60 protein-coding genes and 1 tRNA gene (2 of these 61 running past the window's edge) are annotated in these 54,902 nt (G+C 60.7%); 27 read left to right on the plus strand and 34 right to left on the minus strand.

The window, feature by feature from the left end; genetic code table 11:
• Positions 1-509 carry the end of an enoyl-CoA hydratase/isomerase family protein gene (locus JN524_RS11750; protein WP_202369439.1) on the plus strand. Its footprint begins 604 nt before the window's first position, so only the last 509 of its 1,113 coding nucleotides appear in the window; the start codon falls outside the window, past its left edge; it ends in the stop codon at positions 507-509.
• 66 nt (positions 510-575) lie between these two features.
• On the opposite strand, the gene JN524_RS11755 is transcribed toward JN524_RS11750, so the two are convergent.
• Complete coding sequence (locus JN524_RS11755; RefSeq protein ID WP_007963255.1) at positions 576-974, minus strand: hypothetical protein; 399 nt, start codon at positions 972-974, stop codon at positions 576-578.
• Positions 975-1,153: 179 nt separating this feature from the next.
• Positions 1,154-1,417 carry a hypothetical protein gene (locus tag JN524_RS11760; protein ID WP_202369440.1) on the minus strand — a complete coding sequence of 88 codons (264 nt, stop codon included), beginning with the start codon at positions 1,415-1,417 and terminating at the stop codon, positions 1,154-1,156.
• A 264-nt stretch (positions 1,418-1,681) separates the two neighbouring features.
• On the opposite strand from JN524_RS11760, the gene JN524_RS11765 reads away from it, so the two are divergent.
• From JN524_RS11765 to JN524_RS11795, 7 genes are all read left to right on the plus strand, one after another.
• Entirely contained in the window at positions 1,682-1,912 is a 231-nt protein-coding gene (locus tag JN524_RS11765; RefSeq protein WP_202369441.1) for a cysteine-rich CWC family protein, read from the plus strand.
• 33 nt (positions 1,913-1,945) lie between these two features.
• Complete coding sequence (locus tag JN524_RS11770) at positions 1,946-2,638, plus strand: pseudouridine synthase (RefSeq protein ID WP_202369442.1); 693 nt, start codon at positions 1,946-1,948, stop codon at positions 2,636-2,638.
• A gap of 316 nt (positions 2,639-2,954) precedes the next feature.
• Positions 2,955-3,839: an alpha/beta fold hydrolase gene (locus tag JN524_RS11775; RefSeq protein WP_202369443.1), complete on the plus strand. Its 885-nt coding sequence runs from the start codon at positions 2,955-2,957 to the stop codon at positions 3,837-3,839.
• A 159-nt stretch (positions 3,840-3,998) separates the two neighbouring features.
• Positions 3,999-4,072 (plus strand) — tRNA-Gly (locus JN524_RS11780).
• A gap of 265 nt (positions 4,073-4,337) precedes the next feature.
• Entirely contained in the window at positions 4,338-4,517 is a 180-nt protein-coding gene (locus tag JN524_RS11785; RefSeq protein ID WP_007963251.1) for a type II toxin-antitoxin system HicA family toxin, read from the plus strand.
• A gap of 36 nt (positions 4,518-4,553) precedes the next feature.
• On the plus strand, positions 4,554-4,961 hold the full coding sequence (locus tag JN524_RS11790; RefSeq protein ID WP_202369444.1) for a type II toxin-antitoxin system HicB family antitoxin: 408 nt from the start codon (positions 4,554-4,556) through the stop codon (positions 4,959-4,961).
• 149 nt (positions 4,962-5,110) lie between these two features.
• Positions 5,111-5,839, plus strand: coding sequence for a class I SAM-dependent methyltransferase (locus JN524_RS11795; protein WP_202369445.1), 729 nt, complete (start codon positions 5,111-5,113; stop codon positions 5,837-5,839).
• A 128-nt stretch (positions 5,840-5,967) separates the two neighbouring features.
• On the opposite strand, the gene tam is transcribed toward JN524_RS11795, so the two are convergent.
• Positions 5,968-6,738, minus strand: coding sequence for a trans-aconitate 2-methyltransferase (gene tam / locus JN524_RS11800; protein ID WP_202369446.1), 771 nt, complete (start codon positions 6,736-6,738; stop codon positions 5,968-5,970).
• Positions 6,739-6,925: 187 nt separating this feature from the next.
• Here tam and JN524_RS11805 point away from each other — a divergent pair, with 187 nt between their 5' ends.
• Positions 6,926-7,336: a low affinity iron permease family protein gene (locus tag JN524_RS11805; protein ID WP_047598058.1), complete on the plus strand. Its 411-nt coding sequence runs from the start codon at positions 6,926-6,928 to the stop codon at positions 7,334-7,336.
• 100 nt (positions 7,337-7,436) lie between these two features.
• On the opposite strand, the gene JN524_RS11810 is transcribed toward JN524_RS11805, so the two are convergent.
• From JN524_RS11810 to JN524_RS11845, 8 genes are all read right to left on the minus strand, one after another.
• Complete coding sequence (locus JN524_RS11810) at positions 7,437-7,940, minus strand: DUF4142 domain-containing protein (protein ID WP_027614439.1); 504 nt, start codon at positions 7,938-7,940, stop codon at positions 7,437-7,439.
• A 75-nt stretch (positions 7,941-8,015) separates the two neighbouring features.
• Positions 8,016-8,174, minus strand: coding sequence for a KGG domain-containing protein (locus tag JN524_RS11815; protein ID WP_003222499.1), 159 nt, complete (start codon positions 8,172-8,174; stop codon positions 8,016-8,018).
• Positions 8,175-8,292: 118 nt separating this feature from the next.
• Positions 8,293-9,642: a sensor domain-containing protein gene (locus JN524_RS11820; protein WP_202369447.1), complete on the minus strand. Its 1,350-nt coding sequence runs from the start codon at positions 9,640-9,642 to the stop codon at positions 8,293-8,295.
• A gap of 79 nt (positions 9,643-9,721) precedes the next feature.
• Positions 9,722-10,360 carry a LysE family translocator gene (locus JN524_RS11825; protein WP_202369448.1) on the minus strand — a complete coding sequence of 213 codons (639 nt, stop codon included), beginning with the start codon at positions 10,358-10,360 and terminating at the stop codon, positions 9,722-9,724.
• A gap of 60 nt (positions 10,361-10,420) precedes the next feature.
• The gene (gene fos, locus JN524_RS11830) at positions 10,421-10,837 is read right to left on the minus strand and encodes a fosfomycin resistance glutathione transferase (protein ID WP_202369449.1); all 417 of its coding nucleotides are present in this window, start codon (positions 10,835-10,837) and stop codon (positions 10,421-10,423) included.
• Between the two features lie 3 nt (positions 10,838-10,840).
• Complete coding sequence (locus tag JN524_RS11835; protein WP_202369450.1) at positions 10,841-11,557, minus strand: hypothetical protein; 717 nt, start codon at positions 11,555-11,557, stop codon at positions 10,841-10,843.
• A 37-nt stretch (positions 11,558-11,594) separates the two neighbouring features.
• The gene (locus JN524_RS11840) at positions 11,595-12,329 is read right to left on the minus strand and encodes a hypothetical protein (RefSeq protein ID WP_202369451.1); all 735 of its coding nucleotides are present in this window, start codon (positions 12,327-12,329) and stop codon (positions 11,595-11,597) included.
• A 22-nt stretch (positions 12,330-12,351) separates the two neighbouring features.
• On the minus strand, positions 12,352-13,263 hold the full coding sequence (locus tag JN524_RS11845; RefSeq protein ID WP_202369452.1) for a LysR substrate-binding domain-containing protein: 912 nt from the start codon (positions 13,261-13,263) through the stop codon (positions 12,352-12,354).
• Positions 13,264-13,340: 77 nt separating this feature from the next.
• Here JN524_RS11845 and JN524_RS11850 point away from each other — a divergent pair, with 77 nt between their 5' ends.
• Positions 13,341-13,829: a DMT family transporter gene (locus JN524_RS11850; RefSeq protein WP_202369453.1), complete on the plus strand. Its 489-nt coding sequence runs from the start codon at positions 13,341-13,343 to the stop codon at positions 13,827-13,829.
• Between the two features lie 100 nt (positions 13,830-13,929).
• Here the strand turns inward: JN524_RS11850 and yiaY are convergent, their stop codons facing one another.
• On the minus strand, positions 13,930-15,078 hold the full coding sequence (yiaY, locus tag JN524_RS11855) for an L-threonine dehydrogenase (RefSeq protein WP_166497117.1): 1,149 nt from the start codon (positions 15,076-15,078) through the stop codon (positions 13,930-13,932).
• Positions 15,079-15,231: 153 nt separating this feature from the next.
• Between yiaY and JN524_RS11860 the strand changes: the two genes are divergently transcribed.
• Positions 15,232-16,251, plus strand: a complete 1,020-nt coding sequence (locus JN524_RS11860) for a DUF4917 family protein (RefSeq protein ID WP_202369454.1) — start codon at positions 15,232-15,234, stop codon at positions 16,249-16,251.
• 97 nt (positions 16,252-16,348) lie between these two features.
• Here the strand turns inward: JN524_RS11860 and JN524_RS11865 are convergent, their stop codons facing one another.
• Complete coding sequence (locus JN524_RS11865; protein ID WP_027614428.1) at positions 16,349-16,891, minus strand: helix-turn-helix domain-containing protein; 543 nt, start codon at positions 16,889-16,891, stop codon at positions 16,349-16,351.
• 106 nt (positions 16,892-16,997) lie between these two features.
• Here JN524_RS11865 and JN524_RS11870 point away from each other — a divergent pair, with 106 nt between their 5' ends.
• Positions 16,998-17,780: an aldolase gene (locus tag JN524_RS11870; protein ID WP_202369455.1), complete on the plus strand. Its 783-nt coding sequence runs from the start codon at positions 16,998-17,000 to the stop codon at positions 17,778-17,780.
• Positions 17,781-17,802: 22 nt separating this feature from the next.
• Positions 17,803-18,687, plus strand: coding sequence for a dihydrodipicolinate synthase family protein (locus JN524_RS11875; protein WP_202369619.1), 885 nt, complete (start codon positions 17,803-17,805; stop codon positions 18,685-18,687).
• Positions 18,688-18,818: 131 nt separating this feature from the next.
• Here the strand turns inward: JN524_RS11875 and JN524_RS11880 are convergent, their stop codons facing one another.
• The 3 genes from JN524_RS11880 to JN524_RS11890 form a co-directional block, all read right to left on the minus strand.
• A complete protein-coding gene (locus JN524_RS11880) occupies positions 18,819-19,163 on the minus strand; it encodes a YegP family protein (RefSeq protein ID WP_202369456.1) in 345 nt (114 codons plus the stop codon).
• A 195-nt stretch (positions 19,164-19,358) separates the two neighbouring features.
• On the minus strand, positions 19,359-19,664 hold the full coding sequence (locus JN524_RS11885; RefSeq protein WP_202369457.1) for a ribbon-helix-helix domain-containing protein: 306 nt from the start codon (positions 19,662-19,664) through the stop codon (positions 19,359-19,361).
• 13 nt (positions 19,665-19,677) lie between these two features.
• Positions 19,678-20,259 carry a DJ-1/PfpI family protein gene (locus JN524_RS11890; protein ID WP_139055281.1) on the minus strand — a complete coding sequence of 194 codons (582 nt, stop codon included), beginning with the start codon at positions 20,257-20,259 and terminating at the stop codon, positions 19,678-19,680.
• Between the two features lie 294 nt (positions 20,260-20,553).
• On the opposite strand from JN524_RS11890, the gene JN524_RS11895 reads away from it, so the two are divergent.
• A complete protein-coding gene (locus JN524_RS11895) occupies positions 20,554-21,444 on the plus strand; it encodes a DMT family transporter (protein WP_108590623.1) in 891 nt (296 codons plus the stop codon).
• 134 nt (positions 21,445-21,578) lie between these two features.
• Here the strand turns inward: JN524_RS11895 and JN524_RS11900 are convergent, their stop codons facing one another.
• The 4 genes from JN524_RS11900 to JN524_RS11915 all read right to left on the minus strand — a co-directional run bounded on the left by JN524_RS11900 (position 21,579) and on the right by JN524_RS11915 (position 25,111).
• Positions 21,579-22,805 carry a class I SAM-dependent methyltransferase gene (locus JN524_RS11900; protein WP_202369458.1) on the minus strand — a complete coding sequence of 409 codons (1,227 nt, stop codon included), beginning with the start codon at positions 22,803-22,805 and terminating at the stop codon, positions 21,579-21,581.
• 280 nt (positions 22,806-23,085) lie between these two features.
• A complete protein-coding gene (locus JN524_RS11905; protein WP_095138499.1) occupies positions 23,086-23,703 on the minus strand; it encodes a TPM domain-containing protein in 618 nt (205 codons plus the stop codon).
• A gap of 33 nt (positions 23,704-23,736) precedes the next feature.
• Positions 23,737-24,489 carry a TPM domain-containing protein gene (locus tag JN524_RS11910; RefSeq protein WP_115988048.1) on the minus strand — a complete coding sequence of 251 codons (753 nt, stop codon included), beginning with the start codon at positions 24,487-24,489 and terminating at the stop codon, positions 23,737-23,739.
• Between the two features lie 13 nt (positions 24,490-24,502).
• A complete protein-coding gene (locus tag JN524_RS11915; protein WP_007963199.1) occupies positions 24,503-25,111 on the minus strand; it encodes a LemA family protein in 609 nt (202 codons plus the stop codon).
• 258 nt (positions 25,112-25,369) lie between these two features.
• Here JN524_RS11915 and bglX point away from each other — a divergent pair, with 258 nt between their 5' ends.
• Positions 25,370-27,661, plus strand: coding sequence for a beta-glucosidase BglX (gene bglX, locus JN524_RS11920; RefSeq protein WP_202369459.1), 2,292 nt, complete (start codon positions 25,370-25,372; stop codon positions 27,659-27,661).
• A 104-nt stretch (positions 27,662-27,765) separates the two neighbouring features.
• On the opposite strand, the gene JN524_RS11925 is transcribed toward bglX, so the two are convergent.
• The 5 genes from JN524_RS11925 to JN524_RS11945 form a co-directional block, all read right to left on the minus strand.
• Positions 27,766-28,923: a phospholipase D-like domain-containing protein gene (locus JN524_RS11925; RefSeq protein ID WP_115988050.1), complete on the minus strand. Its 1,158-nt coding sequence runs from the start codon at positions 28,921-28,923 to the stop codon at positions 27,766-27,768.
• 1 nt (position 28,924) lies between these two features.
• Positions 28,925-29,515 carry a YceI family protein gene (locus tag JN524_RS11930; protein ID WP_202369460.1) on the minus strand — a complete coding sequence of 197 codons (591 nt, stop codon included), beginning with the start codon at positions 29,513-29,515 and terminating at the stop codon, positions 28,925-28,927.
• A gap of 142 nt (positions 29,516-29,657) precedes the next feature.
• Complete coding sequence (locus JN524_RS11935) at positions 29,658-29,963, minus strand: amidase (RefSeq protein ID WP_202369461.1); 306 nt, start codon at positions 29,961-29,963, stop codon at positions 29,658-29,660.
• Positions 29,960-31,039: a serine hydrolase domain-containing protein gene (locus JN524_RS11940; protein ID WP_202369462.1), complete on the minus strand. Its 1,080-nt coding sequence runs from the start codon at positions 31,037-31,039 to the stop codon at positions 29,960-29,962. Before JN524_RS11940 ends, JN524_RS11935 begins: the two co-directional genes overlap by 4 nt.
• A 137-nt stretch (positions 31,040-31,176) precedes the next feature.
• Positions 31,177-32,058 carry an acyl-CoA dehydrogenase family protein gene (locus JN524_RS11945; protein WP_202369463.1) on the minus strand — a complete coding sequence of 294 codons (882 nt, stop codon included), beginning with the start codon at positions 32,056-32,058 and terminating at the stop codon, positions 31,177-31,179.
• Positions 32,059-32,211: 153 nt separating this feature from the next.
• Between JN524_RS11945 and olsB the strand changes: the two genes are divergently transcribed.
• Both olsB and JN524_RS11955 read left to right on the plus strand, forming a co-directional pair.
• Entirely contained in the window at positions 32,212-32,967 is a 756-nt protein-coding gene (gene olsB / locus JN524_RS11950) for an L-ornithine N(alpha)-acyltransferase (RefSeq protein ID WP_202369464.1), read from the plus strand.
• Positions 32,967-33,761, plus strand: a complete 795-nt coding sequence (locus JN524_RS11955; RefSeq protein WP_202369465.1) for a lysophospholipid acyltransferase family protein — start codon at positions 32,967-32,969, stop codon at positions 33,759-33,761. Before olsB ends, JN524_RS11955 begins: the two co-directional genes overlap by 1 nt.
• Before the next feature lie 82 nt (positions 33,762-33,843).
• Here the strand turns inward: JN524_RS11955 and JN524_RS11960 are convergent, their stop codons facing one another.
• The gene (locus tag JN524_RS11960) at positions 33,844-34,416 is read right to left on the minus strand and encodes an acyl carrier protein phosphodiesterase (protein ID WP_202369466.1); all 573 of its coding nucleotides are present in this window, start codon (positions 34,414-34,416) and stop codon (positions 33,844-33,846) included.
• A 169-nt stretch (positions 34,417-34,585) separates the two neighbouring features.
• Here JN524_RS11960 and JN524_RS11965 point away from each other — a divergent pair, with 169 nt between their 5' ends.
• Genes JN524_RS11965 through JN524_RS11975 form a run of 3 tightly spaced genes read left to right on the plus strand, consistent with a single transcriptional unit; the run spans position 34,586 to position 37,158 of the window.
• Positions 34,586-34,906 (plus strand): ArsR/SmtB family transcription factor, encoded by a 321-nt coding sequence (locus JN524_RS11965; RefSeq protein WP_003222436.1) that lies wholly within the window; start codon positions 34,586-34,588, stop codon positions 34,904-34,906.
• 5 nt (positions 34,907-34,911) lie between these two features.
• Entirely contained in the window at positions 34,912-36,078 is a 1,167-nt protein-coding gene (locus JN524_RS11970; protein WP_003222434.1) for an MFS transporter, read from the plus strand.
• A 30-nt stretch (positions 36,079-36,108) separates the two neighbouring features.
• On the plus strand, positions 36,109-37,158 hold the full coding sequence (locus tag JN524_RS11975; protein ID WP_202369467.1) for an alkene reductase: 1,050 nt from the start codon (positions 36,109-36,111) through the stop codon (positions 37,156-37,158).
• Positions 37,159-37,373: 215 nt separating this feature from the next.
• Here the strand turns inward: JN524_RS11975 and emhR are convergent, their stop codons facing one another.
• Complete coding sequence (emhR, locus tag JN524_RS11980; protein WP_202369468.1) at positions 37,374-38,006, minus strand: efflux system transcriptional repressor EmhR; 633 nt, start codon at positions 38,004-38,006, stop codon at positions 37,374-37,376.
• Between the two features lie 267 nt (positions 38,007-38,273).
• Between emhR and emhA the strand changes: the two genes are divergently transcribed.
• The 7 genes from emhA to JN524_RS12015 all read left to right on the plus strand — a co-directional run bounded on the left by emhA (position 38,274) and on the right by JN524_RS12015 (position 48,265).
• Positions 38,274-39,428: an efflux RND transporter periplasmic adaptor subunit EmhA gene (gene emhA, locus JN524_RS11985; RefSeq protein WP_027614406.1), complete on the plus strand. Its 1,155-nt coding sequence runs from the start codon at positions 38,274-38,276 to the stop codon at positions 39,426-39,428.
• A 3-nt stretch (positions 39,429-39,431) separates the two neighbouring features.
• On the plus strand, positions 39,432-42,581 hold the full coding sequence (gene emhB, locus JN524_RS11990) for an efflux RND transporter permease subunit EmhB (protein WP_103369022.1): 3,150 nt from the start codon (positions 39,432-39,434) through the stop codon (positions 42,579-42,581).
• Positions 42,578-44,038 carry an efflux RND transporter outer membrane subunit EmhC gene (gene emhC / locus JN524_RS11995; protein ID WP_027614404.1) on the plus strand — a complete coding sequence of 487 codons (1,461 nt, stop codon included), beginning with the start codon at positions 42,578-42,580 and terminating at the stop codon, positions 44,036-44,038. The genes emhB and emhC overlap by 4 nt, the downstream gene beginning before the upstream one ends.
• Positions 44,039-44,402: 364 nt before the next feature.
• Positions 44,403-45,662, plus strand: coding sequence for an OprD family porin (locus tag JN524_RS12000; RefSeq protein ID WP_202369469.1), 1,260 nt, complete (start codon positions 44,403-44,405; stop codon positions 45,660-45,662).
• A 188-nt stretch (positions 45,663-45,850) separates the two neighbouring features.
• A complete protein-coding gene (locus JN524_RS12005) occupies positions 45,851-47,041 on the plus strand; it encodes an NAD(P)/FAD-dependent oxidoreductase (protein ID WP_202369470.1) in 1,191 nt (396 codons plus the stop codon).
• Between the two features lie 26 nt (positions 47,042-47,067).
• Positions 47,068-47,424: a hypothetical protein gene (locus tag JN524_RS12010; RefSeq protein WP_202369471.1), complete on the plus strand. Its 357-nt coding sequence runs from the start codon at positions 47,068-47,070 to the stop codon at positions 47,422-47,424.
• A gap of 22 nt (positions 47,425-47,446) precedes the next feature.
• A complete protein-coding gene (locus JN524_RS12015; RefSeq protein ID WP_202369472.1) occupies positions 47,447-48,265 on the plus strand; it encodes a methyltransferase domain-containing protein in 819 nt (272 codons plus the stop codon).
• Positions 48,266-48,385: 120 nt separating this feature from the next.
• On the opposite strand, the gene pcaC is transcribed toward JN524_RS12015, so the two are convergent.
• The 7 genes from pcaC to pcaF form a co-directional block, all read right to left on the minus strand.
• The gene (gene pcaC, locus JN524_RS12020; protein WP_202369473.1) at positions 48,386-48,778 is read right to left on the minus strand and encodes a 4-carboxymuconolactone decarboxylase; all 393 of its coding nucleotides are present in this window, start codon (positions 48,776-48,778) and stop codon (positions 48,386-48,388) included.
• 10 nt (positions 48,779-48,788) lie between these two features.
• Positions 48,789-49,580, minus strand: a complete 792-nt coding sequence (gene pcaD / locus JN524_RS12025) for a 3-oxoadipate enol-lactonase (RefSeq protein ID WP_202369474.1) — start codon at positions 49,578-49,580, stop codon at positions 48,789-48,791.
• 12 nt (positions 49,581-49,592) lie between these two features.
• Complete coding sequence (locus tag JN524_RS12030) at positions 49,593-50,957, minus strand: 3-carboxy-cis,cis-muconate cycloisomerase (protein WP_202369475.1); 1,365 nt, start codon at positions 50,955-50,957, stop codon at positions 49,593-49,595.
• A gap of 46 nt (positions 50,958-51,003) precedes the next feature.
• Positions 51,004-52,299: an MFS family transporter gene (locus JN524_RS12035; protein WP_041070509.1), complete on the minus strand. Its 1,296-nt coding sequence runs from the start codon at positions 52,297-52,299 to the stop codon at positions 51,004-51,006.
• Positions 52,300-52,568: 269 nt separating this feature from the next.
• Positions 52,569-53,135 (minus strand): protocatechuate 3,4-dioxygenase subunit alpha, encoded by a 567-nt coding sequence (gene pcaG / locus JN524_RS12040; RefSeq protein WP_202369476.1) that lies wholly within the window; start codon positions 53,133-53,135, stop codon positions 52,569-52,571.
• Position 53,136: 1 nt separating this feature from the next.
• On the minus strand, positions 53,137-53,841 hold the full coding sequence (gene pcaH / locus JN524_RS12045; protein ID WP_202369477.1) for a protocatechuate 3,4-dioxygenase subunit beta: 705 nt from the start codon (positions 53,839-53,841) through the stop codon (positions 53,137-53,139).
• Between the two features lie 37 nt (positions 53,842-53,878).
• Positions 53,879-54,902, minus strand: the 3' portion of a protein-coding gene (pcaF, locus tag JN524_RS12050; RefSeq protein ID WP_202369478.1) for a 3-oxoadipyl-CoA thiolase. 182 nt of this gene lie beyond the right edge of the window; 1,024 of the gene's 1,206 nt are visible here — the last part of the coding sequence; the start codon falls outside the window, past its right edge; it ends in the stop codon at positions 53,879-53,881.

Below are 54,902 nucleotides of genomic sequence, written 5' to 3' on the forward strand. Positions count from 1 at the left end.
GCCTGCTGCAACTCAACTGGCAGGAACAGACCGACATGCAGCTCAACAGCCTGCTCAAGGCCCTGCAACAGGAAGCCGTCGGGCAGATGCCCGAGGCGCAATGGTTGCCGCGCCGCCAGCAGATCGATGAACTGCTCGACGTCAGCGACGTCATCTGTGCCTGGAAAGCCATCAGCCTGCAACGCGACAGCAGTGATCCGCAGATCGCTCGCGCCGCGAAAACCCTGAGCGAAGGCTCGCCGCTGACCGCGCATCTGGTCTGGGAACAGATCCTCCGCGCCCGCTATCTGTCGCTGGCCGAAGTGTTTCAGATGGAATACACCCTGAGCCTCAATTGCTGTCGGCACCCGGAATTCAGCGAAGGGGTGCGGGCGCGGCTGATCGATAAGGATCAGAAACCGCACTGGCATTGGCCGGATATCAGCAATGTTCCGGATGCGGTGGTCGAGGCGCATTTTCACAAGGTCTGGGAAGGTCGGCATCCGTTGGCGGATTTGACGCAATACTGAATGCCCGGCAAATCGCAGGCACAAAAAAAGCGGCGCTCAATGCGCCGCTTTTTTGTTTGCGGATGATTACCAGCGACCGCCTCGCCCGCCGTGGTCACCGCGGTTACCGTGATGGTCACGGCCGCCACGGTCACGATCCCAACCCCCACCACGGTGACCGTCCCAACGGCCACGATCATTGTCGTGCCAGCGGCGGCTCTCGTAGTAGCGCGGCGCTGGTTGGTAGTAGCGGGGCGCCGAGTAGTAACGCGGAGCCGGTTGGTAATAACGCGGGGCCGCCTGGTAGTAGCGCGGGGCCGAGTAGTAGGTGCTGCCACCGCTGTAATAGGTGCCGCCAGTGTTGTAGTACGCCGGAGCGGGTGAGGTGTAGACCTCTGAGCTGTAATAACTGTCTGCGTAGGAGTAGGGAGCGCAACCGGCAACGGAAAACATCATCGCAGCAAGTAGAAGAATTCGTCGATACATGGCGGCCTCCTGGACCGCGGGTAGCCGCACCAGCGACGCTGGCAGGCATCAGTCGTTTATTCGGTGACTGACGAAACATCTGACAGCGTTTTCCGAATCTGGTGCGCTTCCGTAACAAGTTGAAACATGTGATTGATGAAATCCTGTTCATTTGGAAACCACTGTCATTCAGCAACTGATCAGTGGTGCCCACCGTGATAGCCACCACCGTGATAACCGCGTCCGTAGCCGCCGCGATAGCCGTAGCCGCCGTAGTAATAATGAGCACCGCCGTAGTAACGCGGTCCGTAATATCCGCCGTAGTAATACGGCGAGTAATAGCCTGGATAGTAGTAAGTGGCAGGGTAAGCATCGTAAGGACCGGCATAGTAATAACACCCGGACAGGCCTGAACCGAGCACCGCTCCCAGCAGCACTCGACGCAACAGTTTTGAAATACCCATGACGGCCTCCTGAAAGACCCACGGCCGCAGCAGGACAGCACAGCCGACACAGTTTTTGACTGTCAGGTCCAGGGCAAGTGCCGGGCGCGGAAAGGCTTCAGATAAGCGGCGTCAGTCACACTGAAAATCCTCTGTGGTAGCAGGCTTGCTCCCACAGTTGGCCTGCGAGCTTGCACAGGCTATCGTCCCGGGCCGATCATGCGATGCAACGGGCCAAGCAAACCGGCCGTAACCGCACCTGCGTGGAAATGCCTCACCCGACTTATGCCTGATTCCGACACTAAACCCGACCTCTGCCCGGCCTGCGGCGCCCGCAACGACTGCAGCCTTGCCGACCCGCGCACCACTGACCGAGCCTGCTGGTGCTACGGCGTGAGCATTGATCCGGCAGTCCTCGAGGCGCTGCCAGCGGCGCTGCGCGACAAATCCTGCCTATGCCCGCGCTGCGCTCAGGTCGAAGCGCAACTGCAAGCAGCGGCGCGACCGATCCCGTAAGATACGCGACCCTTTGTCCGCCGATTTCTGACCATGCGCGTCGACCGTTTCCTTAGCAACCTGCCCCGCTATAACCGTCAGCAGGTTCGCCTTTTGCTGGTGGAAAAGCGCGTGCGGATCGACGGAAAAGTCGTCAGCGACCCGCACAGCGAAGTGCTGGAGTTCAGCCGCGTCGAAGTCGATGAAGAAGTCCTGCAACTCGGCAAACCGGCACGCTACTTCATGCTGCACAAGCCGCCGGGGTACGTCAGCGCCACTCGCGATCCGCAGCACCCGACGGTGCTTGACCTGATCGATGAACCGGACAAGGACGACCTGCACATCGCCGGACGCCTCGACTTCAACACCACCGGACTGATGTTGATCACCAACGATGGCAGCTGGTCGCGACGCCTGACCCAACCGCAGACCAAACTGCCGAAGGTCTATTACGTCGAGACTGAACAGGAGATCGGGCCGCAATACGCGCTCACGTTTGCCGAGGGCATCTACTTCGCCTTCGAAAACCTGACCACGCAACCGGCGCAACTCGATGTACTCGGCCCGCGAGTGGCGCGCCTGAGCATCGTCGAGGGTCGCTACCATCAGGTGAAGCGCATGTTTGGTCACTTCAACAACAAAGTCTTGCGCCTGCACCGCGAATCCATGGGCCCGCTGTCGCTCGATAACGCGCTAAAACCGGGCGAGTACCGCGCTTTGCGCACCGAAGAGATCCATTTGTTCTAAGCCGGCGACCGCTCAGCAGAAGTTGTCGAACAATTTACCAACGGCACTTGCGCGATCCCTTTCCCACTGCTTGAATCAGGACGTCGGCCAAATTGTGACCGATTAGTCACACCATACCTCTAAGAAACTTTTTGCCGGTCGTCAGCCCTCTGGGTTGCGCCTCAGCCGGCAGACTGCCCGCCAATAACAACACCCGTCGACCGCAGTCATGGATCGACATGGGCCAAGCAAATTCCAGGCGTATGCCTACCTGTCACAAAGCTCGTGCAATCTCTATTTGCGCGCATACCCGCTTGCTTGCCAGGAGTCTTATGACATGAGGCCAGAAATCGCTGTGCTGGATATACAGGGTCAGTATCGGGTTTACACGGAGTTCTATCGCGCAGACGCCGCAGAAAAGACCATCATCCTGGTCAACGGCTCGATGGCCACGACTGCGTCGTTTGCACAGACTGTGAAAAACCTGCACCCGCAATTCAACGTGGTTTGCTACGACCAACCCTACGCGGGCAAGTCGAAAATCCACAACCGTCACGAGAAACATCTGACCAAGGAAGTCGAAGGGCAGATCCTGCTGGAGCTGATCGACCACTTCGGCGCCGAACACGTGCTGTCGTTTTCCTGGGGTGGTGCGGCGACCCTGGTTGCCCTGTCGCAACAGCCGCGACGTATCGAGAAAGCCGTGATCAGCTCGTTCTCGCCGGTGATCAACGCACACATGCTTGATTACCTGGAGCGCGGTGTCGATTACCTCGGCCAGCGCGACGGCGACCGCGTCGGGCACCTGGTCAACAGCACTATCGGCAAACACCTGCCGTCACTGTTCAAGCGCTTCAACTATCGCCACGTCAGCAGCCTGGCCGAGCACGAATACGGGCAGATGCACTTCCACATCAGTGACGTGCTGCACAGTGATCGCCAGTGCTATTTGAATGCGGCGAAGAAGATCAACGTGCCGGTGCTGTTTCTCAACGGCGAATGGGATGAATACACCGCCGCCGAAGACGCCCGGATATTCGGCAACCATGTGGCGCACAGCACCTTCACCACGCTGCAGGCCACCGGCCACTTCCTCGACATGGAACACAAGGCTGCGTGCCGCGATAGCCAGAACGCCCTGCTTGGTTTCCTGAAACCCTCAACGCAGTCGAGCCGAACGCGTTACGCGTTCGTCCAGGATCACCATGCATTGGCCATTTGAAAAAGCGTCGTCGCGAGCGAGTCTGTGGGGCTGGAAAACCAGCATTGATTGCCCTGCAGATTTGCCCGCGAATGACCGTTTTCAATGCTGTAACGCGCTGCGGGCAAAAGAAAAACTTCAAATCCGCGCCCGACTCTGGTACAAAGTCAGCCGCTCTGAGCGGGTATAGTTTAGTGGCAAAACGAAAGCTTCCCAAGCTTTAGTTGAGGGTTCGATTCCCTCTACCCGCTCCACTCATTCAGGTCTCACGTCGTGATTATGACGGGGGATGCAGGAACAGAAAAACCGGACTACAGGGCCGGTTTTTTTGTGTCCGGAATTTGCCCGCATTGCCCCGTAAAGGCCTGCAACACACCCATCATCCCAACGCGACGCCCCAGCCTAGACTGGATCTTGCCACCGAGCCAATCAAAGGACGATGACCGTTCGGTGGTTATAGTGTTGATCAAAAAAAATCAGTAGTTATAGTACCCACCAAGCACACCACAAGGAGGTGTTGTGAATAGCCGCTTTTTAATCGGTCAACTCGTCGCAGACGGTTGGTATCTGGTGCGGGTCAAAGGCAGTCATCATCACTTTAAACATCCCATCAAACCCGGTCTGGTGACGGTGCCGCATCCGAAGAAGGACCTGCTTAAAAAAACGGCCATCAGCATTTTGAAACAGGCGCTGCTTTGACTCACTCCACCGACAGCGTCCAGGAGGTCCACGAACATGCTTTACCCGATCGCAATTTCAATAGGTGATGAAGAACACGCCTGGGGAGTGGAGGTGCCGGATATTCCCGGCTGCTTTTCTGCCGGGGATGACCTGGATGATGCCGTCGCGATGGCTCGTGAAGCCATTGAGGGGCATTTCGAAATTCTGGCCGAGGACGGTGCGTCGATCCCGCCAGCCAGCAAGCTTGGCGTGCACGTAGTGAACCCGCAGTACTCCGGTTGTGCCTGGGCTGTGGTTGATATCGACGTTACCAAATACCTGGGCAAGGCGCAGAAACTCAACATCACACTGCCCGGCTATCTGCTCAACCGCATAGATGAATATGTGCTTCATCACCCGGAAGAAAAAAGTCGTTCGGGGTTTCTGGCCTCGGCAGCGTTGAAGGTCTTGCAGCAAGGTTGAATACAAATCCGGCCCTCCGCTAGCATTTCCCCATCACCCACCACCCTCCCCCTGCGCGGCCATCGACGAATACGCGTTTTGACTTTCGAGGGACTCCATGGCGCGGCCTCTGTGCCGCTGATGACCGAACTCAAAAGAGCACTTCCCCCATGACGCAAAACATTTACGACGACCCCGAATTTTTTCACGGTTACAGCCAGATGAACCGTTCAATCGGCGGCCTCGATGCCGCGCCGGAGTGGCCGGCGCTCAAGGCGTTGCTGCCATCGATGCACGACTTGAATGTGGTCGACCTCGGCTGCGGCTATGGCTGGTTCAGCCGTTGGGCCAGTGAACATGGCGCCGCCCATGTGCTGGGGCTGGATGTCTCGGAAAAGATGCTGGAGCGCGCGCGCGAAACCACAGCGGCGGCGAACATCCGCTATGAACGCGCCGACCTCGAACATCTCGACTTGCCGGCCTGCAGTTTCGATCTGGCCTACAGTTCGCTGGCGCTGCACTACATCAAGGATCTGGCCGGACTGTTCGCCCATCTGTACGCGGCGCTGAAACCGGGTTCGCATTTTGTGTTCTCCATCGAGCACCCGATCTTCATGGCCCCGCGCAATCCAGGCTGGCTGGTCGACAGCGATGGCCACAAGCGCTGGCCGCTGGACAGTTATCAGATGGAAGGCGAACGGGTGACCCACTGGCTGGCCGACGGGGTGATCAAGCAGCACCGCACGATGGGCACGCTGTTGAATTCGTTGATCACAGCGGGCTTTGCCATTCGCCATGTCAACGAATGGGGGCCGAGCGATGCGGAGGTGGCCGCGCAACCAGCGCTGGCTGAAGAGCGGGAGCGGCCGATGATGATGTTGGTGGCGGTGCAGCGCTAATCTGAGCTGAGCAAACAATATGTGGTGAGGGGATTTATCCCCGATGGTTGCGTAGCAATCGCTTAAAGGGCCTGCTGCGCAGTCCATCGGGGATAAATCCCCTCACTACAGGTGGCTGAAGGCTGGCTTCAGCGAGTCGCGACGATGAACAGCCGCGGAAACGGCAACAGCACCGAACCATCCGGCAACGCCGGATACGCCTCGGAAACGGCCGCCAGATACTGCTGCAGATACTGCGCCTGCTCCTCTCCGCTCAGCGGGCTCAGAAACGGAATCAAACCACTGCCCTTGAACCACTCCACCACCCCCGCCGCCCCGCCCGGCAGTTGATGGTGATAGGTGGTGCGCCACACATCGACCCGCGAACAGTGCGGACGCAACATCGCGAAGTATTCGCTGGCACTCGCCATGTCGGTGCGCTGCCCGGCGGCGCCGGCGAGTTTCGCGGCCCATGGGCCATTGGCGGCGACTTCGCGCATCAGTCGATGGGAAGGCTCGTTGAGGTTGTCCGGCATCTGGATCGCCAGACTGCCACCGTCCGAAAGCTTACCCGCCAACGCCGGCAGCAACGTCGCGTGATCCGGCACCCACTGCAACACAGCGTTGGCGAAGATCACATCGAACGGGCCTTGATCCGCCCAACTATCGATTTCCGCGACGTCGAACTGTAACTGCGGCAGCCGCTTGAGCGCCGCGTCAATCATGTCCGCCGAGCTGTCCAGCCCCCGGACCTGCGCCTGCTCAAAACGCTGCACCAGCAGCTCGGTGGAGTTACCCGGGCCGCAACCGATATCGACCACCGATCGCGCCTGAACCGTGGGAATCGCCGCCAGCAGATCACGGGCCGGGCGGGTGCGTTCATCTTCGAAAGCGACGTATTGTCTGGCGGACCAACTCATTGCGTTCTCCTGTCGGGACATTCCTGCGGTTCGTCACAATACAGGCAGCGCTGCGGGCAGTTCCAGACAGGCTTATTGCAAGGGATGTCTTCACCCTCACAATTATTGGCAGACGTCATTAGTAAGTAGAATTTTCATCGCGCCCCGGATGTCTGAATTTCAAGCTCTCCCAATAAGGAACATCGCAATGAAATTCGCGAAAATCTCCCAGACCCTGGCCCTCTGGGCCGGTAGCCCGAAAACCTTCATGGGCGCGTTGATCCTGATTTTTCTGTGGGGGTTGAGTGGGCCGATTTTTGATTTCAATGACACCTGGCAACTGATCATCAACACCTCGACCACGATCATCACTTTTCTGATGGTGTTCCTGATTCAGAACACGCAGAACCGTGATACCGACATCCTGCATCTGAAACTCGATGAGTTGTTGCGGGTGAATAAGGAAGCGCAGAACGCGATGCTCGGGCTGGAGTCGCTGGATCTCAAACAACTCGAGGCGCTGCGCAAGCATTACCGCAGCCTGGGGGAAAGCGAGGTGTTCAACCTTGAGGGGCTCGGGGAGAAGAGCAAGCCTAAGCAGGATTTGAATGACTGCTAAGCAAAGTTGAACAAAGCAAAAGATCGCAACCTGCGGCAGCTCCTACATTGAACGGTGTAGGAGCTGCCGCAGGCTGCGATCTTTCGCTTTGCTGGTCGTATCAGCGGCTGGCTTGCAGCGCCCGGGCCATTTCCAGATGGCTTTGCAGTTTTGGCAGTGTCTCGTCGGCAAAGGCCTTGATTTCCGGCACGTCGGTCGACTGCGCTTCCTGCTGGATTTGCTGGATGGCCTCTTCGGTCGCTTTCACCTGGCTCGCGGCGTAGGCCTGGTCAAAGGTTTCACCGTCTTTGACCTGAGGAATCATGGTCTTGGCCTTGTCGGCGATTTCTTCACGGGGCGCGACCGGCAGATCGAGTTTCTTCGCGATCTTCGCCAGATGCTGGTTGGCCGTGGTGCGGTCATTGATCACGACAATGGTGTAATCCTTGACCTCTTTGGATTCGGATTTCTGGTGCGCCAGACGGCTGGCTTCGATGTCGGCCATGCCTTTGGCGGACGCATCGTTGATGAAGTCGGCAGGCGACTGGGCGAATGCTGTGCCCGCGAACAATCCCAACAGTGTGGCAAAACTGAAACGACGTATCTGGGTGGCCATCCGGCTCATGGTCGCGCCCTCCTATCTCTGCAAATTCAAGCGGGGGCTTGCGCCCCCGCCTCTCAATCAAAACTACCTCACCGACTACTTCGACTTCTGAGCTGGCTTGCGGCCCATTTCGGTTTTCGCAGGCTCTTTGTCGACTGTCGTGGTGGTGGTTTTCCCACCTTTGCGACCGGCTTCAGAGGCCTTCGTTCGATCGTTGGCGAAGTTTCCCGAGTTCGAGTTTCTTGAATTAGGCATGATTCTCTTCCTCTTGGTGTTGATCGTTGGCGAGCAGATGCCCGCCTAGATTGAGAATTGCCGGACTGCCAAAGGTTTAGAAAAGTTGCCCGCGCCGCGACGAACGGCGCGCACTGTTTCAGCTATCCACCGCCCGATGATTGAGGCGTTTGGCGGCGTACATCGCTTGGTCGGCATGCCGGAACAATTGTTGCTCCTCGCTGCCATGTTCGGGATAGCGGGCCACGCCGATGCTCGGTTCGATGTGCAGGTTGTGACCGTCCAGGCGCATCGGCTGCACCAGCACCTGGCGGATTTTTCCGGCCACGCTGTCGGCGTCTTCAGCGGCGTGAACGCTGTGCAACAGCACCACGAATTCGTCGCCACCGATGCGCGCCACGGTATCGGTGTCGCGTACGCAGCCCTTGAGCCGGCTCGCCACCGTTTGCAGCAGCATGTCGCCAACCGCATGGCCAAAGGTGTCGTTGACCTGTTTGAAGCGATCCAGATCGACGTACAGCAACGCCATGTTTCCCGATGCTTCGCGGGCAGCGGCCAGCGCAGCCTTGAGGCGATCTTTGAGCAACCCGCGATTGGGCAACTGGGTCAGTTGATCGTACTGCGCCATGCGTTTGAGCCGCGCGTGCAGCTGCTGGCGCTCGATGGCGGTGGCGACCTGGGCGCAGACGTATTGCAGCAGTTCCTTGTCCTGCTCGGTGTAACGCTCGCCGCCCGGCAGGCTTTTGACAATCAGCGCACCGATGGTGCCGTTCTTCGAATTCAGCGGCACACCGAGCCAGCACGGTGAATCCTGTCCCGCCACCAGCGCGGCGAAGTCGGGCGAGGCGTCGGGGCTGTCCGGCGTCAGCAGAATCGGCTGACCGCTGCGGATGACCTCCGCACACAAACGCCCGGTAACGGTGCCCGGTTGCTCGGGCTGCAATTCGTGATCGTCGACGTGATAGGGAAAATTCAGCTGCGCACAGTGCTCGTCGTACAGCGCCACGGAGAAATTCAGCGCCGGCAGCCATTCGCCGATGATCAGGTGGATGCGTTTGAACAGCGCCAGCAAGTCTTCGGCGACATGCGCCGCCTCGGAAATCGCATACAGCGCAGCCTGACGCGATTCCGCCTGCTTGCGCTCGGTGATGTCGCGGGCCACGGCAATGCGCAGCTGATCGACCTCCGACCAGCGTGCCGACCAGAGGATGTTGACGATGCGGCCATCCTTGCGCACATAACGGTTCTCGAAATTGTGCTTGGGTTCGCCGCCCATGATGTCGTGGGCGGCAGCCAGGGTGCGCTGGCGGTCTGCGGGATGCACCAGTTCGATCATCGACCGGCCGATCAACTCGTCAGGCGTATAACCAAAAATACGCTCGCAGGCAGCACTGACAAAAACGAAACGGCCCTGCCTGTCCACCGCGCAGACGGCATCCAGCAACAGGTCCATATAACTCGCCAACGGCGCAGAATTTCGGCTTTCCATGGTTCAGCTTGGGTGTCCGGACAATGCAGCACTGTTCAACCATCCCTGACCCCTTGTTCACGCATCCCTGCACACAAATTCAAGCCTTGTTCGGCAGCAATCCCGGTAGTGCGTGCATCAGTGCGTTGATCGCAAAACCGATGAACATCACGCCACACAAACGCGTGATCATCAGCTCGTGGCGCTGATACAGCGTGCGCACCCGTCGAGCGCCGACAACGCCGATCAAGATAGCGTAAGCCAGCAATCCGCCGAGAAAGCTCAGGGCGATCAGCCCCGGCAGCATCGACCAGTTGAGCAGTTCGGCACGGCTCGACAGCAGCGCGGTAAATGTCGCCACCGCCACCGGGTAGGCCTTGGGATTGGTCAAACCGAACAGGATGCCGTGCCAGAATGGCTGACGCGCCGCGCCCTGCGGCTGATCATCGCTGCGCCGCTGGGCTCGCACAGCGCGCCAGCCGAGCCAGAACAGGTACAAACCGCTGAGCACGCCGAGCACATCGAAGGCGGTGCTGCCGATTTCCCGCGCGCCGACGATGGCGATCAGCGCGGTGCTGCACCAGACCACATCGCCAAGCAGGTGCCCACAAAGAAACCCGGCTCCGGCCCGTCGCCCATGCGCCGCGCCAATGCCGAACACCGCCAGAACACCCGGCCCGGGCGTGATGCCGTAAATGAAACCCGAGGCCAGAACGGCCATTAGCAGCGATGGAGTCATGAAAAACCTGCTGGCGCCAGTACAAATGATGGCCAGTCTATATCAGCCCAATGTGTCTGATCACGACGCGTCGTAAAATCGCATGCCCGAGTACGGTTTCAACCGACAGGCTGCCAGTCGCGAAGCCAGATCACCGACGTGAACCTCAAGCTTGTGGCCATCAGGATCAAGAAAGTAGAACGACGCACCTTCGCTGCGGTTGTCACGCCATTCCAGTACGTTCGCCACTTTTAGCTTCTGCACGAACGACGAAAAATCCGCCTCGGCCAGACTGAATGCGTAATGGGTGTAGTCGACGGACGGCTCGGCGCTGCGCTGTGCGTCCAGCGACAGACACACCCACAACCCCGACAGCGACAGATAGGCACCGGCGTCCCACGTGGCTTCGACGCGCAGACCGAGCATATCGCGGTAGAACGCCAGGCTGCGGGGCAAATCGCTGACAGCGAGGGTCAGGTGGTTGAGGCCGGTGAGCATGGGTCAGTAACCTCTGAGGTCTTCAGGGACGTTGTACTGCTGGCCATCGTACGTCAGGGTGATCTGTTTTTTCTTCAGGTCGGTGTTTGTCGAAACGCACTGATTGCCGGACTTGGTGTTTTTCATTTTGCTGCCGGTGGTGGTGACGATCAGATCGGCGAAACCATTGTGGCTCGTCGGAGCGATCTCGAGCGTCCGGCGGATTTTTTTGCTGTAGCCCTCGCAGTCATTCACGAACTCACCGTTGTTCTTGAAGAACACCAGGCCTTCGAGCACCGGACGCAGTCTGTCACCCTCGCGCACATACAGCGCCAGATCGGTTTTCTCGTAGGGCATGGCCTGGGAACTGTGGACGAACTTCGCGCGCAGACCAAAGGCGCGGATATCCGGCGTCAATCGGTAGCGCGCCGTATCGATGCGTACATCATCCAGGCGCACGGCATCGGAGTTGTAGGCGCCCAGCTTACGGTAGGTGGCGATGGGTTTGGCGTTGCTCGCATTGAGCAGCGCCAGATCCAGATCGAACGCCCCGGCATCGTCGCCGCCAGAGTCGGCCAAGTAGGTGGATTTGACCGAAATCGCCTGACTCGGGAACGCCGGCCAGACGTTGCAGCGTGACATGGATTTGCCGTCGAAACTCTTGGTGGTGCAGGCGGCGTGGGCTTGGGTGGTGATGGCCAGCAAACCGAGGGCGATCAGGAGTCTGTTGGGGTTAAGCATGGTTCTTCCTTGATAAGTGTCGTGTCTGACTGGCGGGTTACAGGCCTTGGAAACCGTTTGGCAAAACGTAGGATTTTCCGTCGTAGTGCAATGTTGTCAAAACGGGTTTGTTGTCAGTGGTTTCAGTTTTACATGCGTCTCCCGTCCCCACACTTGCTGTGTCTTTCTCCAAGGTTTTGACAATCAGATCTGCATAGCCGTGAGAGCTCGTTTTAGCGATTTCTACTGTTCTTGAAATCTCATATCGCTCGCCTTCGCAGTCACCATCCCACTCGCCGCCATACCGATAAACCACTAATTTATCCAATACCGGGCGCAATTTTTCGCCCTCTTTCACGTAGAGCGAAAGCAGGTTTTCTTCCATCGGATTGATCCGGGATCCGTTAGTGGATAACGCACGTACGCCAAAGGCACGAAGATCGGCAGTCAGTGTGTAGCGAGCCGTATCGAGCGTTATTTCTCGCAAACTGACGCCATCCAATACGAATGCAGCCGCTTTGTAATACGTCGCAATGGGCTTCGATTGAGCAGTGTCCAGAACGGACAAGTCGAAATCGTAGGTACTCAGCGCTTCTGGGTCATCAGATGGGGATCCGCGCTTAAACTGTGCAGTGGCGTTGATGGTTAATCCTGGATATGCAGGCCACTCCTTGCAGACAGAAAGATCCAGATCTCCTGCCATCGGTGTTGGCACGCAACCAGCCAACACCTGCCCCGCCATCAACCACCCACTCAGGGCCACCCAGCCAATCCATCCAGACTTCACTGTCACACCCCACTCCTTGATAACGTTTTCAGCCGCGCACTATCCCCTCCTCAATCCGGCGATTCAACCAGTTCAACGCCTGATCCCCACTCCGGCGCTTATGCCACGCCAGCACAAACGTGAACGGCGCAATCTCGAACGGTGGCGGCAGCACAATCAGCTCCTGCTGATCAATCTCGCGCACGCTGCGTGACGACACCGTGAGAATCAGATCCGTACCGCTGATCAACTGCGGCGCGACGTTCCAGTGCGGCAGGCTGATGGCGACGCGGCGGCGTTCGCGCAATGAGGTCAGCGCCCGTTCGATTTCCGGGGTGCCGCTGCCGCGCATTTCCAGTAACACATGCGGGCGAGACAGGTAGGTCGGCAAATCAAGTACGCCGTCGGCCGGCAAGCTGCGGCGATCCAGCAGGCAGACGTAGCGCTCTTCAAACAGCAACGTGCTGCGCAATTCGTTGGGCATTTCCGGGAACACCCCGGCGGCCAAATCGATGTCACCGTTGAGCACACCCTCCAGCATGCCCTCGCGGCTGGCATGGCTGATCTGCAGGTCGATGCCCGGTGCCTCTCGGCGCAAGGTGCGGATCAGTCCAGGCAGGATGATGGCCGCGCCGTAGTCCGACATCGCCACACGAAAGGTTCGCCGCGCAGTGGCCGGATCGAAAGTGTTCGGCGCCAACAGCGATTGCACCTGGGCCAGCGCTTCAGCCAGTGGCGCAACCAGTTCCAGCGCCCGCGCCGTGGGCACCAGCGTCGAACCGGCGCGCACCAGCAGCGGATCGCCGAGCAAGTCGCGCAGCCGCGCCAGCGCATGGCTGACCGCCGGTTGACTCAGGTGCAGCCGCTCAGCAGCGCGGGTGACGTGTTGCTCGCTGAGCAAGGCGTCGAGGATCACCAGCAGGTTGAGATCGATACGGCGTAGATCATTCATCTCGTGCATGTTCTGGATGACAAAACTGAATTTAAATCTGCGCGACGAATACTCTAGAGTCCAGCAAAACCTGTTGGAGAGTGAGCATGAGTACGTTGCAGTGGGTTGGCTTTTTGCTGCTGGCCGCGTTTGCCGGGGCGGTGGTGCCGTTTCAAAGTGCGATCAACAGCAATCTGGCGCGAGGCCTCGGCCATCCGCTATGGGCAACCTTGGCCTCGTTGCTGGTGAGTGTGTTGGTGCTGTTGCCGGTGATTCTGGCGTTGCGCCTGCCGCTGCCGGCGCTGGGTTTTATCAGCAAGGCGCCGTTGTGGATGTGGGCTGGCGGTGCGTTCGGCGTGTGCTTTGTGGCGCTGGCGGTGATGTTGCTACCGAAGCTTGGCGCGTCGGGGTTTGTTGCGCTGGCGTTGGCCGGACAGGTGATTGCGTCGATGCTGCTGGATCACTTCGGGTTGTTTGGGCTGGTGGAGAAACAGCTGACGTTATCGCGCGCGCTGGGGGCATTGTTGTTGATTGGCGGAGTGGTGTTGATTCAATTTGGTGGGGTGTTTGAGCGGAATGTAGCAGCGGTTGGCTGATCTGAGAGCTCATGGTTTTGTGGTGTTGACGAGTCCGTCTTCGCGAGCCTGCTCGCGAAGGGGTCAGTGAGCTCTGCTGAAAATATCAGGACGGCGCATCTCAAAACGCGTTACGGAAAATCTCCTCGATCTGCCGCTGATCCGCCGCCCGAGGGTTGGTCAGGCCGCATGCATCTTTCAGCGCGTTGGTGGCAAGCACCGGGATGTCACTGAGCTTGGCGCCGAGTTCACGCAGGCCGCCCGGAATGTCGACGTCTTTGGCCAGACAACGGATCGCGTTGATCGCCGCCTGAGCGCCCTCTTCCGGGCTGAAACCACGGATGTCCGCGCCCATGGCGTGGGCGACGTCAGTCAGGCGTTCGGCGCAGACCAGCGCGTTGAAAGTCTGCACGTGCGGCAGCAATACGGCGTTGCACACGCCATGGGGCAAGTCGTAGAAACCGCCCAACTGGTGAGCCATTGCGTGCACGTAGCCAAGCGACGCATTGTTGAACGCCATGCCGGCGAGGAACTGCGCGTAAGCCATGTTCTCGCGCGCCGCAAGGTCGCTGCCGTCACGCACCGCCAGGCGCAGGTTGTTGCTGATCAGGGTCATGGCCTTCAGCGCGCAAGCGTCGGTGATCGGGTTGGCCGCAGTCGAAACGTAGGCTTCGATGGCGTGGGTCAGTGCGTCCATGCCGGTGGCGGCCGTCAGGCTTTTCGGCATGGCGACCATCAGGGCCGGGTCGTTGACCGACAGCAGCGGCGTGACGTTGCGGTCGACGATGGCCATTTTCACATGCCGCGATTCGTCGGTGATGATGCAGAAACGGGTCATCTCGCTGGCGGTGCCGGCGGTGGTGTTGATAGCGATCAGCGGCAACTGTGGCTTGCTCGATTGATCGACGCCTTCGTAATCGCGGATCTGCCCGCCGTTGGTCGCACAGAGGGCAATGCCCTTGGCGCAGTCATGGGGCGAACCGCCGCCCAGCGACACCACGAAATCGCAGCGACTGTCCTTGAGCAGCCCCAGCCCGGACTCGACGTTGGCAATGCTCGGGTTCGGTTTGGCGCCATCGAAGATCACCGAATCGATGTCCTGCATCGCCAGTTTTTCGGCAAGCATGGTCGCCACGCCGGCCTTGGCCAGCCCCGCGTCGGTGACGATCAGCGCCTTGCGAAAGCCGTAGTTGCGGATCGCAACCATGGCTTCGTCGAGGCATCCGTTGCCCATGATGTTTACGGCCGGAATGAAAAAGGTGCTGCTCATGCGCGTCTCCTGACTGGGGCCGAATCGACTGCTCCGATCCGGCGGATGTGCACAGGATCGACTGATCGGTCACCACCGATGTTGATCTGGCTCAATGCCCGCTCGTGATAAAGTCGCCGTCCATCCGCCCTTTGTTTTGAGACCGCCCACGCAATGACCGATTTTCTGGACGTCGATGCCACCCTCGAAGACTGGAGCGCCCTGCGCGCCACCGCCGACTTCAACGGTCTGCTGGTGGGCAATGGCGCCAGCCGCGCGGTGTGGGACGATTTCGGCTACGACTCGCTGTTCGAAAACGCGCGCACCGTGGAAGAGAAGCCACTGAGCCCGTCGGAACTGAGCGTGTTCGACGCGATGCAGACGCGCAGCTTCGAGCAGGTACTCGGCGCGCTGAAAACCACCAGCCGGGTCAACAAGGCGTTGGCCGTCAGCTCGGCCGCACCGCGCAATCGCTACTACGCGATCAAGGAAGCGCTGATCAACAGCGTGCACGCGGTACACATTCCCTGGCGACTGGTGCAGGCCTCGACCCTGACCACGCTCAATGAAGAACTGGCGCGTTATCGCACGGTGTTCACCACCAATTACGATCTGCTCAACTACTGGGCGATCCAGCACCGCAGCGAGGCGATCGACGACCTGTTCAACGGCCCCGACGCGAGTTTCGATCTGAGCGCAAGCAGCAGCGCCAAACCGCGTCTGCTGTACCTGCACGGCGGTCTGCACCTGGTGCGCAATCAGGACGGCACCGCGCGCAAACTGACCTCGACCGAGGGCACCCTGCTCGGCAGTTTCGCGATCAACAACACGATCAAGACGCTCGACGACGTGCCGCTGTTCGTCAACGAAGGGCTGAGCGCGGACAAGCTCAAGACTATTCGCAGCTCGGACTATCTGTCGTTCTGCTACGAGCAGTTATTGGGGCACGCGCAGAACCTGTGCATCTTCGGTCATGCGCTGGGCGAGCAGGATGCGCACATCGTCAGGGCGCTGCGCCTGGCTAAACCGGCGAGCGTGGCGATCTCGATTTATCCGCGCAGTGCGGCGTTCATCCAGCATCAGAAACGCCATTACGCCAAGGTGTTCGAGGGCACCGGGGTTGTGTTGCGGTTTTTTGATGCGAAGACGCATGCATTGGGTAATCCGAAGCTTTCGGTCCCGGTCGAGGTTTAAAGCAAGATCAAAAGATCGCAGCCTGCGGCAGCTCCTACAGTTGGAATGCGTTCCCCTGTAGGAGCTGCCGCAGGCTGCGATCTTTTGATTTCAAGGTTCATTCTTCGCTGCTGTGCACCACCACCAGCAACTGCGCCTGCACCTCGCCCACCGACCTGATCCGGTGCGGCTTCTGCGCGTTGAAGTGCAGCGCATCGCCACGTTCGAGCAGCACCCGCTCGTTCATGAAATCCACTTCCACCTGCCCTTCGTGGACGAACAGAAACTCCTCGCCCAAGTGCTCCTTAAAGGTCTTGTCGGTGAACTCGCGCGGCGGGTAGATGATGAACGGCAGCAGGTTGCGTTCGCTGACCTGATGCGCCAGCACCGCATACCCCGGGCTCTGATCGTTGGCCGCCAGTGACTGGCGTTCGTGGCTGCGCACCAGGCTATAGCTGTCGAGGCTGACGTTGTCTTCGGAGAACAATTCCTCGACCTTCACGTTCAGTGCCTTCGCCAGTTTCAGCGCAGCCGCAATCGACGGAGTGTTCAGCCCGCGCTCGACTTTCGACAGATAACTCTTGGTCATGCCGGATTTTTCGGCCAGTGCCTCAAGTGTTACGCCAAGTTTTTTTCGCAACAATTTCAAACGGATAGACATGCGCAGCAGTTATTCCATCAAGGAAACGACGATTGATGCTTGCTTATGACACTTTGTGTCATATAGGCTCTTTAGTGTCATTTGCAATCACCCAAAGGACACAGACATGGCCAAGACATTAGCACTACCCAAAGAGCAACTGGTCAAGCAAGCGCTGACCCAGATGCAGAACACCCTGGCGGATAATACGTGGACTGACCGGCAAAAGCTGGCGCTGACCTGCCGGATCCTGTTCGAGAGCGGTCATGACTCCGGTCTGGCCGGACAGATCACCGCTCGCGGCCCACAACCGGGGACCTATTACACTCAGCAACTGGGCCTGGGTTTCGACGAAATCACCGCGAGCAATCTGCTGCTGGTCAACGAAGATCTGGAAGTGCTCGAAGGCCACGGCATGGCCAACCCGGCCAACCGTTTCCACAGCTGGGTCTATCGCGCCCGGCCGGACGTCAACTGCATCATCCACACGCACCCGACGCACATTGCCGCGCTGTCGATGCTCGAAGTGCCGTTGGAAATTTCCCACATGGACCTGTGCCCGCTGTACGACGACTGCGCGTTTCTCGAAGGCTGGCCGGGCGTGCCGGTGGGCAACGAAGAAGGTGAACTGATCGCCGGTGCGCTAGGCGACAAGCGCGCAATTCTGCTCTCGCACCACGGCCAGTTGTCGACCGGCAGCACGATCGAAGAGGCCTGTGTCATCGCCCAACTGATCGAGCGCGCCGCCAAACTGCAGTTGCTGGCAATGGCCGCCGGTACGATCAAACCGATCATTCCGGCGTTGGGTCGCGAGGCCCATGACTGGGTATCGAAACCCAAGCGCCACGCCGCCGCTTTCAACTACTACGCCCGGCAGAACCTGCGCCAACACGCCGATTGCCTGAACTGATTTCAGCTTTTCCCGGAGACTCATCATGTCCAATATTCACGGCATCATCGGTTACACCATCACCCCGTTCGGCACCCACGGCGAAGGCCTCGATCTGCCGGCTCTCGGCCAATCCATCGATCGTCTGATCGACAGCGGCGTCCACGCCATCGCCCCGCTCGGCAGCACCGGCGAAGGCGCTTACCTCAGCGACGCCGAGTGGGATCAGGTCGCCGAATTCAGCATCAAACACGTGGGCAAACGGGTGCCGACCATCGTCAGCGTCTCCGATCTGACCACCGCCAAAGCCGTACGCCGCGCACGCTTCGCTGAAGCCCACGGCGCTGACGTGGTGATGGTGCTGCCAGCGTCGTACTGGAAGCTGACTGAAGCGGAAATCCTCGCGCACTACCGCGCCATCGGCGACAACATCGGCGTGCCGATCATGCTTTACAACAACCCGGCCACCAGCGGCACCGACATGTCGGTCGAGCTGATTCTGCGCATCGTCAATGGCGTGGAAAACGTGACCATGGTCAAGGAGAGCACCGGCGACATTCAGCGCATGCACAAACTGCAATTGCTCGGTGAAGGCCAGGTGCCGTTCTACAACGGCTGCAATCCGCTGGCGCTGGAGGCGTTTGCCGCCGGGGCGAAGGGCTGGTGCACCGCTGCGCCGAACCTGATCCCACAGTTGAACCTGGATCTGTATGCGGCCGCTCTGGCCGGTGATCTGGAACGGGCGCGTGAGTTGTTCTATCGCCAGTTGCCGCTGCTGGACTTCATCCTCAAGGGCGGTCTGCCAGCGACGATCAAGGCTGGATTGCGTGAAACCGGGCTGGAAGTCGGCGCTCCACGACTACCGGTATTCCCGTTGAGCGAGACGGCTCAAACGCAGCTGCAAACCATCCTGAAAACCCTGCGCTGATCTCAGGCAACACAAAAAACCCTGTAGGAGCTGTCGAGTGAAACGAGGCTGCGATCTTTTGATCCTGATCTTTACCATCAAGATCAAAAGATCGCAGCGTGCCGCAGCTCCTACAGAGGGATGTGCTGGACTCAGAGCACCGGCAAGGTCTTGTCCTTGATCACCTTGCTCGGCCCGTTGGCCTTGACGCTGGCGATGCCTTTGGCACAAGCGGCGTCGTGGGAATAGGACTCGCTGCTGCCGATGATCTGATGATTGGCGGCCTTGAGGTTGAAGTAAGGATGACCATCCTTGGTGGTCTTTTTCTCATAGCGTTCATCCAGCGGGCTATTGGTCTGCACCGAAGCAATGCCGCTGTCGGCAGCCGCGCGGGTGGTGTAGAGCTCGCTGGTGAGAATGGTTTCAGCGTTGGCGGCCTTCAGCACAAACCTGAACTGGCCGTTGCTGCTTTTGCTCACTTCGTACCATCCGGACATGCTCGTTTCTCCTTGGCGGTTGAAAGGTTTTGCGCCAATGAGTAAAGACCAGCCCAAGATTTCTGTCGCCTGTAATGGCCTCTTCGCGAGCAAGCTCGCTCCCACAGTAGATCTCCAGTGATCACAAAAATAGGTGAGCACTCGGCAATCAATGTGGGAGCGAGCCTGCTCGCGAAGGCGTCACCCCGGTGTTGGCTATTTCACCACCGCCCGCACCACCGACAACTGCGGCTCCATCACCCGCCGCTGACTCAGATACCGCGTGCAACTCACCCGCAGGAACGAGGCAAAATTCACCACCTCGCCGCGATAATCCATCACCTCTTCATACAGCTTGGCGATCAGTTGATTGGTGGTCATGCCATCGACTTCGGCGATTTCGCTGAGGATGTCCCAGAACTGGTTTTCCAGGCGCAGCGTCGTCACCACGCCGCAGATGCGCAGCGAGCGCGAGCGGGATTCGTAGAGAATCGGGTCGGCCTTGACGTAGAGCTCGCACATCAGCGAATCCTCGTTACAGGGTGATCTTGGTGCCGAGCAGGCCGAGGAAACCGGCCAGCCAGTTCGGATGCGCCGGCCAGGCTGGCGCAGTCGCCAGATTGCCTTGAACGTGGCCGTCGGTCACCGGGATATCGATGAACGTGCCACCGGCCAGGCGCACTTCCGGGGCGCAGGCCGGATAGGCGCTGCATTCGCGCCCTTCGAGAACGCCCGCCGCCGCGAGCAACTGCGCGCCGTGGCACACAGCGGCAATCGGCTTGCCAGCCTTGTCGAAGGCGCGCACCAGCTCCAGGACTTTTTCGTTCAGGCGCAGGTATTCCGGCGCTCGTCCGCCGGGGATCAGCAGCGCGTCGTAATCGGCCTCGGCAACCTTGGCGAAATCAAAGTTGAGGGCGAACAGGTGACCCGGTTTCTCACTGTAAGTCTGGTCGCCTTCGAAGTCATGGATCGCGGTGCGCACAGTCTTGCCCGCAGCCTTTTCCGGGCACACGGCGTGCACAGTGTGACCGACCATTTGCAGGGCCTGGAACGGCACCATCACTTCGTAGTCTTCGACGTAATCGCCGACCAGCATCAGGATTTTTTTCGCGGCCATGGGGAGGACTCCTCTGGGAATGGGCTTGCAGGAGTATTCAAGGTAGACCTTATCCGTTGGGGCGGGTAACAACCCGCTACTACGACCGGTCCTCTGTAGGAGCTGCCGAAGGCTGCGATCTTTTGATCTCTTGCCTTTAAAAGCGAAGAGCAAAAGATCGCAGCCTTCGGCAGCTCCTACAGGGGTGACCGCTAACTGTATGGATAACTCTGTGCCTGGCTGTACCAGCCCGAGCGCCCCGGTTTATGGCTTGATTAAGGCAATCCCCTGCCACCTTCTATTCTGGTTCTCATCATGTCCTCGCGCGAAAACACCGGCATGGCCCTCGGCCTGCTCGGGGTTGTGATTTTCAGCCTGACCCTGCCCTTCACCCGGATCGTGGTGCAGGAACTGCATCCGCTGCTCAACGGCCTCGGCCGGGCGCTGTTCGCAGCGATTCCCGCGGCAGCCCTCTTGTTATGGCGGCGCGAGAAGTGGCCGAGCTGGCAGCAGATCAAAGGCCTGAGTCTGGTAATCGCCGGGGTGATTCTTGGCTTCCCGGTGCTGTCGGCGTGGGCCATGCAGACCTTGCCGGCGTCCCACGGCGCGCTGGTCAACGGTTTGCAGCCGCTGTGCGTGGCGCTGTATGCCGCCTGGTTGTCCCATGAACGCCCGTCGAAAGCCTTCTGGGCCTGCGCCGCGCTGGGCAGTGCGCTGGTGCTCGGCTACGCGTTGTACACCGGCGCCGGGAGCATTCAGGCCGGTGACTTGTTGATGCTCGGCGCAATTGCCGTCGGCGGTCTGGGCTATGCCGAAGGTGGCCGGTTGGCCAAGGAAATGGGCGGCTGGCAGGTGATCTGCTGGGCGCTGGTGCTGTCGACGCCGCTGCTGATCGGGCCAGTTTTGTACCTGGCGCTGCAGCATCACGGTGCGGTTTCAGCCAAGGCCTGGTGGGCGTTCGGCTACGTGGCGCTGTTCTCGCAGTTTCTCGGCTTCTTCGCCTGGTACGCCGGGCTGGCGATGGGCGGGATCGCGCGGGTCAGTCAGATCCAGTTGCTGCAGATCTTCTTCACCATCGCGTTTTCGGCGCTGTTCTTTGGTGAACATGTCGAGCCGATTACCTGGGTGTTTGCCTGCGGGGTGATTGCCACTGTGATGCTCGGGCGCAAGACCGCCGTGCGCCCTGCCCAGCCAGCCACTGCATGACCACTGGGATAACGCACGCATAACCCTGTAGGAGCTGCGGCACGCTGCGATCTTTTGATCTTTAAAGACAAGATCAAAAGATCGCAGCGTGCCGCAGCTCCTACAAGGGTGTGTGTCGGATCAGTATCGGGGTGTCAGGCGAGAAAGCCGTCCGCGCGCAGCAGGGTTTCCAGGCAGTGCTCGCTGATGTTGTAGAACGCTTTCAACTCGGCAATCTTCACCAGCAACTGAGCCGGGTCCGCCGGCTCGGCGCGTTTCACCGCGAGAATCATCTTGTTCTTGTTGGTGTGTTCCAGCGAGATGAACTCGAACACTTTGGTCTCGTAACCGCAGGCTTCGAGGAACAGCGCGCGCAGGCTGTCGGTGACCATTTCCGCCTGTTGGCCCAAGTGAAGGCCGTATTGCAGCATCGGCTTGAGCAGCGCCGGGCTCTGGATCTGCAGGCGGATCTGTTTGTGGCAGCACGGCGAGCACATGATGATCGACGCGCCCGAGCGGATGCCGGTGTGAATCGCGTAGTCGGTGGCGATGTCGCAGGCATGCAGGGCGATCATCACGTCCAGTTCGCTCGGCGCCACGCTGCGCACGTCACCGCACTTGAACACCAGCCCCGGGTGCTCCAGTTTCGCCGCGGCGGCGTTGCACAGGTTGACCATTTCTTCGCGCAACTCGACGCCGGTGACTTCGCCTTCGGCCTTGAGCGTGTTGCGCAGGTAATCGTGGATGGCGAACGTCAGGTAGCCCTTGCCCGAACCGAAATCCGCCACCCGCACCGGTTTGTCCAGCGCCAGCGGTGACGAGGTCAGGGCGTGGCTGAAGACTTCGATGAACTTGTTGATCTGCTTCCACTTGCGCGACATGGCCGGGATCAGCTCGTGCTGCGCGTTGGTCACGCCCAGATCCTTGAGGAACGGTCGGCTCAAGTCCAGAAAACGGTTTTTCTCACGGTTGTGCTCGGCGGACGGCGCTTCACGCAATTGCTGAGGTTTGCTCTTGAACAGCGAACTCTTGCCCTTTTTGCTGTATTCGAGCTGGGCTTCGTCGGTCACGGTCAGCAAATGCGCATTCTTGAACGCGGCCGGCAACAGCTCGGCAATCACCGCCACGCCTTCGCTCAGCGGCAGATTCTTGGTGATGTCGCGGGTCTTGTAGCGATAGACGAACGACAGGTTTGGCTGCGCCTTGACCGTCACAGCTTTGATGATGATCCGCTGCAGATCCGCCTCTTCACCCACGTACTTGGCCAGCACCAATTTGATGAAGCCGTTCTGTTCGAGGTTGGTTTGCAGCAGCTCGATGAACTGGGCGTGGTGGTCTGGCGCCGATTTGGCAGACGGCGCGGATGGGGCGGTAACGGACATGGACAAGCGGCCTCGGGCAGGCGAAATCGGGAATGGCCGGTATTTTAGGGGGGATGGCGGTTGGGGACACGCTCTTATTTACCCAACGGCTTTAAAAGCGCCCTCACCCTAACCCTCTCCCGGAGGGAGAGGGGACTGATTGGAGGATATTGAAGAGGTTCACCGACTTGAAAGAGTGCCTTTGAATCCATAATCGACTCGGTTTCTCAGGCCGATGTCGAGCGCAAGACATCTCGGTCGGCTCCCTCTCCCTCCGGGAGAGGGCTGGGGTGAGGGGCTTCTAGGCCAGCACCACCAACCGATTGGGCAATTCATTCCTCACCTGCGTCACCGGCACGTGCACCTTGAGCAGTTCCCCACAGGCCTCGATGCAGGTGACAAAGCCCTCGAGCGTGCGCCCCTGCCGCACCTGCTCGGTGAACGCGGCGACAATCGCGTCCCAGCTCTTGTTGTCCAGCCGCCGGGAAATCCCCTCGTCCACCAGAATCTCCACGTAGCGCTCGGCCTCGCAGACAAAGATCAGCATCCCGGTGCTGCCGACGGTGTGGTGCAGGTTCTGTTCGAGGAACTGCCGCCGCGCCAGGTTCGATGCGCGCCAGTGGCGCACGCGGCGCGGGATCAGATGGGTGGTGATCTTCGGCAGGCGAAACAGCAGGCACAGGACGATGAACAGGCCCCATTGCACCAGCAACAGGCTGTGCATGGTCAGCCAGCCAGTCAGGTAATGGACGATACCCGGTACCAGCAGCGCCAGCAGGCTGGCCCACAGCAGAGGGATGTACGCGTAGTCGTCGGCGCGGGCCGCCAGCACGGTGACCAGTTCGGCGTCGGTGTCGCGCTCGACCCGGGCGATCGCCTCGGCGACTTTGCGTTGTTCGTGTTCAGTCAGTAATGCCATGTCGAAAAGTGCCTGATCATTATTGTTGTGTGTTCACCAGCCGCCGGACGAACCGCCGCCGCCGAAACTGCCCCCGCCGCCGCTGAAACCGCCGCCCCCGCCGCCACCGCCAAATCCACCGCCGCCGAAACCGCCCCCGCCTCCAGAGCCGCCACGGCCGGCGGGAAGGATACCGAGCATCTGGCAGACAAACACCGTCAGGATGAACAACACCACCAGAAAAACGAACAACAGCGGATGCCGCGAGACAAAATCGCTCTGCGGATCACCGCTCGACTCATACACCGTCGACGGTTCGTCCAGCGGATTGCCGCCGAGCACCACCAGCATCGCCGCCACGCCGTCGCTGATGCCCTTGCTGAAATTGCCGGCCTTGAACGCCGGGGTGATCACTTGATGAATGATCACCGAACTCTGCGCATCGGTCAGCCGATCTTCCAGCCCGTAACCGACTTCGATGCGCAGTTTGCGCTCGTCCCGGGCAACGATCAGCAGCGCGCCGTTGTTCTTGTCCTTCTGGCCGATGCCCCAGTGCCGGCCCAGTTGCACGCCGTAATCCTCGATGGTGGTGCCCTGCAGATCAGGCACCGTGACCACCACCAACTGCTCGCCGGTGGCCTGCTCGTGCGCCTGCAATTGCTGGCTCAACTGGGCCCGCACCGACGGCTCGAGCATCTGCGCTTCGTCCACCACCCGCCCGCTCAGCGCCGGGAACGTCAACTCGGCCCGGGCGCTGAGGGCGAACAGCCAGAGCATCAGCACCAGGCCTATCTTCAACACACGCATGAATAACCTCGGGTCAGAACTTCACTTCCGGGGCCTTTTCCGCACCGGGGGTGGTGGCTTCGAAGGTTTCGCGAATCGGCAGGTCGCTGTACATCACGCTGTGCCAGAGGCGCCCGGGAAACGTGCGGATCTCGGTGTTGTACTTCTGCACCGCCAGAATGAAATCGCGCCGCGCCACGGCAATCCGGTTTTCCGTGCCTTCGAGCTGCGATTGCAGGGCAAGGAAGTTCTGGTTGGCCTTCAGATCCGGATAACGCTCGGAGACCACCATCAAACGGCTGAGCGCACCGCTCAACTGATCCTGAGCCTGCTGGAACTGCTTGAGTTTTTCCGGATTGTCGAGGGTGCTGGCATCGACCTGAATCGACGTCGCCTTGGCCCGCGCCTCGACCACCGCCGTCAATGTCGCTTCTTCATGCTTGGCGTAGCCTCTGACGGTCTCCACCAGATTGGGGATCAGGTCGGCACGGCGCTGGTACTGGTTCTGGACCTGGCCCCACGCCGCCTTGGCCTGTTCGTCGAGGGTCGGGATATTGTTGATGCCGCACGCGGTCAACAACGTGGCAAGCACCAGCAGCGTGGCGACCTGCAGACGCGAGCGGTAGGTTGGACTGACATTCATCAAAGTGATGCTCCCTGGCATATTTCATAAAAAACCGACCGTGAAACCTTCTGCATCAGCGGTTGGGGCATAATCGGCCGCGCCACTGGATTGCAACGGGCCGATGGGCTAAAAAGAGGCCCTGCGCAAACGCTGCCGAGTGTCGGCGGGCGTTTTTGGCTCGGTCATTTTGAGCCTGCACCCGAACAACAATAGTCGCTCCCTAACTTTTGGCTGGCCGGCATTGCATTGCCGCTTGGGCCCTTGAGAAAAATATTCATGAAGAAGCTGTGTTTGCTGGGCCTGTTCGTCAGCCTGGCCAGTCATCAAGTATTGGCCGCCACGACCCCGGTACCCCTGGAAAACAAGGACGCGTTCATCAGCAATCTGATGAAACAAATGACCCTCGATGAAAAGATCGGCCAGTTGCGCCTAATCAGCATCGGCCCGGAAATGCCTCGCGAGTTGATCCGCAAAGAGATCGCCGCCGGCAACATTGGCGGTACGTTCAACTCGATCACCCGCCCGGAAAACCGTCCGATGCAGGACGCGGCGATGCGCAGTCGCCTGAAGATTCCAATGTTTTTTGCGTACGACGTGATCCACGGTCACCGTACGATTTTCCCGATTCCGCTGGCCCTGGCATCGAGCTGGGACATGGACGCCATCGGTCAGTCCGGGCGCGTTGCCGCCAAGGAAGCTGCGGCCGACAGCCTCGACATCACCTTCGCGCCGATGGTCGATATCTCCCGCGATCCGCGCTGGGGCCGCAGCTCCGAAGGGTTCGGTGAAGACACCTACCTGACCTCGCGCATTGCCAAAGTGATGGTCAAGGCCTATCAGGGCGACACGCCGAGCGCCGCCGACAGCATCATGGCCAGCGTCAAGCACTTCGCCCTGTATGGCGCGGTCGAGGGCGGTCGCGACTACAACGTCGTCGACATGAGCCCGGTGAAGATGTACCAGGACTATCTGCCACCGTACCGCGCGGCGATCGACGCCGGTGCCGGTGGGGTGATGGTGGCGTTGAACTCGATCAACGGCATTCCGGCCACCGCCAACACCTGGCTGATGAACGACCTGTTGCGCAAGGACTGGGGCTTCAAGGGCCTGGCCGTCAGCGACCACGGGGCGATCTTCGAACTGATCAAACACGGCGTGGCCGCCGACGGTCGTGAAGCGGCGAAGCTGGCGATCAAGGCCGGCATCGACATGAGCATGAACGACACCCTGTACGGCAAAGAGCTGCCGGGGCTGCTCAAGTCCGGCGAGATCGAACAGAAAGACATCGACAACGCGGTGCGCGAAGTGCTCGCCGCCAAGTACGACATGGGTCTGTTCAAGGACCCGTACCTGCGCATCGGCAAGGCTGAGGATGATCCGGCCGACACCTACGCCGAAAGCCGTCTGCACCGTGCCGAGGCCCGTGACGTCGCGCGGCGCAGCCTGGTGCTGCTGAAAAATCAGAACGACACCCTGCCGCTGAAGAAAGACGCGAAGGTCGCGCTGGTCGGCCCGCTGGCCAAGGCGCCGATCGACATGATGGGCAGTTGGGCGGCGGCCGGTAAGCCGGCACAATCGGTGACACTGTTCGACGGCATGAGCTCGGTGATTGGTGACAAGGCCAACCTGATCTACGCCCGTGGCGCGAACATCACCAGCGACAAGAAGGTTCTGGATTACCTGAACTTCCTCAACTTCGACGCCCCGGAAGTGGTCGATGATCCGCGCCCGGCCAACGTGTTGATCGACGAAGCGGTGAAAGCGGCCAAGGACGCTGACGTGATCGTCGCCGCCGTTGGCGAGTCCCGTGGCATGTCCCACGAATCCTCCAGCCGCACCGACCTGAACATCCCGGAAAATCAGCGCGAGCTGATCCGTGCCCTGAAAGCCACCGGCAAACCACTGGTACTGGTACTGATGAACGGCCGTCCGCTGACCATCCTCGAAGAGAACCAGTCGGCTGATGCGATTCTGGAAACCTGGTTCAGCGGCACCGAGGGCGGTAACGCGATCGCCGACGTGCTGTTCGGCGACTACAACCCGTCGGGCAAACTGCCGGTGACCTTCCCGCGTTCCGTGGGCCAGATCCCGACCTACTACAACCACCTGAGCATTGGCCGGCCGTTCACGCCAGGCAAGCCGGGCAACTACACCTCGCAGTATTTCGATGACACCACCGGTCCCCTGTTCCCGTTCGGTTACGGCCTGAGCTATACCCAGTTCACGCTGAGCGACATGGCGCTGTCGTCAACCACGCTGAACAAGACCGGCAAGCTCGATGCCAGTGTCACTCTGAAAAATACCGGCAAACGTGACGGCGAAACCGTGGTGCAGCTGTACATCCAGGACGTCGCCGGTTCGATGATTCGCCCGGTGAAAGAACTGAAGAACTTCCAGAAAGTCATGCTCAAGGCCGGCGAACAGAAAGTCGTGCACTTCACCATCACCGAGGATGACCTGAAGTTCTACAACGCCCAGCTCAAGTACGCGGCCGAGCCTGGCAAGTTCAACGTGCAGATCGGCCTGGATTCGCAGGATGTGACGCAGCAGAGCTTTGAGTTGCTGTAACCGTTAAAAGCAAAAGATCGCAGCCTGCGGCAGCTCCTGCATTGGGAGGGTGTGCACCCTGTAGGAGCTGCCGCAGGCTGCGATCTTTTGATCTTGCTTCTGCCTTATCCGCGTCTATCGAGAATGTTGACCACCAGCCGATCCACCCACCCCCAGATCCGCTGCTTCACTCGCCGCCACAACGGCCGGCGCTGCCACTCTTCCAGACTGACCTGCTGACTCAGGCCGAAATCCTTCTCGAAACTCTGCACCACCGCTGCCGTCAACGACGGGTCCAGTGCCTCAAGATTCGCCTCCAGATTGAAGCGCAGGTTCCAGTGATCGAAGTTGCACGAACCGATGCTCACCCACTCGTCCACCAGCACCATTTTCAGGTGCAGGAAGCACGGCTGATATTCGAAGATCTGCACCCCGGCCTTGAGCAGGCGCGGGTAGTAACGATGACCGGCGTAACGCACCGACGGGTGATCGGTGCGCGGTCCGGTGAGCAATAGCCGGACGTCGACACCGCGAGCAGCAGCCTTGCGCAGCGAGCGGCGGATTTTCCAGGTCGGCAGGAAATACGGGGTGGCCATCCAGATGCGTTTCTGCCCGCTGTTCAGTGCACGAAACAGCGACTGCAGAATGTCGCGATGCTGACGGGCATCGGCATAGGCCACACGGCCCATGCCCTCGCCCATGTCCGGCACCTTGGGCAAGCGTGGCAGGCCGACATGCGCCGAAGGTTTCCACGCCCGGCGATGGCGGTTGGCGATCCATTGACGGTCGAACAGCACTTGCCAGTCGAGCACCAGCGGGCCACTGATTTCCACCATCACCTCGTGCCATTCGCTGCTGTCCTGCCCCGGCGTCCAGAACTCATCGGTGACACCGGTGCCACCGACCACCGCCAGACGCTGATCGACCAGCAGCAATTTGCGGTGATCGCGATAGAAGTTGCCGACCCAGCGCCGCCAGTTCAGGCGATTGTAGAAACGCAGTTCGACCCCGGCCTTGGTCAGGCGCTGACGCAGGTGCAGGGTAAACGCGAGGCTGCCGTAGTCATCGAACAGGCAGCGTACCCGCACGCCGCGCTCGGCGGCCTGGACCAGCGCCTGAACCACGGCCTCGGCACAAGCGCCCGCCTCCACCAGATACAACTCCAGTTCGACCTGCTCCTCGGCGCGGGCAATTTCCACCAGCATGCGCGGGAAGAATTGCGGGCCGTCGATCAACAGTTCGAACCGGTTGCCGTCACGCCATGGAAACACCGCGCCGCGCATGTCAGCGCGCCGTGAAAATCAGCACCGCACCCACCGGCACCGACAGACTGATGGCCGACAGGCCGGCCAGGTTGCGCAGGGTTTCCAGCCCCGGCGCCAGATCGAAATCCTCGGCGTTGATCACCAACGGCTCCAGGGTCACCACTTGAAAACGCCGGTCGTCGAGACGGGTGGCCAGCAACTCTGCCGGGTATTCATGTTGCTTGCCGTGCAGGTTGACGGTCAGCGGCAGACGCAATTCCAGCTGCGCACCGGGGGCCAGATCGTTGATCGGGCGCAGGTCGATCCGGGTGCTGATGGTCGCTTCGGGGAATTGCTCGATCTGGAACAGCTCCTTGCGCATGCGCTCGTCGCGCAGCGGGATGCCGCTGTTGATCGAATCCAGCTCGACTTCGACTTCAGCGCGGCCATCCGGATCGACCTTGCCGTGCAGTACCAGAAAGCGCTGCACTTCGGAAATGTGGGCGTTTTTCGTGCTGACAAACGACAGCCGCGACGACTCGCCGTCCAGATACCAATTGGCCTGCGCCGGCAATGCGGCAGCGGCCAGCAGCAGACTGGCGAAGGCTTTACAGAGGGAGCGGTTGAACATTGAACACTCGTTGGGCGATAAACCTGCACGAACCTTAACCGCCCATAGGTTTATTGCAAACATCAAGATCAAAAGATCGCAGCCTGCGGCAGCTCCTACAGATTTTGCATTCCCTGTAGGAGCTGCCGCAGGCTGCGATCTTTCAAGGCTGTAAACGACAACCCTGCCGTTCGCTCAACCACTGCGCACGATTGCTGCGACCCATGCCGCTGACGGTGATGGTTTTGCTCACGCTGTCATCGCTGAATTCGCTGGTCGGCAGCCACTGTTTCACATAACCCCGGCAGTATTCGGCATCGTTGTTCATCACATAACGACACGAACAATATTCCTTGGCCGTGTAGGCACTGATGATGTCCGGGAACGCCCACAGGTTGTCCCGTTCGAGCCAGATCCAGCCCAGCAGCACGATCAGCGCCAGCAGCAACACCCGCTTGAACAACCTCATGGCTGCACCGCCTGGATCACGCGCTTGAGCAGTTCGTTGTGGCGATAACTGCCGTCGCGATCATCGGCGTAACGCACGATCACCAGTTTCTCGCTGGGGATCACATACAGCGCCTGGCCCCAGTGGCCGAGGGCGGCGAAGGTGTCGGGTGGCGCGTCGGGCCACGGCGCGGCGGCGCCATCGACCGGACGATTGAGCCACCACTGGCCGCCGGGCACCGCTTCGTCCTGATGCGCCTTATAGCCGGCAAAAGGCTCGCGGTTGAAGGCGACCCAATCCTTGGGTAACAACTGTCGATCATTCCAGCGCCCGTCGCGGGCCATCAGCAGGCCGACCCGCGCCAGATCCAGCGCCGTGAGATAGGCATAAGAGGAAGCGACAAACGTGCCGCCGGCATCGGTTTCCCACACGGCGTGGCGGATGCCCAGCGGCTCGAACAACGCGGTCCATGGATAGTCGGGATAACGCTGCGGCCCCACCATGTTCTTCAGCCCCGCCGCCAGCAGATTGCTGTCGCCACTGGAGTAACGGAACGTCTGCCCCGGTGGCGCGTAGGCATCGTGATCGGCAGTGAACGCTGGCATGTCGCGGTGCCCACGGGTGTAGAGCATCGCCACCACCGAGGATTTCAGCGGCGCGTATTCGTAGTCTTCCTGCCAGTCCAGCCCGGAAGCCCAGTGCAGCAGATCCGCCACGGTGATCGCCGGGTGTTTTTCCAGCGCCGGATAAAACTTCGAAACCGGATCATCCAGTTTGAACAGGCCTTCGCCATACGCCACGCCGAGTACCGTGACCATCAGGCTTTTGCTGATCGACCAGGTCAAGTGCGGGGTCTCGGCACGGGTCGGGCCGGCGTAGCGTTCGTAGATCAACTGGCCGTCGCGGATGATCAGCAGAGCGTCCGTGCGGATGCCCTGGCGGCCGGCGTCGTCGCGGGGTGGGAAGGCGTAGGTCTCTAATGCCTCGACCGCTGCACCGCTGATTTTTGCGCCAGTCGGCCATTGCTCACCGGGCCATTGCTCGGCCTGGACCGTGAAGCTGATCAGCAGCAGAAACAGGGACAGGCCTTTGAACATGGAAAAGTCTCAACCGAAGGATGCAAAAATCATGGCCCAGACAAATGACAATATGCCGATTACTGTAGGAGCTGCCGCAGGCTGCGATCTTTTACTTGTGCTTTGAAAGATCAAAGGATCGCAGCCTGCGGCAGCTCCTACAAAGGAATGTGCAGGGCTTTGGCCAGGCGCTTGGCCCGCGCGCCGGCCGCCAACTGCATCACCCCCTGATCACGCTGCCACATCTGCTCCCACTCCGGATTACCCGCGCTCAACGCTTGATCGATCTCGCCCTTCAGCGCATCAAACTGCGCAAACAACCCGCCCAACAACACATGCCCGGCCGGATTGTTCGGCGGTTGGCGACTCGCTTCCGCGCACCCGGCCAACAGCGCCAGCAAGCGCAACAGCAGCGGCTGCGACCAGCCGCTGTCCTGACCGACGCCATACAACCACGCGGTCACCGCGCTCAGCACGTAGACATCTTCCAGGGAGCGAAACGGCTTCACATAAGCGTCCCAGCCGTCCCCCGCGAGCAACTCGCACAAAGCGCCGTCCAGATGCAGCCGACCGTGACTTATGTCCGGCATCAGCGGCAGCGCCGGGAGTTTTTCCACGCGCACGCCGGGCTCGCCGGGATAAACCACCGCCAGACTCAGGCGCGGGGTTTCGCCGGGTTCTTCACTGCGCGCGGCGATGAGCAGCCAGTCCGCTGCATCCCCGGCAGTGACGAAATCCTTGCGCCCGCTCAAGCGCAAATCACTGAGGCGCGTCTGCATGTCCGCCGGACGCAGGCTGCGCTGTTCGGTCGCACACAGCGCACCAAGACTTGGCGGCGCGCTCGGCCAGAGCATGCGCAACGCCGCCTGATACCCCACCAGAAATGCCAGCCCCGGCGTCGCCATCCGTCGCCCTCCGGCCACCGCCAGTTCGAACGGCGTCACGTTGCCCAGTTGATGCAGCAAGGTGGCGAAACCTTCCGCCAGATCAGCGACGGCGGGCAGACGTTCATGACTTTCGAGCAGGCTGGGCCAGGGCATAAGAGGCTCCTTGAGGGCTGTCATACAAGCATCACCAAACGTTCACGGTGATGACACCGGGGCTACATAGCCTGACTTTGCACAACATGGCTGCATAAAGAAAGTCGATCGGCTGCAACCCACGACGGGTTCAAGGCCCGTACGGAGATTCAAATGACTCAGATCGCCCGCATCAGCGACACCGGCAATGAACGCCGCCTGCAAGCCGAACGCCTGATCGGCGCCGAGGCCTTGCAGCAAGCCCAGGCCTTGCGCTTCAGCGTATTCAGCGGCGAGTTCAACGCCAAGCTGAAAGGCGCGGAACTGGGTCTGGACATGGATGACTATGATGTTCACTGCAGCCACATCGGCGTGCGTGACCTGAACACCGGGCGTCTGGTCGCCACCACTCGTTTGCTCGATCACACCGCCGCCAGCAGCCTGGGCAAGTTCTACAGCGAAGAAGAATTCAGCCTGCACGGCCTCGCCCATCTGCAAGGCCCGATCCTCGAAATCGGCCGCACCTGCGTCGACCCGGCCTACCGCAACGGCGGCACCATCGCCGTGCTCTGGGGTGAACTGGCCGAAGTGTTGAATCAGGGCGGCTACAGCTACCTGATGGGTTGCGCGAGCATTTCGATGCAGGACGGCGGCGTACAGGCCCACGCAATCATGCAGCGTCTGCGCGAACGTTATCTGTGCACCGAACACTTGCGCGCCGAGCCGAAAAATCCCCTGCCGTCGCTGGATATTCCATCGAACGTGATCGCCGAAATGCCACCGCTGCTCAAGGCCTACATGCGCCTGGGCGCGAAGATCTGCGGCGAGCCGTGCTGGGACGAAGATTTCCAGGTCGCCGACGTATTCATCCTGCTCAAGCGCGACGAACTCTGCCCGCGCTACGCCAAGCACTTCAAGGCGGCCGTGTGATGAGCCGGTTGCGCGTGTACGCGCGGATCGCGCGAGTGCTGCTGGTGGTGGCGCTGGGCCTGACCATGGCCAGCGTCTTCGGCGTGTTCGAACGAATTGGCCTGGCGCACTCGATGCAGCGTCGCCAGCGCTGGTCGCGATTCTTCATGGCGCGCCTGAGCAATGCCCTGCCCTTTCGCGTGACCGTGCACGGCGAGTTGCCGCAGCAGCCGATGCTGTGGGTCAGCAATCATGTGTCATGGACTGACATTCCGCTGCTGGGCATGCTCACGCCGCTGTCGTTTCTGTCCAAGGCCGAAGTGCGCACCTGGCCGGTGGCCGGCTGGCTGGCGGCCAAGGCTGGGAGTCTGTTCATCCGTCGCGGTTCGGGTGACAGCCAGTTGATCCGCAAACAGATGACCCGTCACCTGCAAACGCAACATCCGTTGCTGATGTTCCCGGAAGGCACCACCACCGATGGCCGCTCGCTGCGCACCTTTCATGGTCGCCTGCTGTCGGCGGCAATCGATTCGCAGGTGATGCTGCAACCGGTGGCGATCCGTTATCTGCGCGACGGCGAGATCGACACGCTGGCGCCGTTCATTGGTGACGATGATCTGCTGTCGCACCTGATGCGTTTGTTCAGCAACGACTGTGGCGATGTCGAAGTGCATCTGCTCAGGCCGATCGCCTGTCAGGGCCGCGAACGTGCTGCGCTGGCGTTCGAAGCGCAGCAGGCGGTGCAGAAGGCGTTGTTTGGTGATATCGCCAAAGCGGCCGAACCACGTCGCGCCGGCGAATTGATCGCTGCCTGAAAAGCAAAAGATCGCAGCCTTCGGCAGCTCCTACACCGATCCCCTGTAGGAGCTGCCGAAGGCTGCGATCTTTTGATCTTGCCTATCCCTGTGAAGCCGCAAAATCCTGAAGCTGCGGATAGAACAAACGGAAGTCCTCACTCAGCGGCTCATACAACCGCCGCAATTCGTGCATCGCCCCCGCCAATTCCTCAGGCCGCGTCAAACGCCGCGAGATCCCGCGCAGCACCTGCTCCAGCACTTCAAACTCCTGATACGAACCCAGCCAGTCATTGGCAACCATGTGCGGTGCAATTTTCGCCAGGCGCTCGGGCAATTGCTGCTCTGTCGACAGCACCCGGTACACCTCTCGGGTGAAGTGCTGCAGCGGTTGATCGGCGTACAGCGTCCAGTCGCGTGCCAGGCAATGGTCGAAAAACACATCGAGGACGATCCCGGCATAACGCCGCCGGGTCTCGGTGAAACGCCCGAGGGCGATGTCCACTAAAGGATGGCGATCGGTGAACACATCAATGCGCCGATGCAGCTGAATCGCCGCTTCAATCTGCGGTGCAAACTGCCCCTGCAGGCGTCCTTTGACGAAATCGCCATACAGACTGCCGAGTAATTGCTCGGGGTGCTGGCCTCCGAGGTGTAAATGTGCGAGATAGTTCATGGGCGCAGCTTAGCACTGCGCGCTTTCATCGTTACAGCACACGTATCGTTATAACCCGATATACCGATTTATGCGGTCGTCAGATCAAATTCATATTGGTATATCGCGAAATACCGATTTAAAGTTCGCCTCATCGCGATATAGCGCTACACATCACGAGCATAAAGCCATGAACCTCGACCTCGACGAAATAATAAAAGCCCTGGCACACCCAGTACGGCGAGACATTCTCATCTGGCTGAAAGACCCCAAAGCCCAGTTTCCTGAGCAGATTCACAACCACGAGTACGGCATCTGCGCCGGGCAGATCGATCAACGCTGCGGCCTGTCGCAGTCGACCGTCTCCGCCCACCTGGCGACCCTGCAACGCGCAGGTCTGATCAGCAGCCAGAAAGCCGGCCAGTGGCACTTCTTCAAACGCAACGAGGACGTGATCCAGGCGTTCCTCGACGCCATCGTCAAAGAGCTCAGCGCTCCCACAAGGAATTGATTCAAATGCCCCTCTCGCTACTCATTCTGGCCTTGAGCGCCTTCGCCATCGGCACCACCGAGTTCGTCATCATGGGCCTGCTGCCCGATGTGGCGGCCGACCTCGGTGTGTCGATTCCCGGCGCCGGCTGGCTGGTGACCGGTTACGCCCTGGGCGTGGCCATCGGTGCGCCGTTCATGGCACTGGCCACCGCCAGACTGCCGCGCAAGGCCGCACTGGTAGCGCTGATGGGCATTTTTATCGTCGGTAACCTGCTGTGTGCCATCGCCAGTGACTACAACGTGCTGATGTTTGCACGCGTCGTCACGGCGCTGTGCCACGGTGCGTTCTTCGGTATCGGTTCTGTGGTAGCTGCGGGGCTGGTGGCGCCGAACAAGCGCGCATCCGCCGTAGCGCTAATGTTCACCGGCCTGACCCTGGCCAACGTTCTCGGTGTACCGCTGGGCACGGCTCTGGGCCAGGAAGCCGGCTGGCGCTCGACCTTCTGGGCGGTGACCGTGATTGGTGTAGTGGCGCTGATCGGTCTGATCCGCTTCCTGCCGGCCAAGCGTGACGAGGAAAAACTCGACATGCGCGCCGAACTCGCCGCCCTCAAAGGCGCCGGCATCTGGCTGTCGCTGAGCATGACCGCGCTGTTCGCCGCGTCGATGTTCACCCTCTTCACCTATGTCGCGCCGCTGCTCGGTGATGTCACCGGTGTCTCGCCAAAAGGCGTGACTTGGACCCTGCTGCTGATCGGCCTCGGTCTGACGGTGGGCAACATCATCGGCGGCAAGCTGGCGGACAAGCGTCTCGGCGCGACCCTGATCGGCGTGTTCGTGGCGATGGCGGTGGTTTCCACCGTGCTGAGCTGGACCAGCGTTGCGCTGATCCCGACGGAGATCACCCTGTTCCTCTGGGCCACCGCCTCCTTTGCCGCCGTCCCGGCGCTGCAAGTCAACGTGGTGACCTTCGGCAAGGCCGCACCGAACCTGGTGTCGACCCTGAACATCGGCGCATTCAACATCGGCAACGCTCTGGGCGCCTGGGTCGGCGGCAGCGTCATCGCCCACGGTTTCGGCCTGACCAGCGTGCCCCTGGCCGCCGCCGCGCTGGCCGTTCTCGCGCTGCTGGTGACCCTGATCACTTTCCGTCAGAACGGCGACGCCGGTCTGGCCCCCGCTACCCACTGATTAACCACTTAACTGACGAGGGTTGTACACATGGCAACTATTTTCGATCCGATCAAACTGGGCGACCTCGAGCTGTCCAACCGCATCATCATGGCTCCGCTGACCCGCTGCCGCGCTGATGAAGGCCGGGTACCGAACGCGCTGATGGCCGAGTACTACGTGCAACGTGCCTCCGCCGGTCTGATCCTCTCCGAAGCCACTTCGGTGACGCCGATGGGCGTCGGCTACCCGGACACCCCGGGCATCTGGTCCAACGACCAGGTTCGCGGCTGGACCAACGTGACCAAAGCCGTGCACGCTGCCGGCGGCAAGATCGTCCTGCAACTGTGGCACGTCGGCCGCATCTCGCATCCGTCGTACCTCAACGGCGAAACCCCGGTCGCGCCGAGCGCCATCCAGCCTGAAGGTCACGTCAGCCTGGTGCGTCCATTGGCCGACTATCCGACCCCGCGTGCTTTGGAAACCGCTGAAATCGCCGAGATCGTCGAGGCCTACCGCACCGGTGCCGAAAACGCCAAAGCCGCCGGTTTCGACGGCGTGGAAATCCACGGCGCCAACGGCTACCTGCTCGACCAGTTCCTGCAAAGCAGCACCAACCAGCGCACCGACAACTACGGCGGCTCCCTGGAGAACCGTGCACGTCTGCTGCTGGAAGTGACTGACGCGGCGATCGACGTCTGGGGCGCCGGCCGTGTCGGCGTGCACCTGGCACCGCGCGCCGATTCCCACGACATGGGCGACGACAATTTGGCCGAGACTTTCACTTATGTGGCTCGCGAGCTGGGCAAGCGCGGCATCGCCTTCATCTGCTCCCGCGAGAAAGAAGGCGCCGACAGCCTCGGCCCACAGCTGAAAGAAGCCTTCGGCGGCGCGTACATCGCCAACGAACGTTTCACCAAGGACAGCGCGAATGCCTGGCTGGCAGAGGGCAAGGCTGACGCGGTGGCGTTCGGCGTACCGTTCATTGCCAACCCGGATCTGCCAGCACGTTTGAAGGCCGATGCGCCGCTGAACGATGCACGTCCTGAGCTGTTCTACGGCAAGGGCCCGGTCGGTTACATCGACTACCCGACGCTGTAAGCGTTATTCAGTACGAAGCAGCAGAAACGCAAAAGCCCCGACTCGCAAGAGCCGGGGCTTTTTCTTGGACACCCGGTATGGGGCCGCTAACATTCGTTCACAGGGAAGACACAAAATCCCTACAAAATCCGTAGCTCGCTACGTTTAAACTCGCGGTTCGGGTGTATAAAAAAGCAGGCCGATTGACATAACCTGTGCCAATTACGCATTTTGTTTCATTTGCGCAGGCTGGGGCTCAGGCGCAGCATATCCAGCCCCGTCTCGACCCAGCGCTCGGCTTCGGCATGCAGTTCGAAGCTGTCTGGCGCCAATAGCCATCCATACAGGAGGCCATCGATATACGCATGAATGCTGATGGCCGCCCGGGCAGTGTCGAGATCTTCCGGCAACTGGCCGCGATTTACCGCATTACGCAAGGTCAGTCCGATGCGCAGGTTGCAATCGAGACTGGCCGTGCGGCGCTGCTGGCGCAGATCGCACATTTCATCGGTGAATTCGCACTTGTGAAACAGAATCTCGTTAATGCGACGGGTCTTCGGATCCAGGGCAACCTGATGGAACAGATGGATCAACAGCTTGCGCATGCACCCCAACGGGTCGAGTTCGTCCTCGCTCTCGCTGGCCTTGGCCAATTCATCCAGCGGTTCTTGCAAGCTGTCGAGCATCGCCTGCACCAGATCGGCCTTGTTGCTGAAATGCCAATAGATGGCACCGCGCGTGACACCGGCCAGCGTCGCGATATCCGCCAGGGTCGTGCGGGCCACGCCCCTTTCATAAAACGCTTTCTCGGCCGCTTCGAGAATCTGGCTGCGCGTTTCCTGAGCTTCCTCTTTGGTACGACGGACCATGGCAGTAAAACCTCAAACGGGATGTTTCAGGGATGGCTGAATATCCGCTGAATAAAGAGGGGGCTGATCTCTCACGAATCGGCTCCCCGGCCTACAATTTCAAACCTTGCGACGCATTTTGTAACAGGGTGGGTACGACGCCAAGCTATTTACAAACAACCATGAACGTAAGTATATTCCTTAGCAAGCTACTTATCCACTCGACCCGATTTTTTTACCCTTTCACACTTCTTGTGCGCAATGTGCGCGCCTGACCCGAGGATCTTCATGCAATTCAAGCCAGCTGTTACCGCTCTGGTCACTGCCGTCGCCCTGGCATCGCTGCTCAGCGGATGTAAAAAGGAAGAAGCGGCCCCAGCCGCTCCGCCTCCTCAGGTCGGCGTCGTCACCCTGCAACCACAAGCGTTCACCCTCACGTCGGAACTGCCGGGGCGCACCAGTGCGTACCGCATCGCTGAAGTTCGACCGCAGGTCAACGGCATCATTCTCAAGCGTCTGTTCAAGGAAGGCGGCGACGTCAAAGCCGGCCAGCAGCTGTATCAGATCGATCCGGCAGTCTATGAAGCGACGCTGAAAAGTGCCGAAGCCAACCTGCGTTCGACCAAGTCGATCTCCGACCGCTACAAGCAACTGGTCGACGAGCAGGCCGTGAGCCGCCAGGAATACGACACCGCCGTGGCCAATCGCATGGAATCGGAAGCGTCGCTGCAGAGCGCGCAGATCAACGTGAAATACACCAAGGTCTACGCGCCGATCTCCGGCCGTATCGGCCGTTCTTCGGTGACCGAAGGCGCGCTGGTCAGCAATGGTCAGGCCGACGCGATGGCGACGATCCAGCAACTGGACCCGATCTACGTCGACGTCACCCAGTCCTCGGTTGAGCTGCTGGAACTGCGTCGCGAGCTGGAAAGCGGTCGTCTGCAGAAGGCCGGTGACAACTCGGCAGCGGTCAAGCTGACCCTTGAGGACGGCAGCCAGTACAAGCTCGACGGTAAGCTGGAATTCTCCGAAGTATCGGTTGATCCGACTACCGGTTCCGTGACCTTGCGCGCCGTGTTCCCGAACCCGGATCACACCCTGCTGCCCGGCATGTTCGTCCGCGCCCAGTTGCAGGCCGGGGTCAACGCCGCGGCCATTCTGGCGCCGCAACAAGGCGTGACCCGTGACCTCAAGGGCACCCCGACCGCACTGGTCGTCGGCCCGGACAACAAGGTTGAACTGCGTCAGCTCAAGGCCAGCCGTACCGTCGGCAGCCAGTGGCTGATCGAAGATGGCCTGAAAGCCGGCGATCGTCTGATCACCGAAGGTCTGCAATACGTTCGCCCAGGTGCTCAGGTCAACCCGACCGAAGCGACCAACGTAGCCAAGAACCCGGCCCCCGCTCAAGCAGCTGACAAAGCCGCTGGCGGCAAAGGGGAGTAACTCATGTCGAAATTTTTTATCGACCGTCCGATTTTCGCCTGGGTAATTGCCCTGGTGATCATGTTGGTCGGGGCACTCTCGATCCTGAAATTGCCGATCAACCAGTACCCGAGCATTGCACCGCCAGCCATCGCGATCTCCGTGACCTACCCGGGCGCTTCGGCGCAAACCGTGCAGGACACCGTGGTCCAGGTGATCGAGCAGCAGCTCAACGGTATCGACAACCTGCGTTATGTGTCCTCGGAAAGTAACTCCGACGGCAGCATGACCATCACCGCGACCTTCGAGCAAGGCACCAACTCCGACACCGCGCAGGTTCAGGTTCAGAACAAGCTGAACCTGGCCACCCCGCTGCTGCCGCAGGAAGTGCAGCAACAGGGTATCCGCGTCACCAAGGCAGTGAAGAACTTCCTGTTGGTGATCGGCGTGGTGTCGCGTGACGGCAGCATGACCAAGGACGACCTGTCCAACTACATCGTGTCGAACATGCAGGACCCGATCTCGCGGACCGCCGGTGTCGGTGACTTCCAGGTCTTCGGTGCCCAGTACGCGATGCGCATCTGGCTCGATCCGGCCAAGCTGAACAAGTACAACCTGACGCCGTCTGATGTCAGCGCCGCGATCTCGGCGCAGAACGTCCAGGTGTCTTCCGGTCAGCTCGGCGGTTTGCCGGCGCTGCCTGGGCAGCAACTGAACGCCACGATCATCGGCAAGACCCGTCTGCAGACTGCCGAGCAGTTCAAGGCGATCCTGCTGAAGGTCAATCAGGACGGCTCCCAGGTCCGTGTCGGCGACGTGGCCGACGTCGGTCTGGGTGGTGAAAACTCGAGTATTTCTGCGCAGTTCAACGGCAGCCCGGCGTCCGGTCTGGCGGTAAAACTGGCCAACGGCGCCAACGCCCTCGACACCGCCAAAGCGCTGCGCAAGACGATTGACGACCTCAAGCCGTTCTTCCCGCAAGGCATGGAAGTGGTGTTCCCGTATGACACCACTCCGGTCGTGACCGAATCGATCAAGGGTGTGGTTGAAACCCTGGTCGAAGCGATCGTGCTGGTATTCCTGGTGATGTTCCTGTTCCTGCAGAACTTCCGCGCCACCGTCATCACCACGATGACCGTGCCGGTGGTATTGCTCGGTACATTCGGCATCCTCGCCGCCGCCGGCTTCAGCATCAACACCCTGACCATGTTCGGTATGGTGCTGGCCATCGGCTTGCTGGTGGACGACGCCATCGTCGTGGTGGAAAACGTCGAGCGGGTGATGGCCGAAGAAGGCCTGTCACCGAAGGAAGCGACCAAGAAATCCATGGGCCAGATCCAGGGTGCCCTGGTCGGTATCGCCTTGGTGCTGTCTGCGGTACTGCTGCCGATGGCGTTCTTCAGCGGTTCCACCGGTGTGATCTACAAGCAGTTCTCGATCACCATCGTCTCGGCCATGGCCCTGTCGGTAATGGTTGCACTGATCTTCACCCCGGCGCTCTGCGCAACCATGCTCAAGCCGATTGCCAAGGGTGACCACGGCACGCCGAAAAAAGGTTTCTTCGGCTGGTTCAACCGCAATTTCGATCGCGGTGTCAGGAGTTACGAGCGCGGTGTCGGCAATATGCTTTCGCGCAAAGCCCCTTACCTGCTGGCGTACCTGCTGATCGTCGTCGGCATGATCTGGCTGTTCACCCGCATTCCAACCGCGTTCCTGCCGGAAGAAGACCAGGGCGTACTGTTCGCCCAGGTGCAAACCCCGGCCGGTTCCAGTGCCGAACGTACTCAAGTCGTGATCGACGAGATGCGTACCTACCTGCTGGATAAAGAAGCGGGGGCGGTGTCCTCGGTGTTCACCGTGAACGGCTTCAACTTTGCCGGTCGTGGTCAGAGCTCGGGTCTGGCGTTCATCATGCTCAAGCCATGGCACGAGCGTGATGCGGGTAACAGCGTGTTTGCCCTGGCACAGCGTGCGCAGCAACACTTCTTCAGTTTCCGCGATGCGATGGTGTTTGCGTTCGCCCCGCCAGCGGTACTGGAGTTGGGTAACGCCACCGGTTTCGACGTGTTCCTGCAGGACCGCGCCGGCATCGGTCACGAAAAACTGATGGAAGCCCGTAACCAGTTCCTCGGCATGGCCGCGCAGAGCAAGGTGCTCTACCAGGTGCGTCCGAACGGTCTGAACGACGAGCCGCAATACCATCTGGAAATCGACGATGAGAAAGCCCAGGCCCTGGGTCTGAGCCTCTCCGACATCAACAGCACCCTGTCGATCTCCTTCGGTAGTAGCTACGTCAACGACTTCATCGACCGTGGTCGGGTGAAGAAGGTGTACGTGCAAGGTCAGGCCGGGGCGCGCATGAGTCCGGAAGACCTGAAGAAGTGGTACGTGCGCAACAGCGCCGGGACCATGGTGCCGTTCTCCGCGTTCGCCAAGGGCGAGTGGATCTACGGTTCGCCGAAACTGGCCCGTTACAACGGCGTCGAAGCGATGGAAGTGCTCGGTTCTCCGGCGCCGGGTTACTCCACCGGTGAAGCGATGGCCGAAGTTGAAGCGATTGCCAAGAAGCTGCCGGCCGGTGTCGGTATCTCCTGGACCGGTCTGTCCTACGAGGAACGTCTGTCGGGTTCGCAGGCGCCAGCGCTGTACGCCCTGTCGCTGCTGATGGTGTTCCTGTGTCTGGCGGCGCTGTATGAAAGCTGGTCGATTCCGATCGCGGTCATGCTCGTGGTACCGCTGGGGATCATCGGTGCGTTGATGGCCACCAGCCTGCGCGGGCTGTCCAACGACGTGTACTTCCAGGTGGGCCTGTTGACGACCATCGGTCTTGCGGCTAAAAACGCCATTCTGATCGTCGAGTTCGCCAAAGAGCTGCATGAACAAGGGCGCAGTCTGCGCGATGCGGCGATCGAAGCGTGCCGCATGCGTCTGCGACCGATCATCATGACCTCGCTGGCGTTCGTCCTCGGTGTAGTACCGTTGGCGATCTCCACCGGTGCCGGTTCGGGTAGCCAGCACGCGATCGGTACTGGCGTGATTGGCGGTATGCTCACGGCCACGATCCTGGCGATCTTCTGGGTCCCACTGTTCTTCGTCACGGTTTCGTCCATCGGCCAACGTAAAATCGCCGATCCGGACGAGACGACTGAAACTCCTAAAGAGGCTGGCCAATGAGCAAGTCGCTACTCTCCATCGCAGTCGCCGCCTTCGTGCTGAGCGGTTGCTCGCTGATCCCCGATTATCAGCAGCCTGAAGCACCGGTCGCGGGCCAGTACCCGCAGGGCCCGGCGTACTCGCCGGCCCAGGCTCCGGCGCAAGCCGCTGCCGAGCAGGGCTGGAAGCAGTTTTTCCATGACCCGGCCCTGCAACAGCTGATCCAGGTGTCGCTGGAAAACAACCGCGACCTGCGTGTCGCGGCGCTGAACATCGACGCTTATGCGGCTCAATACCGCATCCAGCGCGCCGACCTGTTCCCGGCGGTGTCGGCCAATGCCAGCGGCAGCCGTCAGCGGGTTCCGGCCCGTGCGTCGCAGACCGGTGAAGCGAACATCAGCAGCTCCTACACCGCGACCGTCGGCATCAGCGCCTACGAACTCGACCTGTTCGGTCGGGTGCGCAGCCTGAGCGAACAAGCGCTGCAACAATATTTCGCCACCGAAGAAGCGCGCCGCAGCACCCAGATCAGTCTGGTGGCCAGTGTGGCCAACGCGTACATGACCTGGCAGGCCGACAAGGAACTGCTCAAGCTGACGCAAGACACCCTCGGTGCCTTTGAAGAAAGCTACAAGCTGACCAGCCGCAGCAACGAAGTCGGTGTGGCCTCGGCGCTGGACCTGGCGCAGTCGCGCACCTCGGTGGAAAACGCCCGGGCGCAACTGGCCAAGTACACCCGTCAGGTGGCTCAGGACGAAAACAGCCTGACGCTGCTGCTCGGCACCGGCATCCCGGCCAATCTGCAAGCGGCCAAACCGCTGTCGGATGATCTGCTCAGCGACGTACCGGCCGGTCTGCCTTCGGATCTGCTGCAGCGTCGTCCGGACATCCTCCAGGCCGAGTACAACCTGAAAGCGGCCAACGCCAACATCGGCGCCGCCCGTGCAGCGTTCTTCCCGAGCATCAGCCTGACCGCCAACGCGGGCAGCCTGAGCCCGGACCTGTCCGGTCTGTTCAAGGGTGGCTCGGGTACCTGGCTGTTTCAGCCGCAGATCAACCTGCCGATCTTCAATGCCGGCAGCCTGCGCGCCAGCCTCGACTACGCCAAGATCCAGAAGGACATTGGCGTGGCGAACTACGAGAAGTCGATTCAAACCGCCTTCCAGGAAGTCGCCGACGGCCTGGCCGCGCGCCAGACCTACACCGAGCAGTTGCAAGCGCAGCGTGACTTCGTCGCGGCCAACCAGGATTACTACCGCCTGGCCGAGCGTCGTTACCGTATCGGTGTCGACAGCAACCTGACCTTCCTCGACGCTCAGCGTCAGTTGTTCAGCGCGCAACAGGCACTGATCACCGACCGCCTCGCGCAGCTGACCAGTGCGGTCAACCTGTACAAGGCCCTGGGTGGTGGCTGGAATGCGCAGACCGCGCAGAACGAACCGCTGAAAGAAGAAGCACCGAAGATGAAGCTGTTCTGATCATCCGGTGAACACAAGGAGCCCGCCATTTGGCGGGCTTTTTGTTGCCTGAAAATCAAAAGATCGCAGCCTTCGGCAGCTCCTACAGGTGAACGCATTCCAAATGTAGGAGCTGCCGAAGGCTGCGATTTTTTGCTGTTCGATAATCGCCCAGAACCTGCTTTCCCCGATTGAATCCCGCACACCGCCCCCCGCACCATTCGCTCCACAAAACCAATAACAACAGGTTCGACACCATGCTCCCGCGCCCTGTCCCGTCCGGCTGATCGCCGCCGCTTCATCCCTGATTCTGCAAGCTCGTGCCCGCCCCGAAAATGGCGGCAACGGCTCCGTTCGACCTAAAAAAATAACAAGAGACCCTGCGATGACTCATCCCACTGCGCCGTACGCACTCCCCGGCCTGATCGCCCTGGCCCTGACCGGCGTCGCCCTCCCCGCCGCAGCCGAAGAAGCCGGTTTTGTCGAAGGCGCCAGCGCCAACCTGAACCTGCGCAACTTCTACATCAACCGCAACTTCACCAACCCGACCAAGGCTCAGGGCAAGGCTGAAGAGTGGACGCAGAACTTCATTCTCGACGCCAAATCTGGCTTTACCCAGGGCACCGTCGGCTTCGGCATGGACGTGCTCGGCTTGTACTCGGTGAAGCTCGATGGCGGCAAAGGCACCGGTGGCACGCAACTGCTGCCGCTGGATCACGACGGGCGGCCGGCGGACAACTTCGGTCGCACTAACGTCGCGTTCAAGGCCAAGCTTTCTCAGACCGAAATCAAGGTTGGCGAATGGATGCCGGTGCTGCCGATCCTGCGCTCGGATGACGGCCGTTCGCTGCCGCAAACCTTCCGTGGCGGGCAGATCACTTCGAAGGAAATCAACGGTCTGACCCTGTATGGCGGGCAGTTCCGCGCCAACAGCCCGCGCGACGACAGCAGCATGAGCGACATGTCGATGTTCGGCAAAGCGGCGTTCACCTCCGATCGCTTCAACTTTCAGGGCGGCGAATACCAGTTCAACGAAAAACGCACACAGATCGGTCTGTGGAACGCCGAACTCAAGGACATCTACAGCCAGCAATACTTCAACCTGATTCACAGCCAGCCACTCGGCGACTGGACGCTGGGCGCCAACCTCGGCTTCTTCTACGGCAAGGACGATGGCAGCGCCCGCGCCGGCGAACTCGACAACAAGACCTGGTCGGGGATGTTCTCGGCCCGCTACGGTGGCAACACCTTCTACGTCGGCCTGCAAAAACTCACCGGCGACAGCGCCTGGATGCGCGTCAACGGCACCAGCGGCGGCACCCTGGCCAACGACAGCTACAACTCCAGCTACGACAACGCTCAGGAGCGATCCTGGCAGGTGCGTCACGACTACAACTTTGCCGCCCTGGGCATCCCCGGCCTGACCCTGATGAACCGCTACATCAGCGGCGACAACGTGCACACCGGAACCATCACCGATGGCAAGGAATGGGGCCGCGAATCGGAACTGGGCTACACCGTACAGAGCGGCGCCCTGCGCGACCTCAACGTGCGCTGGCGCAACTCGACCATGCGCCGCGATTTCAGCAACAACGAGTTCGACGAAAACCGTCTGATCATCAGCTATCCGATCAGCCTGCTCTGAACCCGCATGCCGGCGCTGCATGAGTGGCGCCGGCATCAACCACTGGTCAGCCCGGACTGGCGATTTGTCGAAGCGCAGATACAGTCAACAGGGTGTGTAAATTCTCCAGCCTGCTGTAGGAGCCCTTAGTTTTCTTCCGTTATCTCCGGATGCTGTACGCGAAGCCGCCTTGGCCACGGAGGTCAGGTATGAGCAAGCGAATAGTTATCGTCGGTGGCGGTGTAGGTGGAACCATGCTGGCCAATCAACTGGTCGGCAAGCTGTATCCCGAAGTTCTACGCGGCGACGTCTCGATCACATTACTGTCCAGTTCCCCCGATCATTACTACAAACCTGCGTTCATGTACGTGGCGTTCAGTCAGTTCTTCGAAGAGGAACTCAAACGTCCGGAACGCTCATTGTTGCGCCCGGAAATCAGTTTCCACGTTGAAGAAGTCACCCGTTTCGACTTTTCCGGGCAGCAATTGCGCACCCGAACCGGCAAGCGCTTCGACTATGATTTTCTGGTGATCGCCACCGGCTGCGTGCCGGCGCCGGAACGCATCGCGGGTCTGCAAGAAGCCGGCGACCACTTCTATCAATACCTTCCTGCCCGACAGCTGGCGCAACGCCTGAACAGCATCGTAAAAGGCCGGATTTTCATTACCGTGTCCTTCCCGCAGACACCGAACGTCCCGCACCAATGCGGAATCGCCCCCGTGGAAACGACATTGATGCTGGATGATTTGTTGCGTCGCCGGGGTGTTCGCGAGCAAGTGGAAATCATCTACACCTACCCGACGGTTGCCCAGCTATTGCGCAATTGTCTGTTCTTGCAGCGCCCCACGGGTGAAATCCTGCCGAGCATTTTTGCCCGGAAAAACATTCAATTTCAGCGCGGCTTCACCCTGAGCCATGTGGATCCTGACGCAAAAATCGCCTACTCAGCCGAGGGCGATGAGCAACCCTTCACTATTTTGATGGCTACTCCGCCCATCCAGGCCGTCGAGGTGGTGCGCGAGTGCGGCATCTCGAAAGCCGCCAATGATGAAGGATGGCTGCCGACCAATCACGAAACGCTGCAGGTCTACGGTCTGGAGAATGTCTACGTGATCGGCGACACCGTCGACCTGCCGGTCAGCAAGGCCGGCGGCGCCTGTCATAACCAGGCGCCGGTGATCGCCAACAACATCACCGCCCAGATCCGTCTTGGCGCACCCAACTCGGTATATGACGGTCGGGTACAGGCGGTAGCACAAATGGGCCTGAATGCCGGGATGCCACTGTGGTACGACTACGCCCACGATGTATTGCCGACACCCCCGACCAAATTGGGCGGTCTGCTCAGAAACGGTTTCAATCGCGGTCTTTACTGGGCGGTGGCCCGGGGAATGCTTTGACCCTGCACAGGGAGGAGTAATTGCTCATGAACATGCCCGAGGAAATGTCAGCCACGCCCGGGTTCACTGCGCTGATGGCGAAACTGCAGCCGTTAATCGATGGCGGACGCCTGGAGAATATTGTCGACCTGCTTTCCCTGGTTTCCGACATCGCCGATCTGCTCGACGCGGCCATGGTGGAAAAACTCGCGCAATTGTTCGAGAGCGGCACTGCCGCCACCTGGACAGTCAGTAATGCAGTGCGCGTAGCCAAAGCCGAAGTATCGGCACAGTCAGCGGCGCCGGGCACTCTGGCGTTGCTCAAACTGCTGAATGAAGAGGACACACGCAAAGGCGTGGCCGTTGTCCTGAAAACCCTCAACGTCATTGGACGACAACTGTAAATCCGCCAGAGAGGACCTCCTCATGAGCGCCAAACTCGAAACGGCAGGGAACGCCTGCACCCACTGGGACGCCAAGGCGTACCAGCAGTTTTCCCGTCTCAGGCAACGCCCGGTCAACGAATTGCTCGACCGTATCGATCTGCCCGACCCCAGAAGAATTTGTGACCTGGGCTGCGGCACCGGCATCGCCACTCAACTGCTGGCCGAGCGCTGGCCGCGTGCGCAGTTGCTGGGTGTCGACAGCTCGCGGCAGATGCTTGATCAGGCCCGGTGCCTGCCGATCAACGCCCAATGGCAAGAGTGCGACCTGCTCGACTGGCAACCCGACCAACCGGCCGATCTGCTGCTCGCGGCGGCGGTGCTGCATTTCATTGGCGATCATCAACACCTGCTGCCGCGCCTGCTGGGGTATCTGCGCCCCGGTGGCTGTCTGGCGGTGCACATGCCGGACTGGCGCGATGCCTTGTGGTATCGATTGATGCTCGACACCCTCGACCATGCCGGACCGGGACACACCCCCATCGGCACACCGCAACTGCGCCGGCGCATGGCGGCGCGGCCGTTGTTGAAACTGGCGAACTACTATCGCTTGCTCGCGCCGCTGACCACGTCGCTGGAGATCTGGGAAACCGAGCAACTGCAGGTGGTTGACGGCAAATCGCCGGTGTACGACTGGGTGAAGGTCTCGGCGCTGCGGCCGGTGATGCAGACGCTGACGTCTCAGGAACAGGCGCGGTTTATCTATCACTTCCTGATGCGCGTGCATAAACATTACCCGCCGGAGAAAAACGGGCAGACGCTGTTTCCGTTCAAGCGGATTTTCATTGTCGCCAGGGTTTGAAGATCAAAAGATCGTCCGATCGCGGCCCGAGCCTTCGGCAGCTCCTACTTTGGAATGCACTCCCCTGTAGGAGCTGCCGGAGGCTCGGGCCGCGATCGGACGATCTTTTAATTCTAATGTTTATTTCCGAGACTCAATCCCAAGCTCATCCCACACCGACTCCGCCAGATGGAACGTCGCATTCGCCGCCGGGATCCCGCAATAAATCGCGCTCTGCATGATCACTTCCTTGATCTCGCTCCGGCTCACACCGTTGTTGGCCGCCGCACGCAGATGCAATTTCAGCTCGGCCTCGCGGTTCATCCCGATCAGCATGGCGATGGTGATCAGGCTGCGCGTGTGCCGTGGCAGGCCCGGACGGGTCCAGATGTCGCCCCAGGCGTGACGCGTGATCATCTCCTGGAATTCCGAGTTGAACTCGGTCAGCGCATTCAGGCTGCGATCAACGTGGGCATCACCCAATACCGCACGGCGTACTTGCAGGCCTTCGTCGTAACGTTGCTTCTCGTCCACAAAAATTTCCTCACTGAGCGTTCAGAAACGCCAACACACGATCACTGAAAGCGGCACCGGCCTGCACGTTGGACAGGTGCGCGGCATAGAACTCGGCGTACTCGGCGCCGCGCACATGCTCCTGAATCAAATGCCCACCGGACGGTGGCGTCACCGCATCTTCGGTACCGGCAATCACCAACAACGGCAGGTTGATCGAGGCCAGTTGCTCACGGAAATCGGCATCGCGCACTGCCGCGCAATTGGCCGCATAACCTTCAGGCGAAGTCGCCGCGAGCATGTCGGTGATCTTCTTCGCCGCGGCCGGATTGGCCGCGGAAAAATCAGGCGTGAACCACCGGGCAATCGACGCATCACGCAGTGCGACCATCGCTGCCGGGCCGTCGCGCAGCACGGTTTCGATGCGCGGGTTCCACACCGATGGATCACCGATCTTCGCGGCGGTGTTGCACACGATCAACTTGTGCAGACGATGACCGGCATTGATCCCCAGCCACTGGCCGATCAAGCCACCCATCGACAGTCCGCAGAAGTGCGCACGCTCGATGTGCAGCGCATCCAGCAGACTCAGCACGTCGCGGCCCAGTTGCTCGATGCTGTATGGCCCCGGTGTCACCAGCGACTGGCCGTGACCACGGGTGTCGAAACGCAGCACCCGGAAATGCTCGGTGAACGCCGGCATCTGCGCGTCCCACATGTGCAGGTCGGTGCCCAGCGAGTTGGACAGCACCAGCACCGGCGCATCGACCGGGCCTTCAATAACGTAATGCAGTTCGCCATCGGCGAGTTGAACGAAAGCCACAGCTCTCTCCTATCAGACAGACAATGCGTTATGTTCGGCCACTGCGCGCTCGACCCAGACTTGCGCCTGGCCGAGGTAATGCGCGGGGTCGAGCAGATGATCGAGTTCGGTGCTGCTCAGTTCGGCGGTCACTTGCGGCTCGTCGCCGAGTACCGCACGCAGGTGGCGCTGTTCGGCCACCGCGCGTTTGCAGCACTGTTCAAGCAAATGGTGCGCGGTGTCGCGTCCGACCCGCTGCGCGAGGACGATGCTCACCGCTTCGGCGAGCACCAGGCCTTGGGTCAATTGCAGATTGCGCGCCATGCGTTCGGCGTCGACTTCCAGACCATCGGCCAGCAGTCGCGCTTGTTGCAGCGCACCGGACACCAGGCAGCAGATGTCCGGCAGGGTTTCCCATTCGGCATGCCACAGGCCGAGGCTGCGTTCGTGCTCCTGCGGCATGGCGCTGAACAACGTCGAGACCAGCCCCGGGACCCGGGTCGCCGCGCCGATCAACACCGCCGCGCCGACCGGATTGCGCTTGTGCGGCATGGTCGACGAACCGCCCTTGCCCGGTGCCGACGGCTCGAATACTTCCGCCGCTTCGGTCTGCATCAACAGACTGACGTCGCGCCCGAGCTTGCCGAGGCTGCCGGCGATCAAACCGAGTACCGCGCCGAACTCGACGATGCGATCCCGCTGGGTGTGCCACGGTTGTTCAGGCAAAGTCAGTTGCAGCTCTTCGGCCAACGCCTGGGCGATCGGCAGCGCTTGCTCGCCGAGCGCCGCGAGGGTGCCGGAAGCACCGCCGAATTGCAGCACCAGCAGCCGCGGCTTGAGTTCGCGCAGACGCTGACGGCTGCGGGTCACCGCGCCGAGCCAACCGGCGATCTTCATCCCGAGGGTGACGGGCGTGGCGTGCTGCAGCCAGGTGCGCCCGGCCAGTGGCGTCGTCGCATGCCGTTGGGCTTGGGTGGCGAGCGAATCGGCCAGCGCTGCCAGATCGCTTTCAATCAGCTCCAGCGCCTGCCGCAATTGCAGGACCAGCCCGGAATCCATCACGTCCTGACTGGTAGCGCCCAGATGCACATAGCGCTCGGCCTCGGCACTGCTTGCGGCGATCTGCTTGCCCAACGCCTTGACCAGTGGAATCGCCGAGTTACCGGCCGTGGCAATCGCCTCGCCCAGCGCCGCGAAGTCATACAGACCGGCATTGCAAGCGGCGGCAATCGGCGCGACGGCGGACGCCGGAATCACCCCGACCCGCGCTTCGGCCCGGGCCAGCGCCGCTTCGAAATCGAGCATCGCCTGCACCCGGCCCTGATCGCAGAACACCTCGCGCATGTCGCGGGCCGTGAAGTAGGCATCGAACAATTGATTGCCCGGTCGCTGAGTCATAAACAGTCCTTGCCGGCGCGGGCCATCGCGGCCCGCGCTCATCGGTTTACAGATCGTGGTGCAAGTACGCCGCCTGTTTCGGCAGGCGCAGGCTGAACAGGAACGCTACCGCCATCATCACCGTGACGTACCAGTAGAACGCGTTTTCCATGCCCCCGGCCTTCAGGCTCAGCGCCACGTATTCCGCCGAACCGCCGAAGATCGCGTTGGCCACCGCATAGGCCAGACCGACGCCGAGGGCGCGGACTTCCGGCGGGAACATTTCGGCTTTCACCAGGCCGCTGATCGAGGTGTAGAAACTGACAATCGCCAGCGCCACGGTGATCAGCACAAAGGCCAGAATCGGGCTGCTGATGCTTTTCAGGCTCAACAGGATCGGCACAGTGAACAGCGTGCCGAGCGCGCCGAACCAGAGCATCGAATTACGTCGGCCGATCTTGTCGGCGAGCATGCCGAACAGCGGCTGCATGCACATATACAGGAACAGCGCGCCGGTCATGATGTAGCTGGCGGTTTTCGCGTGCATGCCGGCGGTGTTCACCAGGTACTTCTGCATGTACGTGGTGAAGGTGTAGAAAATCAACGAGCCACCGGCGGTGTAACCGAGCACGGTGATGAACGCGGCTTTGTGATCACGGAACAGCGCGCGGATGCTGCCGGCGTCCTTGTTCTCGCGCATTTCCTTGCTGGTGGTTTCTTTCAGGGAGCGACGCAGGAACAGCGAAATCACCGCCGCCACCGCACCGACCACAAACGGAATGCGCCAGCCGTAAGCACGCAATTCGTCTTCGCTGAGAAACTGCTGCAGGATCACCACCAGCGACACGGCCAACAATTGGCCGCCGATCAGGGTCACGTACTGGAACGAGGCGAAAAAGCCGCGCTGGCCCTTGAGCGCGACTTCACTCATGTAGGTCGCGGTGGTGCCGTACTCGCCGCCCACCGACAGGCCTTGCAGCAGCCGCGCGAACAGCAACAGCAGCGGAGCCCAGACGCCGATGCTGGCGTAAGTCGGCAGACAGGCGATGAGCAGGGAGCCGAAGCACATCATCAGCACCGAAATCATCATCGAGGTCTTGCGGCCCTTCTTGTCCGCCAGCCGCCCGAAGATCCAGCCGCCAATCGGGCGCATCAGAAACCCGGCAGCGAACACCCCGGCCGTGTTGACCAGTTGCACCGTGGGGTTGTCGGAGGGGAAAAACGCCGGGGCGAAATAGATCGCGCAGAAGGCGTAGACGTAGAAGTCGAACCATTCGACCAGGTTGCCGGACGAGGCACCGACAATGGCGAAGATACGCTTGCTGCGCTCCTCGCCGGTGTAATGAGCGGTGGTAGTGGTCATTGTTTTTTACTCTGAAGGGACAGGTGAGAGTCTAGACACACTTCGCAACAGTCCCGTTCCACGGATACATCCACGAGGCATTACACAACCCCTCCTCTGAAAGAGGGCTTGTGGCGAGGGGATTCATCCCCGATCGAGTGCGCAGCACTCGCAAATCCGGCAGACGCGGTGTGTCAGTTTCACCGTGAACTCCGGTCTTGGGGCTGCTTCGCAGCCCATCGGGGATAAATCCCCTCACCACAAACTCACTCCAATGGAACGAGGTGCGATCAATAATCGAAGAACACCGTCTCCGCCTCTGTGCCCTGCAAAATCACATTCCACTGATACACACCCGCCGCATCCGGCTTCGCCAGCAACGTAGCGCGACGCTCGGCCGGCACACATTCCAGCAGCGGATCATCGACGTTCGCCGGGTCGCCTTCGAAGTAGATGCGTGTCAGCAAGTGCTTGACCAGACCACGGGCAAACACCAGCACCACCAGATGCGGCGCCTGGGTCGCCCCCTTCAGGCCTTCGACCGTGCCCGGTTTGATCGTGGTGAAACGGAAGCGCCCTTCGGCGTCCACCGGCACCCGACCAAAACCTTCGAAATGCGGGTCCAGCGGTTTGTCCTGCTCGTCTTCCGGGTGCGCGTACTTGCCGGCGGCGTTGGCCTGCCAGACTTCGAGCATCGCGTCGTTGACCACATCGCCGTTGCCGTCAACGACTTGGCCGGTGATCGCCACGCGCTCGCCGAGGGTTTGTTCGACCGCGAGGTTTTCGCGATTCAGCCAGGTCAGGCCGATGTGGTAGTACGGCCCGACGGTGTGGGACGTGGTGGCAGTCAGCGTCATCTTATTTCTCCATCGGCGTGGCGTCGCGGCCGCGCAAGACGATGTCCCAGCGATAGCCGAGGGCATAGGACGGAATGGTTTTTTCCAGATCGAAAGCGGCGATCAGACGTTCCTTGGCGGAGGTGTCCGGCACGCAGTTGTAGATCGGGTCGTAGGCCAGCAGCGGGTCGCCGGGGAAATACATCTGCGTCACCAGACGGGTGAGAATACTCGGCCCGAACAGCGAGAAATGGATGTGCGCCGGGCGCCACGCGTTGTGGTGGTTACCCCACGGATAGGCGCCGGGCTTGATGGTCTGGAACTGATACCAGCCGTCGGCGTCGGTCACGGTGCGGCCGGTGCCGGTGAAGTTCGGGTCCAGCGGTGCGTCGTGCAGGTCGCGCTTGTGGTTGTAGCGACCGGCGGCGTTGGCCTGCCAGATCTCCACCAGAATCCCCGGCACCGGCAAACCGTTTTCGTCGAGCACACGGCCGTGAATGATGATGCGCTCGCCCAACGGCTCGCCGTCGTGCTGGGCGGTCAGGTCGTTGTCCTTCTCGGCGACGCGTTCGGCACCGATGGTCGGGCCGGTGATCTCCGACAACGAATGCGGCAGAAGCACCAACGGCTTGGACGGCGAGCGCAGGTTGGTGGATTGATACGTCGGGTGCAGGTATTCAGGCTGGGTGCCTTCCTGCGGACGACGGTAGCCAGGCTTGTCAGTCATTTCGCTTTCCTCTGTTCTTATCAGTCGACGCGCTGCGTCAGACGCGTTCGATGGCCAGGGCCAGACCCTGCCCGACGCCGACGCACATGGTCGCCAGACCTTTCTTGCCGCCGGTCTTTTCCAGTTGATGCAGCGCCGTCAGCACCAGTCGCGCCCCGCTCATGCCCAACGGGTGGCCCAAGGCAATCGCGCCACCGTTCGGGTTGACCTGCGGCGCATCGTCGGCCAGACCCAATTCACGCAGCACCGCCAGGCCCTGGCTGGCGAAGGCTTCGTTGAGTTCGATCACATCGAAATCGCTGACCGCCACGCCGAGACGCTCGATCAGTTTGCGCACCGCCGGCACCGGGCCGATGCCCATCACCCTAGGTGCAACACCGGCGCTGGCCATACCCAGCACTTTGGCCCGTGCTGTCAGGCCGTGTTTTTTCACCGCTTCCGCCGACGCGAGAATCAGCGCGGCGGCGCCGTCGTTGACCCCGGACGCGTTGCCGGCGGTGACAGTCTTGTCCGGGCCATTGACCGGTTTGAGTTTGGTCAGCGCTTCAAGCGTGGTGTCGGCGCGCGGATGTTCGTCCTGGCTGACCACGGTTTCGCCCTTCTTGTGGGCAATCCGCACTTCGACGATTTCTTCGGCGAAGTAGCCCGCCGCTTGCGCAGCGGCAGTGCGTTGCTGACTGCGCAGGGCGAAAGCGTCCTGGTCGGCACGCGACACGTTATAGTCGTCGGCCACGTTATCGGCGGTCTGCGGCATCGCGTCGACGCCGTACTGGGCTTTCATCAACGGGTTGATGAAACGCCAGCCGATGGTGGTGTCTTCCAGCTTCATGTTGCGCGAGAACGCTGCGTCCGCCTTGCCCATCACGAACGGCGCGCGGGACATCGACTCGACACCGCCGGCAATCGCCAGCTCCATCTCGCCGCTGGCAATGGCGCGGAACGCAGTGCCGATCGCGTCCATGCCCGAAGCGCAGAGACGGTTGAGGGTCACCCCCGGCACGCTGTCCGGCAAGCCCGCCAGCAGCAGCGCCATGCGCGCTACGTTGCGGTTGTCTTCGCCA

Source organism: Pseudomonas sp. MWU318, assembly GCF_016756945.1.
GTDB classification, from domain to species: domain Bacteria; phylum Pseudomonadota; class Gammaproteobacteria; order Pseudomonadales; family Pseudomonadaceae; genus Aquipseudomonas; species Aquipseudomonas putida_A.

Excerpts from the sequence above, each read along its gene's own strand:
- JN524_RS12010 (WP_202369471.1), top strand. The coding sequence starts at position 47,068 with ATGAACATGCCCGAGGAAATGTCAGCCACGCCCGGGTTCACTGCGCTG.
- JN524_RS11835 (WP_202369450.1), bottom strand. The coding sequence starts at position 11,557 with ATGCTTAACCCCAACAGACTCCTGATCGCCCTCGGTTTGCTGGCCATC.
- JN524_RS12035 (WP_041070509.1), bottom strand. The coding sequence starts at position 52,299 with ATGACCACTACCACCGCTCATTACACCGGCGAGGAGCGCAGCAAGCGT.
- JN524_RS11955 (WP_202369465.1), top strand. The coding sequence starts at position 32,967 with ATGAGCCGGTTGCGCGTGTACGCGCGGATCGCGCGAGTGCTGCTGGTG.
- JN524_RS11895 (WP_108590623.1), top strand. The coding sequence starts at position 20,554 with ATGTCCTCGCGCGAAAACACCGGCATGGCCCTCGGCCTGCTCGGGGTT.
- JN524_RS11960 (WP_202369466.1), bottom strand. The coding sequence starts at position 34,416 with ATGAACTATCTCGCACATTTACACCTCGGAGGCCAGCACCCCGAGCAA.
- JN524_RS11910 (WP_115988048.1), bottom strand. The coding sequence starts at position 24,489 with ATGCGTGTGTTGAAGATAGGCCTGGTGCTGATGCTCTGGCTGTTCGCC.
- JN524_RS11865 (WP_027614428.1), bottom strand. The coding sequence starts at position 16,891 with ATGTCTATCCGTTTGAAATTGTTGCGAAAAAAACTTGGCGTAACACTT.
- JN524_RS11975 (WP_202369467.1), top strand. The coding sequence starts at position 36,109 with ATGGCAACTATTTTCGATCCGATCAAACTGGGCGACCTCGAGCTGTCC.
- JN524_RS11915 (WP_007963199.1), bottom strand. The coding sequence starts at position 25,111 with ATGAATGTCAGTCCAACCTACCGCTCGCGTCTGCAGGTCGCCACGCTG.
- JN524_RS11775 (WP_202369443.1), top strand. The coding sequence starts at position 2,955 with ATGAGGCCAGAAATCGCTGTGCTGGATATACAGGGTCAGTATCGGGTT.
- JN524_RS11940 (WP_202369462.1), bottom strand. The coding sequence starts at position 31,039 with ATGTTCAAAGGCCTGTCCCTGTTTCTGCTGCTGATCAGCTTCACGGTC.
- JN524_RS11970 (WP_003222434.1), top strand. The coding sequence starts at position 34,912 with ATGCCCCTCTCGCTACTCATTCTGGCCTTGAGCGCCTTCGCCATCGGC.
- bglX (WP_202369459.1), top strand. The coding sequence starts at position 25,370 with ATGAAGAAGCTGTGTTTGCTGGGCCTGTTCGTCAGCCTGGCCAGTCAT.
- JN524_RS11805 (WP_047598058.1), top strand. The coding sequence starts at position 6,926 with ATGAAATTCGCGAAAATCTCCCAGACCCTGGCCCTCTGGGCCGGTAGC.
- JN524_RS12030 (WP_202369475.1), bottom strand. The coding sequence starts at position 50,957 with ATGACTCAGCGACCGGGCAATCAATTGTTCGATGCCTACTTCACGGCC.
- JN524_RS11930 (WP_202369460.1), bottom strand. The coding sequence starts at position 29,515 with ATGTTCAACCGCTCCCTCTGTAAAGCCTTCGCCAGTCTGCTGCTGGCC.
- emhC (WP_027614404.1), top strand. The coding sequence starts at position 42,578 with ATGAGCAAGTCGCTACTCTCCATCGCAGTCGCCGCCTTCGTGCTGAGC.
- JN524_RS11820 (WP_202369447.1), bottom strand. The coding sequence starts at position 9,642 with ATGGAAAGCCGAAATTCTGCGCCGTTGGCGAGTTATATGGACCTGTTG.
- JN524_RS11815 (WP_003222499.1), bottom strand. The coding sequence starts at position 8,174 with ATGCCTAATTCAAGAAACTCGAACTCGGGAAACTTCGCCAACGATCGA.
- tam (WP_202369446.1), bottom strand. The coding sequence starts at position 6,738 with ATGAGTTGGTCCGCCAGACAATACGTCGCTTTCGAAGATGAACGCACC.
- JN524_RS11900 (WP_202369458.1), bottom strand. The coding sequence starts at position 22,805 with ATGTCCGTTACCGCCCCATCCGCGCCGTCTGCCAAATCGGCGCCAGAC.
- JN524_RS11825 (WP_202369448.1), bottom strand. The coding sequence starts at position 10,360 with ATGACTCCATCGCTGCTAATGGCCGTTCTGGCCTCGGGTTTCATTTAC.
- JN524_RS11880 (WP_202369456.1), bottom strand. The coding sequence starts at position 19,163 with ATGTCCGGATGGTACGAAGTGAGCAAAAGCAGCAACGGCCAGTTCAGG.
- JN524_RS11860 (WP_202369454.1), top strand. The coding sequence starts at position 15,232 with ATGACCGATTTTCTGGACGTCGATGCCACCCTCGAAGACTGGAGCGCC.
- JN524_RS11795 (WP_202369445.1), top strand. The coding sequence starts at position 5,111 with ATGACGCAAAACATTTACGACGACCCCGAATTTTTTCACGGTTACAGC.
- emhA (WP_027614406.1), top strand. The coding sequence starts at position 38,274 with ATGCAATTCAAGCCAGCTGTTACCGCTCTGGTCACTGCCGTCGCCCTG.
- JN524_RS11905 (WP_095138499.1), bottom strand. The coding sequence starts at position 23,703 with ATGGCATTACTGACTGAACACGAACAACGCAAAGTCGCCGAGGCGATC.
- JN524_RS11770 (WP_202369442.1), top strand. The coding sequence starts at position 1,946 with ATGCGCGTCGACCGTTTCCTTAGCAACCTGCCCCGCTATAACCGTCAG.
- JN524_RS11850 (WP_202369453.1), top strand. The coding sequence starts at position 13,341 with ATGAGTACGTTGCAGTGGGTTGGCTTTTTGCTGCTGGCCGCGTTTGCC.
- JN524_RS11755 (WP_007963255.1), bottom strand. The coding sequence starts at position 974 with ATGTATCGACGAATTCTTCTACTTGCTGCGATGATGTTTTCCGTTGCC.
- fos (WP_202369449.1), bottom strand. The coding sequence starts at position 10,837 with ATGCTCACCGGCCTCAACCACCTGACCCTCGCTGTCAGCGATTTGCCC.
- JN524_RS12005 (WP_202369470.1), top strand. The coding sequence starts at position 45,851 with ATGAGCAAGCGAATAGTTATCGTCGGTGGCGGTGTAGGTGGAACCATG.
- emhB (WP_103369022.1), top strand. The coding sequence starts at position 39,432 with ATGTCGAAATTTTTTATCGACCGTCCGATTTTCGCCTGGGTAATTGCC.
- JN524_RS11945 (WP_202369463.1), bottom strand. The coding sequence starts at position 32,058 with ATGCCCTGGCCCAGCCTGCTCGAAAGTCATGAACGTCTGCCCGCCGTC.
- emhR (WP_202369468.1), bottom strand. The coding sequence starts at position 38,006 with ATGGTCCGTCGTACCAAAGAGGAAGCTCAGGAAACGCGCAGCCAGATT.
- JN524_RS11760 (WP_202369440.1), bottom strand. The coding sequence starts at position 1,417 with ATGGGTATTTCAAAACTGTTGCGTCGAGTGCTGCTGGGAGCGGTGCTC.
- JN524_RS11965 (WP_003222436.1), top strand. The coding sequence starts at position 34,586 with ATGAACCTCGACCTCGACGAAATAATAAAAGCCCTGGCACACCCAGTA.
- JN524_RS11790 (WP_202369444.1), top strand. The coding sequence starts at position 4,554 with ATGCTTTACCCGATCGCAATTTCAATAGGTGATGAAGAACACGCCTGG.
- JN524_RS12015 (WP_202369472.1), top strand. The coding sequence starts at position 47,447 with ATGAGCGCCAAACTCGAAACGGCAGGGAACGCCTGCACCCACTGGGAC.
- JN524_RS11935 (WP_202369461.1), bottom strand. The coding sequence starts at position 29,963 with ATGAGGTTGTTCAAGCGGGTGTTGCTGCTGGCGCTGATCGTGCTGCTG.
- pcaG (WP_202369476.1), bottom strand. The coding sequence starts at position 53,135 with ATGACGCTGACTGCCACCACGTCCCACACCGTCGGGCCGTACTACCAC.
- JN524_RS12000 (WP_202369469.1), top strand. The coding sequence starts at position 44,403 with ATGACTCATCCCACTGCGCCGTACGCACTCCCCGGCCTGATCGCCCTG.
- JN524_RS11765 (WP_202369441.1), top strand. The coding sequence starts at position 1,682 with ATGCCTGATTCCGACACTAAACCCGACCTCTGCCCGGCCTGCGGCGCC.
- JN524_RS11845 (WP_202369452.1), bottom strand. The coding sequence starts at position 13,263 with ATGCACGAGATGAATGATCTACGCCGTATCGATCTCAACCTGCTGGTG.
- JN524_RS11870 (WP_202369455.1), top strand. The coding sequence starts at position 16,998 with ATGGCCAAGACATTAGCACTACCCAAAGAGCAACTGGTCAAGCAAGCG.
- pcaH (WP_202369477.1), bottom strand. The coding sequence starts at position 53,841 with ATGACTGACAAGCCTGGCTACCGTCGTCCGCAGGAAGGCACCCAGCCT.
- yiaY (WP_166497117.1), bottom strand. The coding sequence starts at position 15,078 with ATGAGCAGCACCTTTTTCATTCCGGCCGTAAACATCATGGGCAACGGA.
- JN524_RS11885 (WP_202369457.1), bottom strand. The coding sequence starts at position 19,664 with ATGTGCGAGCTCTACGTCAAGGCCGACCCGATTCTCTACGAATCCCGC.
- olsB (WP_202369464.1), top strand. The coding sequence starts at position 32,212 with ATGACTCAGATCGCCCGCATCAGCGACACCGGCAATGAACGCCGCCTG.
- JN524_RS11925 (WP_115988050.1), bottom strand. The coding sequence starts at position 28,923 with ATGCGCGGCGCGGTGTTTCCATGGCGTGACGGCAACCGGTTCGAACTG.
- JN524_RS11810 (WP_027614439.1), bottom strand. The coding sequence starts at position 7,940 with ATGAGCCGGATGGCCACCCAGATACGTCGTTTCAGTTTTGCCACACTG.
- JN524_RS11890 (WP_139055281.1), bottom strand. The coding sequence starts at position 20,259 with ATGGCCGCGAAAAAAATCCTGATGCTGGTCGGCGATTACGTCGAAGAC.